The organism is Nocardiopsis sp. LDBS0036 (genome assembly GCF_041228755.1).
Lineage (GTDB): Bacteria > Actinomycetota > Actinomycetes > Streptosporangiales > Streptosporangiaceae > Nocardiopsis > Nocardiopsis dassonvillei.
Map to the genome: position 1 here is coordinate 972185 of NZ_CP141103.1, position 54804 is coordinate 1026988.

The 54804-nt window shown below is 73.7% G+C and carries 54 protein-coding genes and 1 pseudogene (1 of these 55 running past the window's edge); 30 read left to right on the plus strand and 25 right to left on the minus strand.

Annotation, left to right across the window (positions count from 1 at the left end; all coding sequences use genetic code 11):
• A protein-coding gene (locus tag UIS43_RS04005) for an acyltransferase family protein (RefSeq protein ID WP_013153101.1) crosses the window boundary here: on the plus strand, positions 1-1050 show its 3' portion. It extends 141 nt beyond the left edge of the window; 1050 of the gene's 1191 nt are visible here — the last part of the coding sequence; the start codon falls outside the window, past its left edge; it ends in the stop codon at positions 1048-1050.
• Positions 1051-1147: 97 nt separating this feature from the next.
• Entirely contained in the window at positions 1148-1702 is a 555-nt protein-coding gene (locus UIS43_RS04010) for a sugar O-acetyltransferase (RefSeq protein WP_041552650.1), read from the plus strand.
• A 181-nt stretch (positions 1703-1883) separates the two neighbouring features.
• Here the strand turns inward: UIS43_RS04010 and UIS43_RS04015 are convergent, their stop codons facing one another.
• Positions 1884-3782 (minus strand): ABC transporter ATP-binding protein, encoded by a 1899-nt coding sequence (locus UIS43_RS04015; protein ID WP_013153103.1) that lies wholly within the window; start codon positions 3780-3782, stop codon positions 1884-1886.
• Between the two features lie 208 nt (positions 3783-3990).
• On the opposite strand from UIS43_RS04015, the gene UIS43_RS04020 reads away from it, so the two are divergent.
• Positions 3991-4935: a DUF3592 domain-containing protein gene (locus UIS43_RS04020; RefSeq protein ID WP_013153104.1), complete on the plus strand. Its 945-nt coding sequence runs from the start codon at positions 3991-3993 to the stop codon at positions 4933-4935.
• On the opposite strand, the gene UIS43_RS04025 is transcribed toward UIS43_RS04020, so the two are convergent.
• On the minus strand, positions 4932-5915 hold the full coding sequence (locus tag UIS43_RS04025) for a DMT family transporter (protein WP_370012510.1): 984 nt from the start codon (positions 5913-5915) through the stop codon (positions 4932-4934). The two genes, UIS43_RS04020 and UIS43_RS04025, sit on opposite strands and share 4 nt — an antisense overlap.
• Positions 5916-5983: 68 nt before the next feature.
• Here UIS43_RS04025 and UIS43_RS04030 point away from each other — a divergent pair, with 68 nt between their 5' ends.
• On the plus strand, positions 5984-6847 hold the full coding sequence (locus UIS43_RS04030) for a LysR family transcriptional regulator (RefSeq protein ID WP_041552654.1): 864 nt from the start codon (positions 5984-5986) through the stop codon (positions 6845-6847).
• 80 nt (positions 6848-6927) lie between these two features.
• On the opposite strand, the gene UIS43_RS04035 is transcribed toward UIS43_RS04030, so the two are convergent.
• Entirely contained in the window at positions 6928-7641 is a 714-nt protein-coding gene (locus tag UIS43_RS04035) for a sensor domain-containing protein (protein ID WP_370012512.1), read from the minus strand.
• Positions 7642-7750: 109 nt separating this feature from the next.
• Entirely contained in the window at positions 7751-8476 is a 726-nt protein-coding gene (locus UIS43_RS04040; protein WP_370012514.1) for a GAP family protein, read from the minus strand.
• A gap of 73 nt (positions 8477-8549) precedes the next feature.
• Between UIS43_RS04040 and UIS43_RS04045 the strand changes: the two genes are divergently transcribed.
• On the plus strand, positions 8550-9179 hold the full coding sequence (locus tag UIS43_RS04045) for a TetR/AcrR family transcriptional regulator (protein ID WP_019607259.1): 630 nt from the start codon (positions 8550-8552) through the stop codon (positions 9177-9179).
• 115 nt (positions 9180-9294) lie between these two features.
• Here UIS43_RS04045 and UIS43_RS04050 read toward each other — a convergent pair whose 3' ends face one another.
• Positions 9295-9792 carry a pyridoxamine 5'-phosphate oxidase family protein gene (locus UIS43_RS04050; protein WP_370012515.1) on the minus strand — a complete coding sequence of 166 codons (498 nt, stop codon included), beginning with the start codon at positions 9790-9792 and terminating at the stop codon, positions 9295-9297.
• Between the two features lie 172 nt (positions 9793-9964).
• Positions 9965-11197, minus strand: a complete 1233-nt coding sequence (locus UIS43_RS04055; protein ID WP_370012516.1) for an RNA-guided endonuclease InsQ/TnpB family protein — start codon at positions 11195-11197, stop codon at positions 9965-9967.
• Positions 11198-11316: 119 nt separating this feature from the next.
• Between UIS43_RS04055 and UIS43_RS04060 the strand changes: the two genes are divergently transcribed.
• A complete protein-coding gene (locus UIS43_RS04060; RefSeq protein ID WP_370013225.1) occupies positions 11317-14112 on the plus strand; it encodes a LuxR C-terminal-related transcriptional regulator in 2796 nt (931 codons plus the stop codon).
• 48 nt (positions 14113-14160) lie between these two features.
• Here the strand turns inward: UIS43_RS04060 and UIS43_RS04065 are convergent, their stop codons facing one another.
• Positions 14161-14613, minus strand: coding sequence for an iron chaperone (locus UIS43_RS04065; protein WP_071622091.1), 453 nt, complete (start codon positions 14611-14613; stop codon positions 14161-14163).
• Positions 14614-14913: 300 nt separating this feature from the next.
• Between UIS43_RS04065 and UIS43_RS04070 the strand changes: the two genes are divergently transcribed.
• Positions 14914-15486, plus strand: coding sequence for a GNAT family N-acetyltransferase (locus tag UIS43_RS04070; RefSeq protein WP_041552659.1), 573 nt, complete (start codon positions 14914-14916; stop codon positions 15484-15486).
• Between the two features lie 31 nt (positions 15487-15517).
• Here the strand turns inward: UIS43_RS04070 and UIS43_RS04075 are convergent, their stop codons facing one another.
• Positions 15518-15925 (minus strand): MarR family winged helix-turn-helix transcriptional regulator, encoded by a 408-nt coding sequence (locus UIS43_RS04075; protein WP_013153114.1) that lies wholly within the window; start codon positions 15923-15925, stop codon positions 15518-15520.
• A 160-nt stretch (positions 15926-16085) separates the two neighbouring features.
• Positions 16086-16883, minus strand: a complete 798-nt coding sequence (locus UIS43_RS04080; protein WP_013153115.1) for a methyltransferase domain-containing protein — start codon at positions 16881-16883, stop codon at positions 16086-16088.
• Between the two features lie 285 nt (positions 16884-17168).
• On the opposite strand from UIS43_RS04080, the gene UIS43_RS04085 reads away from it, so the two are divergent.
• Positions 17169-17651 carry a VOC family protein gene (locus UIS43_RS04085; RefSeq protein WP_013153116.1) on the plus strand — a complete coding sequence of 161 codons (483 nt, stop codon included), beginning with the start codon at positions 17169-17171 and terminating at the stop codon, positions 17649-17651.
• A 54-nt stretch (positions 17652-17705) separates the two neighbouring features.
• Here the strand turns inward: UIS43_RS04085 and UIS43_RS04090 are convergent, their stop codons facing one another.
• Positions 17706-18461, minus strand: a complete 756-nt coding sequence (locus UIS43_RS04090) for a cyclopropane-fatty-acyl-phospholipid synthase family protein (protein ID WP_370012517.1) — start codon at positions 18459-18461, stop codon at positions 17706-17708.
• Between the two features lie 168 nt (positions 18462-18629).
• On the opposite strand from UIS43_RS04090, the gene UIS43_RS04095 reads away from it, so the two are divergent.
• The 4 genes from UIS43_RS04095 (at position 18630) to UIS43_RS04110 (ending at position 23048) form a co-directional block, all read left to right on the plus strand.
• Positions 18630-19409 (plus strand): hypothetical protein, encoded by a 780-nt coding sequence (locus UIS43_RS04095; RefSeq protein ID WP_013153118.1) that lies wholly within the window; start codon positions 18630-18632, stop codon positions 19407-19409.
• Positions 19410-19435: 26 nt separating this feature from the next.
• Entirely contained in the window at positions 19436-20584 is a 1149-nt protein-coding gene (locus UIS43_RS04100; protein ID WP_041552662.1) for a sensor histidine kinase, read from the plus strand.
• On the plus strand, positions 20581-21324 hold the full coding sequence (locus UIS43_RS04105) for a response regulator transcription factor (RefSeq protein ID WP_013153120.1): 744 nt from the start codon (positions 20581-20583) through the stop codon (positions 21322-21324). Before UIS43_RS04100 ends, UIS43_RS04105 begins: the two co-directional genes overlap by 4 nt.
• Before the next feature lie 245 nt (positions 21325-21569).
• Positions 21570-23048 (plus strand): MFS transporter, encoded by a 1479-nt coding sequence (locus UIS43_RS04110; RefSeq protein WP_013153121.1) that lies wholly within the window; start codon positions 21570-21572, stop codon positions 23046-23048.
• Positions 23049-23113: 65 nt separating this feature from the next.
• Here UIS43_RS04110 and UIS43_RS04115 read toward each other — a convergent pair whose 3' ends face one another.
• Both UIS43_RS04115 and UIS43_RS04120 read right to left on the minus strand, forming a co-directional pair.
• On the minus strand, positions 23114-24343 hold the full coding sequence (locus UIS43_RS04115) for an aromatic acid exporter family protein (RefSeq protein WP_370012518.1): 1230 nt from the start codon (positions 24341-24343) through the stop codon (positions 23114-23116).
• 100 nt (positions 24344-24443) lie between these two features.
• Positions 24444-25187, minus strand: a complete 744-nt coding sequence (locus UIS43_RS04120; protein ID WP_126624982.1) for a (2Fe-2S)-binding protein — start codon at positions 25185-25187, stop codon at positions 24444-24446.
• Positions 25188-25379: 192 nt separating this feature from the next.
• Between UIS43_RS04120 and UIS43_RS04125 the strand changes: the two genes are divergently transcribed.
• From UIS43_RS04125 to UIS43_RS04135, 3 genes are read left to right on the plus strand one after another with little or no spacing between them, the layout of a single operon-like run.
• Entirely contained in the window at positions 25380-26699 is a 1320-nt protein-coding gene (locus UIS43_RS04125; RefSeq protein ID WP_071622094.1) for a histidine kinase, read from the plus strand.
• Positions 26696-27400 (plus strand): response regulator transcription factor, encoded by a 705-nt coding sequence (locus tag UIS43_RS04130; protein ID WP_019607246.1) that lies wholly within the window; start codon positions 26696-26698, stop codon positions 27398-27400. The genes UIS43_RS04125 and UIS43_RS04130 overlap by 4 nt, the downstream gene beginning before the upstream one ends.
• A 46-nt stretch (positions 27401-27446) precedes the next feature.
• Entirely contained in the window at positions 27447-28418 is a 972-nt protein-coding gene (locus UIS43_RS04135; RefSeq protein ID WP_370012520.1) for a DUF4097 family beta strand repeat-containing protein, read from the plus strand.
• On the opposite strand, the gene UIS43_RS04140 is transcribed toward UIS43_RS04135, so the two are convergent.
• On the minus strand, positions 28405-28821 hold the full coding sequence (locus tag UIS43_RS04140) for a hypothetical protein (protein WP_041552668.1): 417 nt from the start codon (positions 28819-28821) through the stop codon (positions 28405-28407). The genes UIS43_RS04135 and UIS43_RS04140 overlap by 14 nt on opposite strands.
• Before the next feature lie 127 nt (positions 28822-28948).
• On the opposite strand from UIS43_RS04140, the gene UIS43_RS04145 reads away from it, so the two are divergent.
• On the plus strand, positions 28949-29965 hold the full coding sequence (locus UIS43_RS04145) for a Gfo/Idh/MocA family protein (RefSeq protein ID WP_013153127.1): 1017 nt from the start codon (positions 28949-28951) through the stop codon (positions 29963-29965).
• On the opposite strand, the gene UIS43_RS04150 is transcribed toward UIS43_RS04145, so the two are convergent.
• Positions 29943-30860, minus strand: coding sequence for a GNAT family N-acetyltransferase (locus UIS43_RS04150; RefSeq protein ID WP_083555266.1), 918 nt, complete (start codon positions 30858-30860; stop codon positions 29943-29945). The genes UIS43_RS04145 and UIS43_RS04150 overlap by 23 nt on opposite strands.
• A gap of 136 nt (positions 30861-30996) precedes the next feature.
• Between UIS43_RS04150 and UIS43_RS04155 the strand changes: the two genes are divergently transcribed.
• The gene (locus tag UIS43_RS04155; RefSeq protein ID WP_013153129.1) at positions 30997-31572 is read left to right on the plus strand and encodes a Uma2 family endonuclease; all 576 of its coding nucleotides are present in this window, start codon (positions 30997-30999) and stop codon (positions 31570-31572) included.
• Between the two features lie 10 nt (positions 31573-31582).
• Here the strand turns inward: UIS43_RS04155 and UIS43_RS04160 are convergent, their stop codons facing one another.
• The 3 genes from UIS43_RS04160 to ddaH form a co-directional block, all read right to left on the minus strand.
• Positions 31583-32539 (minus strand): YafY family protein, encoded by a 957-nt coding sequence (locus UIS43_RS04160; protein ID WP_013153130.1) that lies wholly within the window; start codon positions 32537-32539, stop codon positions 31583-31585.
• Between the two features lie 93 nt (positions 32540-32632).
• Positions 32633-33034 (minus strand): RidA family protein, encoded by a 402-nt coding sequence (locus tag UIS43_RS04165; RefSeq protein WP_370012521.1) that lies wholly within the window; start codon positions 33032-33034, stop codon positions 32633-32635.
• Positions 33035-33200: 166 nt separating this feature from the next.
• On the minus strand, positions 33201-33974 hold the full coding sequence (ddaH, locus tag UIS43_RS04170; protein ID WP_370013226.1) for a dimethylargininase: 774 nt from the start codon (positions 33972-33974) through the stop codon (positions 33201-33203).
• A gap of 135 nt (positions 33975-34109) precedes the next feature.
• Here ddaH and UIS43_RS04175 point away from each other — a divergent pair, with 135 nt between their 5' ends.
• Entirely contained in the window at positions 34110-35228 is a 1119-nt protein-coding gene (locus tag UIS43_RS04175) for an FAD-binding oxidoreductase (RefSeq protein ID WP_013153133.1), read from the plus strand.
• A gap of 109 nt (positions 35229-35337) precedes the next feature.
• Positions 35338-35625, plus strand: coding sequence for a YiaA/YiaB family inner membrane protein (locus tag UIS43_RS04180; protein ID WP_013153134.1), 288 nt, complete (start codon positions 35338-35340; stop codon positions 35623-35625).
• A 61-nt stretch (positions 35626-35686) separates the two neighbouring features.
• On the opposite strand, the gene bioB is transcribed toward UIS43_RS04180, so the two are convergent.
• The 3 genes and pseudogenes from bioB to UIS43_RS04195 all read right to left on the minus strand — a co-directional run bounded on the left by bioB (position 35687) and on the right by UIS43_RS04195 (position 38579).
• A complete protein-coding gene (gene bioB, locus UIS43_RS04185; protein ID WP_013153135.1) occupies positions 35687-36748 on the minus strand; it encodes a biotin synthase BioB in 1062 nt (353 codons plus the stop codon).
• 253 nt (positions 36749-37001) lie between these two features.
• A pseudogene (locus tag UIS43_RS04190) lies at positions 37002-37918 on the minus strand (phosphotransferase).
• A 43-nt stretch (positions 37919-37961) separates the two neighbouring features.
• Complete coding sequence (locus UIS43_RS04195) at positions 37962-38579, minus strand: TetR/AcrR family transcriptional regulator (protein ID WP_041552673.1); 618 nt, start codon at positions 38577-38579, stop codon at positions 37962-37964.
• 56 nt (positions 38580-38635) lie between these two features.
• On the opposite strand from UIS43_RS04195, the gene UIS43_RS04200 reads away from it, so the two are divergent.
• Positions 38636-39532 carry an oxidoreductase gene (locus tag UIS43_RS04200; protein WP_013153138.1) on the plus strand — a complete coding sequence of 299 codons (897 nt, stop codon included), beginning with the start codon at positions 38636-38638 and terminating at the stop codon, positions 39530-39532.
• 16 nt (positions 39533-39548) lie between these two features.
• Positions 39549-40022: a nuclear transport factor 2 family protein gene (locus UIS43_RS04205; RefSeq protein ID WP_013153139.1), complete on the plus strand. Its 474-nt coding sequence runs from the start codon at positions 39549-39551 to the stop codon at positions 40020-40022.
• Between the two features lie 144 nt (positions 40023-40166).
• On the opposite strand, the gene UIS43_RS04210 is transcribed toward UIS43_RS04205, so the two are convergent.
• Complete coding sequence (locus UIS43_RS04210; RefSeq protein WP_071622099.1) at positions 40167-40778, minus strand: HAD family phosphatase; 612 nt, start codon at positions 40776-40778, stop codon at positions 40167-40169.
• A 194-nt stretch (positions 40779-40972) separates the two neighbouring features.
• On the opposite strand from UIS43_RS04210, the gene UIS43_RS04215 reads away from it, so the two are divergent.
• Complete coding sequence (locus tag UIS43_RS04215; RefSeq protein WP_013153141.1) at positions 40973-42400, plus strand: sugar porter family MFS transporter; 1428 nt, start codon at positions 40973-40975, stop codon at positions 42398-42400.
• A gap of 4 nt (positions 42401-42404) precedes the next feature.
• On the opposite strand, the gene UIS43_RS04220 is transcribed toward UIS43_RS04215, so the two are convergent.
• Positions 42405-42653 (minus strand): SHOCT domain-containing protein, encoded by a 249-nt coding sequence (locus UIS43_RS04220; protein ID WP_013153142.1) that lies wholly within the window; start codon positions 42651-42653, stop codon positions 42405-42407.
• Between the two features lie 152 nt (positions 42654-42805).
• Here UIS43_RS04220 and pabB point away from each other — a divergent pair, with 152 nt between their 5' ends.
• The 3 genes from pabB (at position 42806) to UIS43_RS04235 (ending at position 46000) form a co-directional block, all read left to right on the plus strand.
• On the plus strand, positions 42806-44869 hold the full coding sequence (pabB, locus tag UIS43_RS04225) for an aminodeoxychorismate synthase component I (protein WP_370012522.1): 2064 nt from the start codon (positions 42806-42808) through the stop codon (positions 44867-44869).
• 64 nt (positions 44870-44933) lie between these two features.
• Complete coding sequence (locus UIS43_RS04230) at positions 44934-45551, plus strand: DUF4291 domain-containing protein (RefSeq protein WP_370012523.1); 618 nt, start codon at positions 44934-44936, stop codon at positions 45549-45551.
• Positions 45552-45607: 56 nt separating this feature from the next.
• A complete protein-coding gene (locus UIS43_RS04235) occupies positions 45608-46000 on the plus strand; it encodes a DUF4440 domain-containing protein (protein WP_117197835.1) in 393 nt (130 codons plus the stop codon).
• A 76-nt stretch (positions 46001-46076) separates the two neighbouring features.
• On the opposite strand, the gene UIS43_RS04240 is transcribed toward UIS43_RS04235, so the two are convergent.
• Entirely contained in the window at positions 46077-46658 is a 582-nt protein-coding gene (locus UIS43_RS04240) for a TetR/AcrR family transcriptional regulator (protein WP_013153146.1), read from the minus strand.
• A 94-nt stretch (positions 46659-46752) separates the two neighbouring features.
• Between UIS43_RS04240 and UIS43_RS04245 the strand changes: the two genes are divergently transcribed.
• From UIS43_RS04245 to UIS43_RS04260, 4 genes are all read left to right on the plus strand, one after another.
• Positions 46753-47616: an NAD(P)-dependent oxidoreductase gene (locus tag UIS43_RS04245; protein ID WP_013153147.1), complete on the plus strand. Its 864-nt coding sequence runs from the start codon at positions 46753-46755 to the stop codon at positions 47614-47616.
• A 212-nt stretch (positions 47617-47828) separates the two neighbouring features.
• A complete protein-coding gene (locus tag UIS43_RS04250) occupies positions 47829-48668 on the plus strand; it encodes a bifunctional 2-polyprenyl-6-hydroxyphenol methylase/3-demethylubiquinol 3-O-methyltransferase UbiG (RefSeq protein ID WP_013153148.1) in 840 nt (279 codons plus the stop codon).
• Between the two features lie 250 nt (positions 48669-48918).
• Positions 48919-49620 carry a metal-dependent transcriptional regulator gene (locus UIS43_RS04255; protein WP_013153149.1) on the plus strand — a complete coding sequence of 234 codons (702 nt, stop codon included), beginning with the start codon at positions 48919-48921 and terminating at the stop codon, positions 49618-49620.
• Between the two features lie 83 nt (positions 49621-49703).
• A complete protein-coding gene (locus UIS43_RS04260) occupies positions 49704-50309 on the plus strand; it encodes a Uma2 family endonuclease (RefSeq protein WP_013153150.1) in 606 nt (201 codons plus the stop codon).
• A 67-nt stretch (positions 50310-50376) separates the two neighbouring features.
• Here the strand turns inward: UIS43_RS04260 and UIS43_RS04265 are convergent, their stop codons facing one another.
• Entirely contained in the window at positions 50377-51993 is a 1617-nt protein-coding gene (locus UIS43_RS04265) for an alkaline phosphatase (protein WP_013153151.1), read from the minus strand.
• 321 nt (positions 51994-52314) lie between these two features.
• Here UIS43_RS04265 and UIS43_RS04270 point away from each other — a divergent pair, with 321 nt between their 5' ends.
• Complete coding sequence (locus tag UIS43_RS04270; protein ID WP_071622104.1) at positions 52315-52944, plus strand: NAD(P)-dependent oxidoreductase; 630 nt, start codon at positions 52315-52317, stop codon at positions 52942-52944.
• 57 nt (positions 52945-53001) lie between these two features.
• Here the strand turns inward: UIS43_RS04270 and UIS43_RS04275 are convergent, their stop codons facing one another.
• Complete coding sequence (locus UIS43_RS04275) at positions 53002-54612, minus strand: IS200/IS605 family accessory protein TnpB-related protein (RefSeq protein WP_370012526.1); 1611 nt, start codon at positions 54610-54612, stop codon at positions 53002-53004.
• Positions 54613-54804 lie beyond the last annotated feature (192 nt).

Sequence of the window (54804 nt, forward strand, 5' to 3'; positions counted from 1 at the left end):
CCGGTGTGGTTCTACCTCGAACCGGCCCAGGACCCCTCCGGCGGCCTTCTGGACCTGTTCGTCTTCCTCAACCAGACCTACTTCATGGGACTGTTCTTCCTGCTCGCGGGCTACTTCGTGCCCGGAGCGGCCGACCGCCGGGGCGGGCGCGGGCTGGTCCGCGAGCGCCTGGTGCGCCTGGGGGCGCCCTTCCTGCTGTTCGTGCTGCTGGTCCGCCCGTTCCTGATGATCCCCAACTACGGGCCCGCCGTCGAGATGTTCGCGGCCGAGGGCGGCGAGCTGCCGTTCTGGCTGTTCCTGATCGTGACCTACGACCCCGGGCCCATGTGGTTCGTGGAGGTCCTGCTGGTCATGACCCTGGCCTACGTGGCCGTGCGGAGCCTGCGCGAGCGCCGCGCCCGGCAGACGGGCGCGGCGGTCGAGCCCCCCGCGCGGCCCGCCGACACCGCTCCGCTGCGCTGGGCCGTGCCCGTCGCGGCCCTCACCCTGGGCCTGGCACTGGTCACCTTCGCCTGGCGCTACCTGGCCCCGGCCCCGTACTGGCCGATCGTGGGGCTGCCCAGCCCCGGCTTCCTGCCCCAGTACGTCACCCTGTTCGTCCTGGGCGTGCTGGCCTACCGGGGCAACTGGCTGGTCCGGCTGCCCGGCGCCGCCGGGTGGTGGGGCGCGGCCCTGGCCCTGACGGGTCTGGCGGCGGGAGCGGCGGTCACGGTCCTGCTGGGCGAGATCACGCCCGCGTCGGGCACCTGGCAGGCGCTGGCGCAGATCACCTCCGAGTCCGTCCTGGCCACGGGCGCGATGCTCATGCTGCTGGTGGGCTTCCGGCGCTTCGCCAGCGGGAGCAACCGCCTCACGCGCTGGCTGTCCGACAACGCCTTCGCCGTGTACGTCCTGCACCCGCTGGTGCTGGTAGGGCTGGGTGTGGCCCTGAGCGGTTGGGAGGCCAGCGCGCTCGTGAAGTTCCTCGGCATGGGAGCGCTCGCGGTCCCGGCCTGCTGGGCGCTGGCCACCGCCGTGCGGTCGGTTCCCGGAGCGCGTCGGATCCTGTGAGGGACCGGTCGGGGCCCGTCTCCGGATTTCGCGGAGACGGGCCCCGACCCGCGTGTGCGCCGGGCTAGGGTCGGAACGCGACCGACACGAAGGGACCGTGGTGACCAGCCAGAAGGAACGCATGCTCGCCGGTGAGCTCTACCAGGCGGACGACCCCGAACTCCAGGCCGACCTCGTCCGGGCGGAGAGGCGCGCGGAGGCGTTCAACAACGCCTCCGTGGACGACCCGGACCGCCGGAAACTCCTGGCCGACCTCGTGGGCGGGCTGGGCGAGGACGCCTGGGTCCGGCCCCCGCTGCGGGTGGACTACGGCTCCATGATCACCATCGGCGCGCGCACGTTCGTCAACTGCGGCGCGGTGATGCTGGACGTGGCCCCGATCAGTATCGGCGCGGACGTGCAGATCGGCCCCAACGTCCAGCTGCTCACCCCCACCCACCCGGTGGACCCCGACCAGCGGCGCGACAAGTGGGAGGCGGCCGAGCCGATCACCATCGGCGACAACGTGTGGCTGGGCGGCGGGGTCATCGTCTGCCCGGGTGTGACGATCGGGGAGAACACCGTGGTGGGCGCCGGGGCGGTGGTCGTGCGCGACCTGCCCGCCAACGTGGTGGCCGTCGGCAACCCGGCCCGCGTGGTGCGCCACATCTGACCCGTTTCCGGCCTCGGGGAGGGTTCCGGCACGTCCCCGCGTGCTGACCGGTCACGGAGAACCGTCCCCCGGTGTGGCGCCACCGGGGGACGGGGTCTGCGGCGGCGGAAGCCGGCCCCTTTTCGGGGCGCCCGCCCGAAGGAGGGGGAAGGCTCCGTCCGGGCCTTCCCCCGCAACTCCTCTAGGACACCGCCTGTCCGGCGGAGACCCCCGCGGGGTCGTCGGCGGCGAACTGGGTCCGGTACAGCTCGGCGTAGCGGCCACCCCGTGCCAGCAGTTCGGTGTGGGTGCCGCGCTCCACGATCCGTCCGGCCTCCACGACCAGGATGGCGTCGGCGGCGCGGACGGTGGAGAGCCGGTGGGCGATGACCAGCGCGGTCCGCCCCTCCAGCGCCTCGGCCAGGGCGGCCTGCACCGCGGCCTCGGAGGTGGAGTCCAGGGCCGAGGTGGCCTCGTCGAGGATGACCACCTCGGGTCCGGCCACCAGCAGGCGGGCGATGGTGAGGCGCTGGCGCTCACCGCCGGAGAAGCGGTACCCGCGCTCGCCGACCACCGTGTCCAGACCGTCGGGCAGGGCGGCGACGAGCTGGTCCAGGCGGGCGCGGCGCAGCGCGTCCCACAGTTCCTCCTCCGTGGCCCCGGGCCGGGCCAGCGACAGGTTGGCGCGCACGGTCTCGTGGAACAGGTGCCCGTCCTGGGTGACCATGCCCAGGGTGGCGCGCACGGAGGCGAAGGACAGGTCGCGCACGTCCACCCCCGCCAGGCGCACGGCGCCCGAGTCCACGTCGTACAGGCGCGGGGCCAGCTGGGCGATGGTGGACTTGCCCGCGCCGGAGGAGCCCACCAGGGCGACCGTCTGCCCGGGTTCGATCCGGAAGGACACCCCGTGCAGGACCTCGCGCTGCTCGGCGGTGTCCAGGACGGCGACCTCCTCCAGGGAGGCCAGCGACACCCTGTCCGCGGAGGGGTAGGCGAAGGAGACGTCGTCGAACTCCACCGACACGGGCCCGGCGGGGACCTCGCGGGCCTCCTCCCTCTCCTCCACCAGGGGCCGCAGGTCCAGGACCTCGAAGACCCGGCTGAAGCTGACCAGCGCGCTCATCACCTCCACCCGGGCGCTGGCCAGGGAGGTGAGCGGGGCGTACAGGCGGGTGAGGAGCATGCCCATGGACACCACCGTGCCCGCGTCCAGGCGGCCGGTCAGGGCGTAGAAGCCGCCCAGGCCGTAGACCAGGGCCAGGGCGAGCGCGGAGACCAGGGTCAGGGCGGTGAAGAAGACCTCCTGGACCATCGCGGTGCGCACGCCGATGTCGCGGACCCGTCCGGCGCGGCGGGCGAACTCGGCCGACTCCTCCTCGGGGCGGCCGAAGAGTTTGACCAGGGTGGCGCCGGGAGCCGAGAAGCGTTCGGTCATCTGGGTGCCCATGGCCGCGTTGTGGACGGTGCGCTCGCGCTCGATCCTGGCCAGGCGCGCGCCCATGCGGCGGGCGGGCACCACGAACAGCGGCAGCAGCACGAGCGCGAGCAGGGTGATCTGCCAGGACAGGGCGAGCATGACGGCCAGGGCCAGGACCAGGGTGACCAGGTTGCTGAGCACCCCGGAGAGCACGTCGCTGAAGGCGCGCTGGGCGCCGATGACGTCGTTGTTGAGGCGGCTGACCAGGGCGCCGGTGCGGGTGCGGGTGAAGAAGGCGACCGGCATGCGCTGGACGTGGTCGTAGACGGTGGTGCGCAGGTCCAGGATGAGCCCCTCGCCGACCCGGGAGGAGAGCCAGCGCACCACCAGCCCCAGGGCGGCTTCGAGGACCGCGACGGCGGCGATGAGCCCGGCCAGGAACAGCACGGGTTCCAGCGGGCCGCCCTCGGTGATGGCGGTGACGACCCGTCCGGCCAGGAGCGGGGAGGCCACGGTCAGGGCGGCGGTGACCACGCTCAGGGCCGTGAACCAGGCCAGCTGGCGCGCGTGGGGACGCGCGAAGGAGGCGATCCGGCGCAGGACGGGCAGGGAGAAGGGTCGCTGGTCCTCGCGGGCGTGCATGGCGTGGTACATGGAGGTCCACGCGGCCATTTCCATACTCATGGTCGTCCACCGGATCTGTCGGAGTTGGTGACTTGAACCGTAGAACCTCAACAAATGTTGAGGTCAAACTCCCGCCCACCACCGCCCGGAGACCGCTGCGCGGGGGAACGGGACACCCGCGGCCGACACCCGTGCACCGGCTGCGGTGGCCGGATCCGGTCCCCGTACACCTCTTCTCCGGCCGCCGGCGCTCTGGTAGAACGGCCCGGTGGACCCCCAAGGACTCCTCGCGCTCCTCATCCTGGCCCTCTTCTCCGTGTACTCGGTCCACTCCGGCTCCAAGGACCTGTCGGCGGCCCTGAGGGTCCGGCGCGACGCCCGACTCCTGGACCGGACCGGCGTGCGCGTGCGGGGAGTCGTCACATCGGTGCACCCCCTTACCCGGAGTCCCCACGGCCACACCGTCACCGTGGCCTTCCGCGACGCCGACGGCCGGGAGCGGGAGGCGGTCGACACTTCGGGACTGGGCGGATACCTCGTCCGCGAGGGCACCCCGGTCGAACTCCTGCACTCGGCCGACGACCCGCGGCTCGTCCGGGTGGAGAGCGCCGCCCTGCCCGGCTCGGCGTCCGAGCACTACCCGGTCCGCCTCGGGCACCGCCCCGGCGGCGCGAAGGCGATCGCCGCCGCGCTCCTGACGATGCTCGCCGTGCCCGTCTTCACCGCGGTCGTCGTCACGCTGTCCCTGGCCGGCGGGAACGGCGGTGGTCTCCTGCGCTACCTGCCGTTCCTGTTCACCGTCGTCGGCCTCGGCATGCTCCTCTCCGCGACCGTGTCCGCGGTGCGCGACCGCGCGGGCGGCCGGGGCTACACCGGGGAGGCCGACGGGACCGTCACCGACTCCTGGCGGGAGGCCAGCAACGCCACGGTGAACCGCCGCCGCGTGTACACCCACCCGTTCACCGTGCACTTCTCGGCCGGTGACGGACGCGAGGTGCACCGCCGTTACCGCCGCTCCAGCACCTCCTACCGCCCCGTCGCGGGGCAGAGCGCGCGGGTCAGGTACGACCCCGGGGCCCCGGCGCGATTCTCCGTGCCCGAAGCCCACCGCTGGGGGTGCGGACCCGGCGCGGTCATGGTCGTCGTCGGCCTGGGCTTCGTCCTCATCGGAACGTTCGTCGGCCTCATGCTCCTGCTGTCGGGTTCCCTCTAGCCAGGCGAGTGGTTCCGTGAGCCGTCCCGTCCCGAGCGGCGCGGCCGCCCGGCCCCCGCCGGACGGCCGCGCCGGGGGAGGGGCCTCCTGGCGCGCCCCGCGGTCAGGGCGCTGACGGCGTTGGCGGCCACCACCGCCCCGATCGCCGCCCAGTCCGGACCGTCCAGCTCCTGGCCCAGCACCACCAGCCCCGCCAGGGCGGCCATCACCGGGTGCACGCTCATGAACAGGCCGAAGAAGCGGGCCGGGACACGGCGCAGGGCGAACAGGTCCCCCAGGAACGGGACTGTCGAGGACAGCACCCCCGCCGCCGCGGCACAGGCCAGGGCCGCGGGCGTGGGCGGGTGGTGCGCCAGCACCCACGCCCCGACCGGCACGAACAGCAGCGCGGAGACCCCGGCGGCCGCGGCCGAGCCCTCGATGCCCGCCACCCTCCGCCCCACCGTGCGGTTGAGCAGGATGTAACCGGCCCAGCAGGCGGCGGCCACCAGGGCCAGCGCCATGCCCAGGTGGTCGCTGCTGGGCTGCGGGCGCATCAGCACCGCCACCGCGCCCCCGGCCGCCAGGGCGCACCCCAGGTCCACCCACCGGCGCGAGGCGGCCAGCGCCACGGCCAGGGGGCCGAGGAACTCCAGGGTCACGGCCAGGCCCAGACCGATCCGGTCGACGGCGAGGTACAGGGTCAGGTTCATGGTCGCGAAGACCACGGCCATGGACAGCACCGGCCACCACTGCGGCCAGGTCAGGGAGCGCAGCCGGGGGCGCCCCAGCGACATCAGCACCAGTCCCGCGACCCACTGGCGCACGGCCACCACACCGGCCGGGCCGATCACCGGAAAGGCCAGCGCGGCCGTGGAGGCGCCCAGCTGGTTGGACATCCCGCCGCACAGCATCACCAGCGCCCCGGCCAGACGCCCGCGGGCGCCCGGGTCCGCTCCGGACGCGGCCGTCAGCCGTGCCGTTCCCGCCGAGGTCTCCATGGGACGAGGATGCGACCCGGCGGCGCATACGCAAAATGCATGTGGAAGGCCGTCTATACGCTGTGCGTATGGATATGGAGCTGCGTCACCTGCGCTGCCTGGTCGCCATCGTCGACACCGGGAGCTTCACCGACGCCGCCCTCGAACTGGGCACCTCCCAGGCGGCCGTCTCGCGCAACCTCGCCGCCCTGGAACGCTTCCTGGGCGTGCGACTGCTGCACCGCACCAGCCGCGACGTGGCCCCCACCACGGCGGGCGTGCAGGTCCTGGCCCGGGCACGGGCGGTGCTGGCCGAGGCCGACAACCTGGTGCGCGAGGCCAGCACCGGGCACAGCCGCCTGCGCCTGGGGCACGCGTGGTCGGCCGTGGGCCGCCACACCGCCGAGTTCCAGCGGCTCTGGGCAGCCCGCCACCCCGACGTGGACCTGCACCTGGTGCGGACCAACTCGCCCACCGGAGGGCTGGCGGAGGGACTGTGCGACCTGGCCGTGGTCCGCGCCGCCTTCGACGAACGCCGCTTCGACAGCGCTCTGGTCGGCTGGGAGCGCCGTTACTGCGCGATGGCCTCCGACGACCCCTGGGCCCGACGCCGCTCCATCCGCCTGGCCGAGATCGCCGAACGCCACGTGCTCACCGACCGCCGCACGGGCACCACCACCGCCGAGCTGTGGCCCGAGCGGGCGCGCCCGGCCCTGGAGCACGTCAACGACATCGACGACTGGCTGGCCGGGATCGCGACCGGGCGCAGCGTCGGGATCACCGCGGAGAGCACCGTGACCCAGTACCGACGCGACGGCATCGCCTTCCGCCTGGTGGGCGACGCCCCGCGCGTCCCGGTCCGGGTGCTCTGGCGGCGCCACGACCCGCACCCGGCCACCTTCGCGGCCGTGGCACTGCTCTCGGAGCTGTACGGGGAGCGGAGGCGGTCCTGAACGGCACGGTCACGCGGCACCGTCCGGCGCCGCCGCCCGACCCACGGGGCGGGCGGCGGGGGTGCGCCGGGCGGCGGGCCTCACACGCCCGTGACCACGGGCTCGGTGTTCCGACCGTGCGGCCGCGCGGTCTCCTCCTGGCGCGGCGCCGCGGTGTACACGCCCACGCAGGGGTCCTCGGGGGCCAGCAGCAGGGCCCGGCCGAGCGTGGCCCGGGTGTGGGCACAGGCGCGCGCCACCAGGGGCAGGGTGAGGGCGAACAGCACCCCGGCGAGCATGTGCGCCGCCGTGGTCGCCAGCACCGGGTACGCGGGCAGCAGGTAGGTGCCCACGTCGGTGTAGCCGGGGATGGTGTACAGCGACCAGCCCCACAGCGGTTGGAGCAGCCCGGCCAGGGCGCCCGCCCACCAGGTGGCGGTGAGGCAGAAGCCGACCGCGGCCACGGGCGGGAGCACCAGCGCGTGCAGGGCGTCCAGCCAGCTCTGCGGGCAGGTCAGCGGGGTCAGGGCCCGGCGCAGGGGACCGGACCCGGGGGCGGGGGAGCGGTAGGGGCGGCGCGCCACCGGTCGGCGGCCCAGGTCGGCCAGGCGGACGCGTTCGACGTGGGCGAACCCGCGTGCGGCGTACAGGGTGCCCGTCATCAGGAACAGGCCCGCCATGACGACGGCGGTGCCCGCCCCGGCGGCCAGGCCCGTCAGGACGACCACGAAGGCGATGAGGGCCAACGGCAGGCCCAGGAGGATGTGGCGGGTGTCGGTCAGGAGCCGGGCGACGGCGTTGCGGGTCGTGTCCATGGCCCCGAAGTTACGCCCGGCCGGGCCCGGAGTCAGGGCGGTACGGGTGCGGACCGGGGGTGGTGCTGGCTCCACCCCTCGTCGGCGCCGCCGCGTTCGGGCCCTTCGGTCACAGGCCGCCCAGCAGGGCGGCGGCCTCCAAGGTGACGGGTCCGAGGCTGATGGCCCCGTCGAAGACCCCCGCGAGCCACAGCCCGTGCCGCAGGACCAGGAAGCCGACGATGCCGATGATCCAGCCCAGGGCCTCCCGGGAGCCGGACTCGACCTTGGTGCGCCAGCGCTCCATCCGGGGCCGCAGCCGCTCGCCGAAGGCACGGTAGGCCAGGTAGAGCAGGATCGGCGGGAGCACCATGACGACGTTGTAGGCCGCCAGCAGCGGCACCCAGGCCGCGGCGGAGAGCCCGGCGGTGGTCATGATGCCGATGGCGCCGAAGTAGGGCAGCGCGGTGCCGCCCTCCAGCAGGCCGGTGGCCAGGCCCAGTGCGACCATCGCGCCGGTGCGCAGCGAGGCGGGCCTGCGCTGTCGGCGAGGTCCGCTCGGCATGAACAGCGCGTAGGCGAGCATGCCCCCGCCCAGCACCACCATCACCCAGCCCAGGACGGGGCTGTCGGCGATGTCGTCCAGGGCCTCGAACGCGAAGCCGAGGCCGAGCATGAGCGCGCAGCCCAGGGCGAAGTAGAAGGCGGCCACGGTGGCCAGGTAGACGAACAGGGGGCGGGCCACTGACCGCGCCCCGCTGAGTAACACGTACAGCGAGACCCCGATGGTGGCGGGGCTCAGGGTGTCCAGCAGCGCCAGTCCGGCGACCGGCAACAGCACTTCCAGTGACGGCATGGTGGTCTCCTCCCGCTCGCGTTTTCACACGGCTGTGCCAAATAAAATAACACACATGTGCTAGAAAGGGGAGGTGCCCAAGATCGTCGACCACGAACAGCGCCGCCGGGAGCTGGCCGAGGCCCTGTGGCGGGTCATCGCCGAGTCCGGCCCGGCCGCCGTGTCCATCCGCTCCGTCGCCGCCGAGGCGGGCTGGTCCCCCGGAGCCCTGCGCCACTACTTCCAGACGCGCGAGGACCTGCTCGTCTTCGCCATGAACCTGTCCGAGGAACGCGTCACCGCGCGCGTGACGGCCCTGAACGGCACCCAGGACCCGAACGCCCCGCTCCTGGACCGCATGGCCGAGTACGCCGAACAGCTCCTGCCCCTGGACGCGACCCGCCGCGCGGAGTACCGCGCCTGGGAGGCCGCCGGGCTGCTGGGGGAGTACGACCGCGACCGGGAACAGCGCTGGAACAGCCAGCGCAGGCTCTACCGGCTCCTGATCGCCGCCCTCACCGGGCAGCCGGTGGAGGATCCCTTCCAGCCCCACCCCGACCCGTGGGTCGAGGAGTGGTCCGGGTACCTGCACACCCAGGTGGACGGGCTCGCCCTCCAGCTGATGGTCACCCCGGGCATGAAGGGCCCCGAGGGGGCGCGGCGGGAGCTGCGCGCCTTCCTGGCCCGCACCGAGGAGGCCTGGCTGCACCGCCAGGCCTCCTGAGCGGCCGGCGTGCGGGGGACACGAAGCGGCCCACCGCGCCCCGGTCAGCCGCACCCCGGGCTCCGGGGACCTCACACCGCCCGGCCCGGGCCGGGCGGTGCGTCCGGCCTCGGCGTCAGACCAGCCAGCGGCCGTCGCGCATCAGCTCCCGTCCGGACATCTCGTTCACCTCGCGCCAGGCCTGGACGCGGAGCGGCGTGACGCGGAACCAGAGGTAGGGGGCGGCCAGCGCGCGCGGGTCGAAGCCCGTCCTCCCGGCGAACCGGTCGCCCCGCTCCCGCGTCAGCGCGTCCATCCCGAGGACCTCGACCCGGCCCTCGATCATGGTCACGTCGCGGGTGCCGCCCAGCCCCAGCCGGACGGTCCGGGTGGCGGCCAGGTTCCTGCCGGTGGGGCTGCCCGCCGCGGTGGCCACCAACAGCGACTCGCCGTCCCAGTCGAAGGACAGCGGCACCAGGTGGGGCACGCCGTCCTCCGAGGCACTGGCCACCCAGACGTCGACGTCGCGGGCGAGCCGCTCCTCGGTGTCGCGGCGGCGCCGGGCACCGGAGCGGGGCTCGGCGCCCGCCGGACCCGGTGCCGTCGTGGTCTCCTGCGCGTGAGAGCTGGTCACGGTCACTCCCCGTGGTCGTGGTTCGCGGTCGGCCCGGCGGGTTCGGCCGGGTGCGATCGCCGTGGTCCCAGCCTCCCCCGGCCGGGGCGCGGACCGCCTCCGTACCGGCCACGGAAACCACCACCCATATTGACTCCCTCTCCTGCCTGAAGGCAGGAGAATCCGGAACCACCTACCGGTGGTTCGAGGCCAACGCCTCGTCACGGGTCGCCCCGCGGCCTTCCTGTTTCATTGCCGGTCGCCCCGTCCGGGAGGACTCCCGTTGAGGTCTCACACCAGCTCCACAGGCAGATGCCGCCAGCCCGGCGGCCCTGAGGTTGTGCGCCGCGTTCACATCACGGTCGTGGACCACCCCGCACCGGGGGCACGTCCACGTCCGTACGTTCAGCGGCAACGACGCGCGCACATAAGCGCACCCGAGAGTCGAGCACAACCGGGAGGAGGGGAAGAACCGGTCCACCACGACCAGCTCCCGCTCATACCAGGCGCACTTGTACGCCAACATGGTGCGCAGCTCACGCCAGGCCGCATCCGAGACCGCCCGGGACAGCCTCCTGTTCTTGACCATGTTGCGCACCGTCAAATCCTCGATCACGACCACTTGGTTCTCGCGGACGAGTCGAGTGGAGAGCTGGTGCAGGAAGTCGCGCCTGCGGTCGGTGATGCGGGCGTGCACCCGCGCCACCTTGCGGCGGGCCCGCTCCCGGTTCGCGCTGCCCTTGGCCTTACGGGCCAGCGCCCGCTGCGCCTTGGCCAGCTTGGCGCGATCGCGTTGTTCGTGGCGGGGGTTGTCCACCTTCTCCCCCGTGGACAACACCACCAGCGACGTCACACCCATGTCCACACCCACCGCGTCGTTGGCGGCCGGAGCCGACTCGACGGTGTCCTCGCACAGCAGGGACACGAACCAGCGCCCGGCCGCATCCCGGGACACCGTCACCGTGGACGGCCTTGCTCCTTCAGGCAGGGGGCGCGACCACACGATGTCCAGCGGTTCGGCCATCTTGGCCAGGGTCAGGTGACCGTCGCGGTAGCCAAAGGCGGACCGGGTGTACTCCGCCGAGGCGCGGGACTTCTTCTTGGACTTGAACCGCGGATACTTCGCGCGCCGGTCGAAGAAGTTGCGAAAGGCGGTGTGCAGGTGGCGCAGCGTCTGCTGGAGCGGGACGCAGGAGACCTCGGTGAGGAAGGACAGCTCCTCCGTCTTCTTCCAGGCGGTGAGCATCGCCGAGGTCTGGGAGTAGCCCATCCGCTCCTGACGCTGCTGCCACGCTGCGCTGCGTTCGGCCAAGGCGCGGTTGTAGACCAGGCGCACGCACCCGAACGTGCGCGACAGCTCAGCCGCCTGCGCATCGGTCGGGTAGAAACGGTACTTGAACGCCCGCTTCACGCTCTTCCTGATCATGGCACACACCGTAGCGACCGCTCCGCGACCGCATGAGCCAAATCCAACAGAAAGCCACAGAAGGGAGAGGGCGTTTCCTCCCCGCCCTGAAGGACGGGGTGTCCACGCCCAACCAACAGATGAGTTCGGTGTCCAGTCCAGTGGTCTCGGCTCGGGAAGTCGAAGTACTCGCCCTCCTCGGGGAGCACCTCAGCAACGCGGAGATCGCCGCGCGCCTGGTCCTGTCGGTGCGCACCGTCGAGTCGCACGTCTCCTCGCTCCTGCGCAAACTGGCGCTGCCGGACCGGCGGGCGCTCGCCCGGCACGCGACCGCCTCCGCACGCGCCGAGCGCGAGCGGTCGGCGCCCGCCCTGCCCGCGCCGTTGACGTCGTTCGTCGGCCGGGTCCGCGAGCGCCGGGAACTGGCCGGGGCTGTGACGTCGCACCGGCTGGTGACCGTGGTCGGGCCGGGCGGGGTGGGCAAGACGCGCCTGTCCCTGGCCGTGGCGGCGGACGTGGCCGACGACTTCGCCGACGGGGTGTGGTTCGTCGACCTGGTCCCGGTCACCGAACCGGGCCGCGTGGGGGCCGCGGTCGCGGCGGCCGTGGGTGTGGGCGAGCAGCCCGGAAGCGGCGTCGACGACACGGTCCTTGCCGCGCTGGCGGACCGCCGGGCCCTGCTGGTCCTGGACAACTGCGAACACGTGCGCGACGGGGTGACGCCGTTCCTGGAGCGACTGCTGGCGGCCTGCCCGCGGCTGCGGGTGCTCGTGACGAGCCGGGCCCGGCTGATGGTGCCGTTCGAGCGTGTCCTCCCGGTCCCGCCGCTGTCGCGGGACGGCGGCGAGGAGTCGGACGCGGTGGCCCTGTTCATGGACCGGGCGGCCGTGGGCGGCTGGCCGCAGGGGCCCGCCGCGAGCGAGGAGGTCGTGGCCGTCTGCGAACGGCTCGGCGGCATGGCGCTGGCCATCGAACTGGCGGCGGCGCGGTGCTCGACGCTGGGGCTGGACGGACTCGCCGCCGGGCTCTCCGACCAGCTGCGGGTCCTCACCGGCGGTTCCCGGGCCGACGACAGGCACCGGTCGGTGCGGGCGGTGCTGGACTGGAGCCACGATCTGCTGGAGCCGCGGGACCGGGCCCTGCTGCGCCGGGTGTCGGTGTTCGTCGCGCCGTTCACCCCCGAGGCCGCCGCCGGGGTCGCCGGGTTCGCCCCGCTGGACCCGGCCTCGGTCGTCGACGGGCTCGGCAGACTCGCCGAGCACAGCCTGCTCTCCGTGACACCGTCCGCGACCGGCACCCGCTACCACGCGCTGGAGACCATCCGCCAGTACGGGGCGGAGCGGCTCGCCGACACCGGCGAGCTGACGCGCGTCCGCTCCCGGCACCTGGACTGGTGCCTGGCCGGTGCGGCCGCCCTCACCGCGACCGCGGGCGCGGACTGGCGCGCCCGCTTCGACGCCGTGGCGGAGGACATGCGGGCCGCCCTCACCTGGGCCTGCGACCAGCCCGAACAGCGCGCGGACGCCCATCGGCTCGCCCGCGCCGTGGCCGAGCTGTCCTTCACCCGCACCCTGCTCGGCGAGGCCCAGCAGCGGTTCGAGCAGGCGGCGCGGCTCGCCGACACCGGCGCCGTCGCCGACGCGCTGCGCCAGGCCGCCGCGGTGGCCGGATGCCGCGACCTCGACGACGACATGTACCGCCTGCACCGTGCCGCCGCGCACGCCGCCCTCCGGGCCGGGGACACCGCGGGCGCGGGCCGCGACCTGGCGGCCGCCGCCACCGTCGCGTACCGGTTCTCCAGCTCGTTCACGCGGCTTCCCGCCGTGGAGGAGGTGAGGGACACGCTCGCGCGGGCGCGGGAGCTGTCCGGCGACGCCCCGGCCGCCCGGGCCGCCGTCGCGCTGGCCGAGGCGGCGGTGGTCGCGGACGCGTTCGGCGCGGTCCAGGGGGATCCGGACAACACCGCCGGGGAGACGGTCGAGAGCGCCGAACGGGCGGTCGCGCTCGCCCGTGGCGCGGGCGACCCGGTGGCCGAGTCCGCCGCCCTGGACGCGCTCTCGGGCGCCCAGAGCTGGGCCGGGAACGCCTTCGCCGGTGCGGCCGCCTCCCGGCGCAGGGTCGACATCCTGGCCCCGCGACCGCCGACCCCCGCCAGCACGCACGAGCTGATGGACGCCCTGGCCATGGCCGCCGGAACCTCCCTCGGCGTGGGGCGGCTGCCGGAGGCCCGCCGGTGGGGCAGGCAGCTCGCCGACCACCCGCTGCTGGCCGAGGCGGGCCACAGCGCCACGTCCTGGCTCCTGGTCGCGGACGCGTTCAGCGGCGACGTCGACGGGGTGCTCACCGGCAGCACGAGGTTCCTCGACGCGTGGGAGCAGAACGGCCGACCGCGGACGCGCTCCCTGGGGCCCGCCGCCGCGTCGGTCGCGATGGTCCACGGCCTGCGCGGCGACCACGACGCACGGGCGGACTGGCTCGCGATCGTCGACCGGGCCGGGTCCGAGGCCGACCACCGCCTGGGCTACGGCGCGGTCTTCGACACCATGGTCCTGCTCCACCACGGGGACGCGGAGTCCGCCCTGGAACGCGTCGAACCGGAGCCGGACCGGGTGTGGAAGTGGGTGTGCTGGGTCTGGCTCCACTGGTACGTGGCGCTCAGGGCGGAGGCGGCGGTGCTCGCCGGGCACCCCAAGGCCCGGGAGCGGATCGCCTCCGCCAGGGCCGTGGTCACCGGCAACCCGGTCGCCGGTGCCCAGGTGGACCGCGCGGAGGCGCTGCTCGACGGCGACCCGGCGGGGCAGCTCGCCGCCGCCGCGGCGTTCGACGCGGCCGGTTGCCGCTACCAGGCGGCGCGCACGCTGGTGCTCGCCGGGGGTGAGCACGCCGCCGCCGGCGGGGCCGCGCTCACCGGCCTCGGCCTCGCGCCCGGCCGGTGAGCGCGCGGGGGCCGGGGCCGGTGACCGCGTGAACCCGGTGACCGCGCCTCAGCTCACCGCACGCCTCACCAGTTCGGCGATGCGCGCCTCCGTCTCGTCCGTCACCTCGGTCAGGGCGAAACCGGTCGCCCACATCGTGCCCTCGTCCAGCTGGGCCAGGTCGCTGAACCCGAGCGTCGCGTAGCGCGTCCCGAACTTGGCCGCGCCCTGGAAGTGGCAGACGACCTTGCCGTCCAGCGCGTAGGCGGGCATCCCGTACCAGAGCTTCGGCGCGAGGGCCGGGGCGTTGGCCGTGACGACGGCGTGGACGCGCTCGGCCATGACCCGGTCCGAGTCCCGCATCCCGGCGATCTTGGCGAGCACGTCGCGCTCCGCCTCCGCCGCCTTCTCCGCGCGCGAGGCGCGGCGCGCCGCCTTCTTCTGCTCCCGGGCGTGGTCCTTCATCGCGGCCCGTTCCTCGGCCGAGAACCCCTCGTACGTGCCGTTGGCGGTGCTGGTCATGGTCACTCCCTCGGTTGCGGGCCGCGGTCGGCCCGGTGTGTGCGGCCGTGCCGGCCTCCGTGTCCACAGCCTCTCCCGGCGGGGGTGCGCGGCGCCTCCGTGCTGACCACGGAAACCACCACGGACCACGGGGTCGGTGGCGGCCCCGCGCTCACACGGCGCCGGGATCCCCTTGCACGGTGTTCCTCCGCCGCCGTGATCCGGATGCCCCTTGCGCCCCTCTTGTCCCAGGGGTCTGTGTTCTTCGCTATGTCCGGTGGCCGATACTGGGGGTGCCAGCGGCCGGAACCAACAGGGGAGATGCGTGTGACCACCAGCAGTGAGACGGCTTCGGGGCCCTGGACCGACCTGGTCTACAGGACCGCCGTCACCGATGACGTCCCCGAGCTCGTCGAGCTGGTCAACTCCTGCTACCGCGGCGACTCATCCAAGCAGGGCTGGACCACCGAGGCCGACCTGCTCGACGGCCAGCGCGTGGACGCCGGGGGCATGGCCGAGCTGCTGGCGCGCACCAACACGATCGTGCTGGTCGCCGAGGCCGAGGGTCGGATCGTGGCCTGCTGCGAGCTCCAGCGCGGCGTCAACGGCGCCTACTTCGGTATGTTCTCGGTGCGGCCCGGCATCCAGGGCGGGGGCCTGGGCAAGCGGGTCCTGGCCGAGGCCGAGGACACGGCGGTGCGCGAGTGGGGCTGCCGCCTGATGCGGATGAAGGTGCTCAAGCAGCGCCCGGAGCTGATCGCCTGGTACGAGCGCCGCGGCTACACCAACACCGGCAAGACCGAACCCTTCCCCTACGGTGACGCGACTTTCGGTCTGCCCAAGCGCGCGGATCTGGCCTTCGTCGAGCTCACTCGGGAACTGCCCGCCCCCTGACCGGGACGCGGCCGGGCGGGGTCCGGCCGCGTCAACCCTGTTCGAGGTTGGCCGACATCCGCTCCAGCACGTCGACCGCGGTCCGGTACTCCTCGTCGCTGATCCCCCGCGAGATACGGCGGCGGGCCTCGTCGACCCTGGCGAAGAGGGTCTCGTGCGCGGCCTCTCCCGCCGTGCTGAGGTTCAGGGAGACCAGGCCCTCCACCCAACCGCGCCGACGCAGCTCCTCCACCACCGGGGTGACGCTGTACTCGTCCTCGTCCAGGAACGCGGCGAGCCTGCGGTCCAGGTCGGCGATCGTGCCGGGGTCGGTGTGCAGGGAGTGGAGCACCTGCCAGTGGCGGCGCCCCAGCGACTCCGCGGCCAGGGTCCGGTCCAGGTCGTTCTCGATGAGCCGGTCCAGGTGCTTGAGCCAGTAGCCGATCGGCAGGTCGGACATGGTGCTCCCTCCAGCGGGGACTGCGCGGGCGTCCACTCTTCGAGACACGTCGAAGATAGATCGCCGCACGGCGCACCGCCAACGACCGGCGGCGGTGTCGGCGCGCGGGGGCCCGGGGGCGGCGGGAGGCGCGCCCGGGCCGCGGACCCCTCGTGGCGGGTCAGGCCCGGCACAGGATCGCGCCGCGCGGGACCACGAACACCCCGTCGGGGTCCTGGCTCCAGGTCGTCCAGCCCGCCGAGATGCGCTCCAGCTCCTCCCGGGTGGCGTGGCCCTCCGCGACCGCCTGGCGGCCCATGTCCGACTCCAGGATGCGCCGGGACCACATGCCGCCCCACCAGGCGCGGCGCTCGGGGGAGGAGTGGTTCCACACCTCGGCCACGTAGGTGACGTCCTCGAACCCGGCCTCGCGGGCCCAGGAGGCCATGCGCCGCCCCGCGTCGGGCTCGCCGCCGTTGGCGCGCGCGACGCGCTGGTACAGGTCCATCCACGCGTCCAGTTCGGGCAGGCGCGGGTACCAGTACATGCCGGAGTAGTCGCTGTCGCAGGCGGCCACGACCCCGCCCGGCCTGGCCACGCGGCGCATCTCGGCCAGGGCCCGGACCGGGTCGGCCACGTGCTGGAGGACCTGGTGGGCGTGGACGACGTCGAAGGCGTCGTCGGGCAGGTCCAGGTCGTGGACGTCGCCGACCCGGAACTCGATGTTGTCCGCTCCGGCCTCCCGCGCGCTGGCGCGGGCCAGTTCGACGGCCTCGGCCGAGGCGTCCACGGCGGTGACCCGCCCGGGGGCGACCCTGCGGGCGAGGTCGGCGGTGATGCTGCCCGGGCCGCAGCCCACGTCCAGCAGCGAGCGGCCGGGGACCATCCGGTCCAGGGCGTAGGCGGCGGAGTTCTCCGCGTTGCGCCAGCGGTAGGAGTCGGTGACCGTGGGGTGCTGGCCGTGGGTGTAGCGCGTCATCGGAACGCCCTCTCATGGGTCGCAGGCGGGAGCGAACACCTGGGACCCTACACCGATATCTCTTTGAATGAGATTTCATTCTCGCCATATGAGACAAGGGGTGGGGTGCCCTGTTCGGAGGGGTGCCTCCCGGGGCCGCGGAGGCGACCGGCCACGGAACGGGCGAGAGGGGCGAAACTCCTGGGAAAAACCCCGCCCGGGCCGATGAGTTCCGCCGCCCGGACGCGTCATCACGGATAGGGCGGACGCGCGCAGGGCCGCGCCGCACACCGAGAGGACCAGACCATGACACGGCTCAACAAGATCACCCCCTGCCTGTGGTTCGACACCCGCGCCGAGGAGGCGGCCCGCTTCTACGTGGGCCTGTTCGACAACTCGCGCATCCTGCGGGTCCGGCACTTCGGCCCCGACGGGCCCCGGCCCGCCGACATGGTGCTGACCGTGGACTTCGAGATCGACGGCCAGCAGATCACCGCGCTCAACGGGGGCCCGGAGTTCACCTTCTCGGAGGCGGTCTCCCTCCAGGTGATCTGCGACAGCCAGGAGGAGTCCGACCACTACTGGGCGAAGCTCGGCGAGGGCGGCGAGGAGGGCCAGTGCGGCTGGCTCAAGGACCGCTTCGGCTTCTCCTGGCAGGTCTTCCCGGCCGAGCTGGACGACCTGCTGGCCGACCCCGATCCCGGCCGGGCCGGACGCGCCATGCAGGCCATGCTCAAGATGGGCCGGATCGACCTGCCCGAGATCCGGAGGGCCGCGGACGCGGCCTGACCCGCGGCGGCCGTCCGCGCCGGGAGACGGCGGCGCGGACGGCCGCGTCCGGTCTCAGACCCGGGCGAGGGACAGGTAGGCGAAGCCGAGCGTCTCCCGGGTGCCGCGCAGCCAGAAGTGCCGGTGCCGGTCGGCCCTGGCCCGGACCTCGTCGGCACCGGGGGAGCCGGGGTTGCGCTCCAGCCACTCCTCCCAACCCCGGGCGTGCCGGGACTCGAAGTCGTCCCACTCCTCCAGGGTGGCCTGCGACAGCGCCCGCAGCCGGAAGCCGTGGGAGAGGGCGAGGTCCACCAGGTCGGGCAGCGACCGGTACTGGGCGCGGGGGATGTCGGTCATGGCCTCCAGCTCCCCGGGCGTCGGATCGTGCAGCCAGAAGCACTCACCGAACAGGAACCGGCCGCCGGGCCGGAGCAGACCGGCGACCGCCTCCAGGGCGTTGACGGTGTGCGTCACAGGGTCGCCGCCCCACACGTGGCTGGCGCCGTTGTTGACCACCACGTCCGCGTGCGTGCCGGACCAGGCGCCCGCGTCCCCGACCGCGAGTTCGACGCGGTCGGCCAGGCCCCGGGCCACGGCGTTGGCGCGCCCGTGCTCCACGGCCTGCTCGTCGAGGTCGATGCCGAACCCGGTGGCGGTCGGCTCGCTCTCCAGGGCGCGCAGCAGCAGTTCGGCCCAGCCGCAGCCGATGTCCACGATCCGTCTGCCCTCCAGGCGGCCCAGGTCGCGGATGAGTCCGGCGGCTCGGGCGTCGGAGAGCGGGCCGTTGAAGTCGACGTCGCGGTACAGGGGAGGCACGGGCGGTGTGGTCATCCGAACACCCTGGCGGGGGAGCCGCGGCCCGTCCATCGGTTTCCGGGGCCGCGCGCCCCGCGAGGACCCTGTCGGCGCGCCGGGCCCGCCGGTCATACCCGGGTCTGACGCCTGGATCCAGCCCCCGGTCCGACGCCGAGGACAGGCCCGGCGGGGCATCGTCGGGGCATGACTCCTCCACCACGCACCACCCACGGCACCCCGCACGCCGCGAGCGGCCCGGGCCGCGTACTCCCCGTGGAACGCGCGGACGCCTTCCCCGGCCGCTGGGTGGGCGGCGTCGCCATGGTTCTGGGGCCCCTGCTGATGCTGGCCGGGGCCCTGCTGCGCGTCCGCTTCGACTTCTTCTTCCCCGGGCAGCTCGCCGCGTACGAGCGGCACTCCGGCCTGACGGCCACCGCGTACGCCCTCTTCGCGGTCGGCAACCTGCTGCTGTGGCCCGCCGTGGCCGTGCTCGCCGCCCGTGTCGGCGCACGCGGTCCGGGATGGGGACTGTGGGGCGGGCTGCTGGCGATGTCCGGCCTGTTCGCCCGTACCTTCCACGCCGGAGCGGACCACATGGCCTTCCGGCTGGTCGTCGCCGAGGGCGCCGCGACCGCCACGCGGATCGTCTCCGACACCTACGGGGCCTTCCAGATCCTCTCCGTCCTGAACCTCGCCGTCCTGTCCGGCTGGGTCGTGCTCGCGCTCGGCGCCTGGCGCACACGGGTGCTGGGCCCGGTCCGCGCGTTCGCCCTCGCGCTGACGGCGGCCCTGCCGCTGGGCGTACTGAAGGGAACCACACCGTGGTCGCTGGTGGCCCTGGCCGGTCTGGCCGTCGCCCTGCTGCCGCTGGGGCTGGCTCTGCTGCGCGAGGGACCGCGGCCCCGCCGCTCAGCGGTGGTGCTCTGGGGCCTGGTCGCGCTGGGCACCCTGGGACTGATGTTCGCGTTCGGGCAGGCGGGTTGAGGGGAGTGGGCCGGTACTGTCGGGCGATGCACCGCATCACCGGCCGCCACGCGTACGCCGCCGACCTGGCGGCGGCCCTCGTCCTGACCGCGGTCTACGCCGGATTCGCGCACCTGTCCCCGGTCGACGGGCAACCCGCCTACGACGGCCCGGTCTGGCTCCCCTGGGCCGTCGCCGCGGCCGTGGGCCTGCCCGTCGCGGTCCGCCGCCGCTGGCCGCTGCCCGTGCTGGGCACGGTAATGGCCGCCCTCACCGCCGCCACCCTCCTGGACCTGACCCGGGAGCCCTACACCGCGGCGGGTCTGGCCGCCTACCTGGTGGGGTTGGCCGAGCCGGCCCGCCGTGCGGTCCCGGCCCTGGTCGCCGCGCTGGCGACGGCCGCCGCCGGAGTGTACGTCGGGGAGGCGGTCGTCACCCCGGCGGGGGACCGGCAGGACGCGGTCGGCCTGGCCTCCCTGGTGGTGCTGGTGGTCGGCGGCGCCTGGGCGGCGGGCTTCGCCGTGCGCTCCCACCGGGCCCGGGGGCGGCGGCGGGCCGAGCGGGCGCTGACCGAGGAACGGCTGCGCATCGCCCGCGACCTGCACGACGTCGTCTCGCACAACCTCGGCCTGATCGCCGTCAGAGCGGGTGTGGCCGCACACGTGGCGGAGGCTGACCCGCGCGAGGCCCGGGTCGCGCTCAGGGACATCGAGGAGGCCAGCAGGTCCGCTCTGACGGAGATGCGCCGCGCCCTGGGGGTGCTGCGCACCGAACAGGCCCCGCTGGCCCCGGCGCCGGGCCTGGACGGTCTCGACGGACTCGCGCGGGACGCCCGCAGGGCCGGGGTCGACGTGCGCCTGACGGTCCGCGGCATGCGGGGTGTTCCGGAGGGCACCCGCCTCATGGCGTACCGGATCGTGCAGGAGGCCCTGACCAACGCGGTCCGGCACGCGGCTCCGACCCGGTGCGAGGTGACCGTCGCCTCGGACGGCGCGGCGGTCGACATCGAGGTGGTCGACGAGGGGCCCGCGGAGGGCTCCCGTCGCCCGCCCGGGGGTCCCACGGGCGGACACGGCCTCCTGGGCATGCGGGAACGGGCGATGATGTGCGGGGGCGCTTTCACCGCGGGACCCCGTCCGCAGGGCGGTTTCGCGGTGGCCGTACGACTGCCGACCGGACAGGAGAGCACGCCGTGACCCGACCGACGCGGGCGACGGGGGCCGGAGAGGGCACCGGGGTCACGCGCGTCCTCGTCGCCGACGACCAGGCGATGGTCCGCGGCAGTTTCCGCGTCCTGGTCGACCACACCCCCGGGCTGAGCGCCGTCGGCGAGGCCGCCGACGGAGCCGAGGCCGTGGAACTCGCCCGCCGCGAACGGCCCGACGTCGTCCTCATGGACATCCGCATGCCCGGGCTGGACGGCATCGGGGCCACCCGGCGTATCTGCGCCGATCCCGCGACGGCGGGCGTCCGCGTCCTCATCCTCACCACCTTCGACCTGGACGAGTACGTCTACGCCGCCCTCCGCGCGGGCGCGGCGGGCTTCCTGCTGAAGGACACGCCGCCGTCGCGGGTCCTGGACGCCATCACCGTCGTCGCCGCGGGGGACGCCCTGCTGGCCCCCTCGGTCACCCGGAGGCTCATCTCCGAGTTCGCCCGCCTCCCCGAGCCGGGACGCCCTCCGGCCCGCGCCCTCGACGGCGTCACGGACCGCGAGGTGGAGGTCCTCGGGCTGATCGCCCGCGGCCTGTCCAACACCGAACTGGCCGAGCACCTGCACCTGAGCCTGGCCACGGTCAAGACGCACATCGGGCGGCTGCGGGCCAAACTCGGGGCGCGCGACCGCGCGCAGCTGGTGATCACCGCCTACGAGACGGGCCTGGTGGGCGACCGGCGTCCCGGGGCCGGGGGACCCCGTGACGGGGAGCCGTGTTGAGCGCTCCGGCCCGGGCGGCACACGGAGCGGCCGGGTATTTCCGGTGCGCCGACCCGGCGGCAGGGTCTAGACTGCCGCGCATGATGGCAGTCGCAGTCACGGAGTAGGCGGGCGTCCGCGCCCGCCGCGCGCCGCGCCCGGTCCTGGGAGGACGGGCGGGGCCCGCTTGGCGTACCGCGCGGGCGGAACGGCTTCCCTTCCGTTTCCCGGCCCGCCTCGACGCGGGTCCGACCCGATCGGCCATCATGAACTCCTTCCGAACTCCCGACGCGCGCTCAGGCCGCCGGGAGCGCCCCGCCGCTGCCCGCCGCTGGTGGGCGCTCGCCGCGGTGTCGATGCTCCAGTTCCTCATCGCCGTGGACGTCACGGTCGTCAACATCGCCCTGCCCTCCATCGGCGCCGACCTGGGCGCCGGACCGCAGGGCCTGACCTGGGTCGTCGCCGGTTACACGCTGGTCGGCGGCGGCCTGCTGCTGCTCGGCGGGCGCGTCTGCGACCTGCTGGGGCGGCGGCGCATGCTGCTCCTGGGCGCCGCCCTGTTCGGCGCCGCCTCGCTCGTCGCGGGCGCCGCGCCGGACCTGCCCTGGCTCCTGGCCGCCCGCTTCGGGCAGGGGGCCGGTGAGGCGCTCGCCTCCCCGGCGGCGATGTCGCTGATCGCCGTGCTCTTCCCCGACCCCCAGGAACGCGCCAGGGCCCTCGGCGTCTGGGGCGCCATCTCCAGCTCCGGCCTGGTGGGCGGGGTGCTGCTGTCCGGCGTGATCACCGAGCTGCTGCACTGGCGGTGGATCTTCCTCGTCAACCTCCCCGTCGTCGCCGTGGTCCTGGTCGCGGTCCCGCTGCTGGTCGCGCCCGACCGCGTCCGCGGCGCGGTGCCGGGTGCCCAGGCCCCGGTCGCTCCGGCCGCCGAGACCGGCGCCGCACGGCGCCGCCCCGACGTCCTGGGCGGACTGCTGCTGACGGCCGGTCCCCTGGCCCTGGTGCACGGGGTGCTCCAGGCGGCGGAACACTCCTGGACGGAGCCGCGTGTGTACGTCCCCGTGCTCGCGGGTGCCGCGGCGATGGGGCTGTTCGTCCTGGTCGAGGCCAGGTCGCGCAACCCGCTGGTACCGCTGTCCTTCTTCGCCGACCGCACCAGGCTGGTCGCCAACGGGGCGACGGTGCTGCTCAGCGCGGCGCTGTCGACCTCCTTCCTGCTGGTGACGCTCTACCTCCAGCACGTGCTGGGGATGAGCCCCATGCAGGCGGGGCTGGCGTACGTGCCGTTCTGCGCGGCGATCCTGGTCTCGGCGACCGTGGTCGGCCGGATCATCGGAGCCCTGGGCCTGTCCGGGGCGGCGATCGCGGGCCTGCTCTCGGCCGCGGCCGGGACCGCCTGGTTGTCGCGGCTGCCGGTGGACGGCGGTCTGTGGGCCGACGCCATGCCCGGCATGCTCCTGGTCGGCGTCGGCATGGGCGTCGGCCTGATCGCCCTGCAGAACGCCGCCCTGCACGGGGTGACCGAGGCCGACGCGGGGGTCGCCTCCGGCGTCCAGCGCTCGGTCGACCAGCTCGGCGGGGCCACCGGCATGGCCGTCCTCGTCGGCGCGGCCGTCGCCGCGGGCGCCTCCGGTGACGTCGCCGCCTCCGTCGAGGGCTACCGCACCGCCTTCTCCTGGGCGACCGTCGGCGTCCTGCTCGCCGCCGCCGGTGTGGCCCTGTCCGCCTGGCGGTCCGGCCGCGCCTGAGCGGCACCACCGCCCTTCCGGGGCCGCCTGTCGCGCGGCGGCCCCGGAAGGGCGTACGGCCGCGGTCAGATGTGGCGGGCGCCGCCGGACCCGTCCGCGGGACCGGGGCGGTCCACGTAGTGCAGGATCACGTCACAGCTGTACTGGAACTCGTCCATGAGACGCTGCGCCTCGATCAGGAGCACGCCGTAGGGCAGCCGGAGGTCGTCGAAGGGCGGGGCGTCCTCGCCCTCCTTGGCCCGCACGAGGTCGTCGTAGCGCTCCCGGGCCTGCTCCGCGAGCCGGCACAGCCTCCTGGCCTGGGGGCCGAGCCGGTCCTGGTCCAACCCGCTGAGCTCGCGGGTGATCTCGGCGATCGAGACGAGGAAGTCCCCGTAGAGGCTCAGGAAGTCCTGGTGGACGGAGCGCTCCCCGTCACGGCTCCACAGGTGGATGCTGCGGGCCAGGGAGCCCAGCTGGTGGGTGGTGCGCTCCAGGGCGTCGACCAACTGCTGGTAGCCCTCGAAGGCGACGTGGTGGCGGTGTCTGCGCAGGAGCCTGGCCGGGTTGAGGTAGACGCTCTCCCAGGCGGTGTCCACCGCCGAACGGGTCTGCCGGACGGTCGACGCGAGCCGGTTGGCCCGCTGGCGCCAGTCCTCGGCCTCGTCCTCGGTCAGCTCCCCCCGTTCCATTCCGCGCCGGATGTCCCCGATCAGGTCGCACTCGGCGTGCGCGAGGGAGCGGATGGCGTACTCCGCGCTGCGAAAGCGCATGGGCGGCAGCACGAGGACGTTGACCGCGGTGCCGATGGCGCAGCCGATGAGCACCAGCAACAGGATCTGGGCCAGGTCCACCAGGCGCCCGGTGTAGCCCTGGGAGGACAGGAAGGTGGAGAAGGCGAAGAACGCGGCCGTGACCACCTGGGACCCCTGGCTGCCCAGGGGCCTCCACCGGCCGATGACCAGGGCGATGAGCGTGACCACGACGAAGGTCAGCATGTCCGGGCCCGCGGCGAAGCCCAGGACGGCCTGCACGGTGATCCCCAGCGCCACCGCGCCCACGTAGCGCAGCGACTGGACCACCGACTGGTAGACGGTGACCTGCATCATCAGGACCGCGGTGAAGGGCGCGAAGGCCGGTGAGGCGGCCTGGATCAGGTGCTGTGCGACGAACCACGCCAACGAGGCGGCCAGGGCGCTCTTGCCGATGGACAGCGCCGTGTGCCGTTCGTGCCCGTCCGAACCCACCGCACGGCTCACCCACGCGCGTGCGCGGGCCACGGCCCCGTCCGCGCCCGCCCTGTCCCGACCCGTCATGGGTTCCTCCCACCGGATTCCCTCGCCGACCGTCGTCCACGGCCGCAGCTACCCCGGACCGGGGACGGCGAAGCACGGGGAGGGGACGGGCGTGGGTCACTCAGCGGCGCAGGGCGCAGTCCCCGCAGTACCCCGCGCCCGGAACCCGGTAGTACAGGCAGCACGTGGTGCGCCGGAACACCCCCAGTCCCGAGGCGTCCACCCCCGTGTGGCCGCCGGTCCCGGCCAGGGAGGGGCGGCCCAGCAGGTCATCGGCCACCTCCCGGGCCCGCACGCGCACCGCGGGCCGGTCGGCGCCCAGGGCGCGTACGGCCCCGGCCAGGGCCGCGGCGGTATTGCCCCGCAGCAGCCCCGGCGCCACGCTGCCCGCCCCGGCCAGTCCCCGTGCCGCACGGGCCAGGACGCCGAGGACCACCGTGTGCTCGACCCAGTCGGCCAGTTCCGCCGTCCCCCCGGTCACCGCCGCGGCCCCCTCCTGCGCGGTGCGCAGCACCACCGGCCCCTCCCGGCGCGGGTCCCAGTGGAACCGCGCCGCGTCCACCAGCACCCCGTGGCACAGTCCGGCCGCCAGCACCGGCGACAGCAGCCGCGTCGCCAGCCCCTGCTGGAACACCGACGCCGCCACCCGCCACTCCACCACCGCGTCCGGCCGCGCCGCCAACCGCGCCAGGTGTCCGCGCACCCGCTCCACCTCGGCCGCCAGGGCACGGGGCTCCAGGGCCCCGCCGCCTCCCAGCGGCAGCCAACCCGGGCCGGGAGGGACCGTCTCCACGGCGAACAGCGTGTTGACCCGACCGACCTCCGCCAGGACCGGCCGCACCGCCGTCGTCCCCGCTCCGTCCACCCCGTACCCGCCCTTCCCTTCGCCCGGAGACGCCCGGGTGGTGCCAGCACCACCGGCACTCCACGTGCTGTTGGGTTCGTGCCCCCGGGCCGCCGAACCTAGATTGGTTGCGTGACCGGTCAGAACACGCGCACCAGAGCCAGGAACGGCGGGAGAGGAGGGTTCCTCACCGCCCTCTCCGCCCTGCCCCGCGTGGCCGAAGCCTACGGGGCCGGCTGGCGCGTGCGCGTGGTCGAGGTCCTGCACCTGATGACCTCGCTGGCCCTGGCCCTGTGCTACCTGGTGCCCGCGTTCATGCTGGTGGTCTCGGCCACCTGGGTCGGCTTCGCGGTCTCCGGCCCCTGGCTGCCCGAGGTGTCCCGGCTCGTCCCCGACCGGCTGCTCTCGGACTCGCTCGCCTTCCTGGTCGGCCTCCCGGCCCTGGCGACCCTGCTGGCCCGCCTGTCCTGCCGGGTCCAGCGCAACCGGCTGGACAACGTGTTCGGGATCGTGGAGACCAGCCCGCCCGACCCCCTGGCCCACGACAAGCCGCTCGTGCGCGCCTGGCGGTTCGTGTTCGGCCGCGACGCCTGGTCGGCGGTCGTCTACAGCACCGTCGCCGGGATCCACGGCCTGCTGGCCGGGGGCGTGGTGGTGGCGCTGGTGGTGTGCGGCGGGGCGTCGGTCGCGGGCGCCCTGATGGGGATCGTGTTCGTGCTGGTGATGGGCTCTCCCGGCGACCTGGTCGGACCCCTGGTCCTGGTCGTGTTCGGGCCGCTGTGCGCCCTCGTCGGACTGCGCCTGGCCCCCTACATGGTCGCCACCGAGGTCCTGCTGCACCGCAGGCTGCTGTTCGAGGCGCCCGAGGTGCGCATCCGCCGCCGCCTGCTGCACGTCCAGGACAGCCGCCTGCGCATGGTCGACGCCGCCGAGGCCGAGCGCCGCCGCATCGAACGCGACCTGCACGACGGCGCCCAGCAGCGCCTGCTCGCCCTGACCATGACCCTGACCCGGGCGCGCTCGCGCGTGGCCACCGACCCCGACACGGCCCTGGAGCTGATCACCGAGGCCCAGCGCGAGTCCCGGGAGGTCATGGACGAGCTGCGCCAGGTGGCGCGCGGACTCCACCCCCGGGTCCTGACCGACCACGGACTGGGCGCGGCCCTGCCCGTGGCCGCCGGGCGCGCCCCGGTCCCCGTGCGGGTGGACGTCGAGTTGGAGGAGCGCCCCTCCCCGCGCGCCGAGGGGGTGGCCTACTACGTGGCCTGCGAGGCGCTGAACAACGTCGCCAAGCACTCCGGCGCCACCGGGGTCACCGTGGCCGCGGAGCGGGTGTCGCGCCCCGCCCGCGACGGCGGCGACCTGCTGCGGCTCACCGTCACCGACGACGGCTCCGGAGGGGCCGCTCCCCGGGCGGGCACGGGCCTGAACGGCCTGTGGGACCGCGTGGACGCGGTCGACGGCGTCCTGACCATCCACAGCCCGGCCGGTGAGGGCACCGTCCTGACCGCCGACATCCCTTGGGAGGCATGACCGTGTACACCGGTGCGAACCCCGTCCAGCCCGCGGAGAGAGGGCCCAGGGTGGTCATCGCCGAGGACTCGGTGCTGCTGCGCAGCGGGATGGCCCGCCTGCTGGAGGACGCGGGGGTGGAGATCGTCGCGCAGGTCGGCGACGCCGACGCGCTGATGCGGGCGGTGGAGGAGCACCCCGACGTGGACCTGTGCCTGGTCGACATCCGCATGCCGCCCACCTACTCCGAGGAGGGCATCCAGGCGGGTATCGCCATCCGCCAGAAGTACCCGGAGGTGGCGGTGCTGCTGCTGTCCCAGCACGTGGTCAGCCGCTACGCCGCCGACCTGCTCGGCAGCGGGGCCAGCAGGGTCGGCTACCTGCTCAAGGACCGGGTCGCCGACATCGACGAGTTCCTGTCGGTGCTGCGCCGCGTCGCCGGGGGCGGCGCCGCCATCGACCCGGAGGTGGTCTCGCAGCTGCTCAGCCGACGGCGCGACAACGCCCTGGCCCGGCTCACCCCGCGCGAGACCGAGGTGCTGGAGCTCATGGCGCAGGGGCTGAACAACGCGGGCGTGGCCTCGCGGCTGACCGTCACCGAACGCGCCGTGGAGAAGCACATCCGATCGATCTTCACCAAGCTGGACCTGGGCCACGACGACCACGACCACCGCAGGGTGCAGGCCGTGCTGCGCTACCTGCGCGGCGCGGACCGGGACTGACCGCGGACACCAGAGGGGGCGCGAGCCCAACGAGGAAGGAAGAACAGTGACATTCAAGGCACGGGGCCTGTACGCCTCTTCGAGCAAGGAGCCGCGCGGGTTCCGCGTGGGCCCGTGGCTGCTCCTGGGCGCGGTGCTGGTGCTGGGCGTGGTGGTGGCGACCGCCGTCTCCGTCCTGGGCAACGTGGGCGTGGACCGCGGCACACGCAGCGACGCCTACGGCGCGCCCCAGGCCGTGGAGATCGAGAACGGCACCGGCGGCGACGTCGTCCTCACCGGCGGCTCCGAGCGGGTGCAGGTGGACCGCACCCTGCGCGGAACCCCCCTCACCGAACCGGAGGAGGACATCGAGGAGGACGACGGCGCCCTCCAGGTGGAGGCCGCGTGCCTGGGCGTGCCGTTCTTCGACGGCTGCCGGATCGACTACGAGGTCGCGGTCCCGGTGGGGACCGCGGTGAGCGTGGAGACGGTCAACGGCCGGATCAGCGTGGAGAACGTCGACGGCGAGCTGGAGCTGGGCAGCATCAGCGGCGAGGTGCGGGTGGACGGCAACAGCGGCGACGTCACCGCCGAGTCCGTCAGCGGCACGATCGACGTGACCGGGGTGGAGGGTTCCGTGGTCGCGGAGACCACCAGCGGCCGGATCATCGCCGAGGGGGCGGGCGAACACCTCCAGGCCGCGAGCACCTCCGGTGACGTGGACGTGTCCGGGTTCGGCGCGCGCACGATCGTGGCCGAGTCCACCAGCGGCGACGTCCGGGTGGGCGGGGGCTTCACCGAGGCCCAGGTCTCCACGGTCTCGGGGGGCATCGGGGTCGCCACCGACGACGCCTTCGACCTGATGAGCCTGGAGAGCATCAGCGGCGGGATCGACGTGCGGGTGCCCGAGGGCGCCTACGAGGTCACCGGGGAGTCCGCGTCCGGGGAACGCCGCGTGGACGTGGACACCTCCCCGGAGGCGGAGGCCCGCATCCAGGCCGACACCGTCAGCGGCGCGCTCAGCGTCACGTCGGGTTAGACCGGCCCGCTCCGGCGCGTTCGAAGCGCAGTGCCGCCCAGTCCGAGTCGATCGGCACCTGGGCGGTACCGCGCCACCCCGAGTCCAGGAGCGGATCCCAGCCCCGGTCCGCGGCCAGGTCGGTGATGATGGTGCCGCCGCGCCGGGGATAGCACACCCACAGGCGGGTGCCCGGCCCCACCACCTCCAGGACGCGGGGCGCCTCACGGCCCACGGTGCCCCGGTCCAGGGCGAACAGGTGCACGTCGTCGTAGTCGGCGCCCTCGATGGGGCCCAGGTCGATGTGGATGTCGGGGGGCGGTTCCAGCAGCCGCAGGTAGCGCTCGGGGGCGTTGAGGACGAGCAGCCGGTCGCCGGGGCGCACCCCGAGCCTCTGGGCGAGAGTGCCTGGGTTGTCCGACATATCCCCCTCCGTTCGTGGCCTGCGGGCGCCTCGCCCGTCTCCTGGCCACCGTACGGGCCGCGGCCGCGGAAACCGAGCACCTTCCCCGCCCGCACCCCGGCGAGGCCCTGTTTTTTAGGATGCTCCCATGACAGATGAAAACGGCGTACTGCGCTGGGGCGTGCTCGGGACCGGCGGTATCGCCCACTCCTTCGCCGAGGCGCTCGGGTCCACCCCCACGGCCCGGCTCACCGCGGTCGGCTCGCGCACCCCCGAGCGCGCCGAGGAGTTCGGCCGGGCCTGGGACGTCCCCGAACGCCACGGCAGCTACGAGGCCCTGGCCCAGAGCCCGAACGTGGACGCCGTGTACGTGGCCACCCCCCACCCCTGGCACCACCCCAACACCCTGACCTGCCTCAGGGCGGGCAAACACGTCCTGGTCGAGAAGCCCATGGCGATGAACGCCCTCCAGGTCTCGCAGATGGCCGAGGCGGCCCGCGAGGGCGGCCTCTTCCTGATGGAGGCGATGTGGACGCGCTACCTGCCCGCCTCCCGCCTGGTCCGCGACCTGGTGGAGGACGGCGCGATCGGCGAGGTGCGCTGGCTCTCGGCCGAGTTCGGCTTCAACGCCCCCTACGACCCCGACCACCGCCTCTTCAACGCCGACCTGGGCGGCGGCGCCCTGCTCGACCTGGGCGTGTACCCGCTGGCCTTCGCCTCCCAGCACCTGGGCGAGCTGACCGTGGTGGGCGCCACCCGCCACCTGTCGCCCGACCGGATGGTGGACACCGCCACCACCGTGCTCGTGCGCGGTGAGAACGGGGGCACCGGCTCGCTGTCGTGCGCCTCGCGGACCACGCTGCCCAACCGGGGGGTGCTGGCCGGGACGAAGGGCAGGCTGGAGATCCCGAACTTCTGGATGGCCACCGACGTGGTGCTGCACCGCGACGGCCACGAGCCGGAGGCCTTCTCCCGGCCCTTCCGCGCCAACGGCTACGAGTACGAGGCCGAGGAGGTCGCGCGGTGCGTGGCCGCCGGTGAGCTGGAGAGCCCCGACATGCCCTGGGCCGAGAGCCTGCGCCTGGCCCGGATCATGGACCAGATCCGTGACGTGGGCGGCCTGGTCTACAGCCCGGCCACGGTCAAGGCCGTGCCCCTGGCATGATCCCGGCCGCTCCCTCCCTCTCCTTCTTGGGAGCGGTCCCACGCCCTGGTTCCCCGGCGCCCGCGGGAAGGTCCCCGGCCTCCCGCGGGCGCCGACGCGCGTGCAGCAGGCGTGCGGCGGTGGCCCGTGCCAGGGCGGGCACGCTCATGCGTACCACCATCAGCACGGCGTCGCGGGGGCCGACCTCGTGGGCGAAGTAGTCGTCGAGAGCGAGGTGGCCGCTGCGGGGCCGGGTGCCGTAGATCCGGCCGTCGAACACGCGGTAGGCGTCGTGGATCAGCAGCGTGTCGGGGTCCAGGTTGGGCCCGTCGCCCAGCCACTCGGCGGCCTCGCCCGCGACGCGCCGGACCCGAGCGGGGAGGGGCCGGAGTTCGTTGGGGAAGACGCGCGCGTCGCCCAGGCTCTGGCGCCACGCGGCGTAGACGGCCGGGTGGCGGGTGCGCAGGACGACGTAGGTGGTCCGCAGCGGGTGGGCGAGGACCTCTCGGGTCAGGAAGTGGATCATCAGGGCGGCGGACAGGCCCGAGCGGCGGTGGGCGGGGACCACGCCCGCCGCGTCCAGGTACACGGCGCGCCGGGAGGCGAAGCGGCGGCGGTGGTAGCCGCCCCAGCCGACGGGGGAGCCGTCGGGGCCCAGGATCAGCGCCAGGGAGGCGACCTGGTCGAAGAACCCGGCGTCGATCCGGGCGCGCCAGTAGGACGAGTGGTCGGCGCCGAAGGCCCGCGCGGCCAGGTCGCGCAGGACGCGGTGCAGGCGTTCCCGGCAGGGCGGGGCCAGGGTCGCGGGGGAGTCCCAGCGGGCGAGGCGGTAGCCGGGGCACAGGTCCCGGACGGTGGGCGGCGCGCTCAGGTCGCGCAGTTCGGGTCCGTGGTCGTGGATGGTCACCTGCACCACTACTTTCACTACTCTCCGGAAAGAAACGACTCCCTAAAGTAGTGGTTTTGGCGTGCGTTCGGGCGAACTCCGCCCTGTCAGAGGCGGGGCGGGCTACGATTACCGCACAGGGAACTCCCACGACGGGTAGGCGGGTATGTGCGCACAGCCGGTACCGGACTGGCTCATCCCCCCGAGCAGGGGATTCAGAGCCGAGGACCTGGACACTCTGCCCGACCTCCCTCCCCACACAGAACTGATCGACGGGAGTCTCGTCCTCGTGAGTCCCCAGATGGGCTTCCACAGCGTTGTGATGGACCTGCTCACCATCGGTCTACGCCACACGGTTCCAGCTCACTACCGTGTGCGCCGTGAGATGACCGTGACGCTCGGACCGCGCCAGCGCCCCGAGCCGGACATCATGGTTGTGGCCACCGAGGCGGTGGACAACCGGCAGAGCACCTTCCTCCCGGATGCGGTGGCGCTTGCGGTCGAGGTGGTGTCGCAGGAGTCCATGGAGCGGGATCGGCACCGTAAGCCCCAGCTCTATGCCCAGGCGGGCATCCCCCACTTCTGGCGGGTGGAGAACAACGACAGCTCGCCCGTGGTGTACGTGTACGAGCTGGACCCGGCCAAGGCCTGTTATGTGCCCACCGGTATCCACCACGACCGGCTCAAGGTCGAGTTCCCCTACCCCGTGGACATCGACCTGACCGAGGTCCACCGACTCTGAACGCGCGGGCTCAGCCCGAGGCCGCCGCGCGGCCGAACCTCTCCGACAGGCGCGACATGTGCCCGCGCAGTTCGGCGGGCTCCTCCACCTCCATCTCCACGTCGAGCATGCCCAGGTAGCAGGCCATGTGGAGCAGCGAGTCCCCGGAGCACACCAGAACGCACGAGCGCTCGTCCACCGGCTCGATCCGCCCGAAGCCCGCCGCCGTGCGCTCGGCCTCCTCCGCCGGGACGAACAGCCTGATCCGCGCCTGCACGGGCCACATGTGCACGTCGATGCGTTCCCGCAGGTAGGCGGCGACCCCCTGCTCGGGCGGGTCGCGCGGGGGCACCCGCGGTCCGGTCGGCGTGAGCGGGCGCATCCGGTCCACCCGGAAGGTGCGCCAGTCGTCGCGTTCGGTGTCCCAGGCCACCAGGTACCAGCGCCGCCCGCGCGAGACCAGCCGGTGGGGCTCCACCACCCGGCGCGAGGCGCTGCCGTCGTGGCGCTCGTAGTCGAAGCGCAGCCGTTCGCTGTCCCGGCAGGTGGCGGCCACCAACGCGAGCACGTCGGCGTCCACCGTGGGCCCGTCGGAGGGCATGGGGACGGTGAAGGCGCCCAGGGCGTCCACCCGGCGCCGCAGCCGCGAGGGCAGCACCTGCAAGAGCTTGGCCAGGGCGCGCACCGAGGTCTCCTCGATCCCCGACACCCCGCCCTGGGCGGCGGTGCGCAGCCCGACCGCGACCGCCACGGCCTCGTCGTCGTCCAGCAGCAGGGGCGGCAGGGCGGCGCCCGCGCCGAGCTGGTAGCCGCCCCCGGTACCCATGGTGGCCTGGATGGGGTAGCCCAGCTCGCGGAGGCGGTCCACGTCGCGGCGGACGGTGCGCGGACTCACCTGGAGGCGGTCGGCGAGTTCGCCGCCCGGCCAGTCCTTGCGGGTCTGGAGCAGGGACAGCAGGCGCAGCAGGCGCGCGGAGGTCGCTCTCATGTCGGCAGTGTGCCAGGAGCGGAGGACGCTTTCGGTCCTCCACTCCTGGCGCCGGCCGGTCGGGCGGGATACTCAGGGCGGGGGAGGGATGCCTCAGCCGGTCACGGCGACCGCCTCCACCTCGACCAGCTGGTCGTCGTAGCCGAGCACGGCCACCCCGAGCAGGGTGCTGGGCGCGTCGTGCCCGCCCATGTGCGCGCGCACCACCTCCCAGGCCGCCAACAGGTCCTCCTGACGGTCGGAGGCGACGTAGACCGTGGTCTTGACGACGTCGGCCAGGTCGGCTCCGGCGTCGTTCAGCGCGGTGCGCAGGTTGCGCATGACCTGCTCGGCCTGGCCCGCGTAGTCGCCGACCGCGACGGTGCGGCCGTCCCCGTCGAGCGGGCAGGCGCCCGCGGTCCACACCACGCGCGCGGGCGCCCGGACCGTGGCGGCGTAGGCGTAGTCCACGGCCTCGGTCAGGGTCTGGCTGCGGATCAGTCGGACGGCGCTCATCGTTCTCCCGGGGGTTTCTGTCGGTCTCCGGCACCCCCGTCAACGACCGCGCGGGGGCCGCGGGTTCCGGTTCTGCCCACGGCAGAGGGCCCGCCTCCCCCGCCCTGAGGGAGGGGGCCGGGACCGAACGGCGTGCCCTCCCGCGCCGATCCGCGCCGCCGACCTCTCAGGACCGGTTGGGGATCAGGACGCTCAGGCAGGTCACGCACGCCTCCAGCTTCTCGAACTCGGAGACGTCCACCGGCAGCACCCGCCACCGGTCGGCGCTCAGCTGGTGGATCGTCTCGTGCGCGGCGGCGCTGACCAGCACGTCGCGTCCGCCCAGGGGCAGCACGTGTGCGCCCCGCTCCTCGGCCGCACGGCGCACGGGAGGCAGCGCGCCGGCCTCCACCAGCTCGGGCAGGCCCACCAGCGTGCCGTCGGGCAGCGCGGTCACCGCCGACTTCAGGTGCGGTGCCGCGCCCATACCCACGCGCACGACCTCCCGGCCCAGCGGCTTGAGCAGCTGTTCGAGCTGGGCGGCGCCCTCGGCGTCGGTGCGCCCGCCCACCCCCACGTAGACGGTCGACCCCACCTGGAGCACGTCACCGCCGTCCAGGGTCCCGGGCGCCTCCACCCGCGCCACCCGCAGGCCGAGCCTGCGCACCGCCGCCTCGACCCCCTCCACCTCGCCGCGGCGCTCACGCGCGCCGGGGCGGGTCAGGACCGCCAGGTCCTCGCACACCACCACGGTGTCCTCCACGAACACCGCGTCGGGGTGCTCGGGCGCCGGTTCGACCTCGCACACCCGCCACCCGGCCGAGGCGACGGCCTCCTGGTAGATCGTGTACTGGCGCGCTGCCAGGACCGGGTCCACCTCCGTGCGGGGGGCGGCGCCCCGTGCCAGGTCGGGGCCGGGGCGGCGCATCAGGGCGACCCCGTAGTAGGTGTATCCGTCCACGTACACGTCCTCCAGGGGTGCGGCGCCGGGATCTGGGAAGAGCACAACCTATCGCGCACCCGTACCCTTTTTCCGGACGCGGCACGCGGGTCGTTCGGCTTGTTCGCCGGTGCGGGCGGGGGCAGGGTGGTGGCCATGGACGTGATCATTGTCGGCGGCGGGATCGTGGGGACGAGCGCGGCGTTCCACCTGGCCAGGAAGGGCGTGTCCACCGCGCTGGTGGACGCCTCGCACCCCGGGCAGGCCACGGCCGCCGGGTTGGGGGTGGTCTTCCCCTGGCCGCTGCCGTGGGACGAGCCGCCGGTGTGGGACTTCAAGGCCCGCGCGGCCGAGCACTACCCGCGGCTGATGGCCGAGCTGGCCGAGGACGGCCAGGCCACCGGTTACGAGGTGGTCGGGGGCCTGTCCGTGGACCGGGAGGGCGACGACGCCGGGTTCGACCTGCTGCGCAACCTGTCCGAGCGCCCGGAGTTCGCGACGATGGGCGCGGTGGAGCGCCTGGCCCCGGGCGGGCCGCGCGAGCGGTTCCCGCTCCTGCCCGAAGCCTACGGCGGGGTGTTCGTGGAGGGCATGGCCCGGCTGAACGGGGCGGCGGCGCGGGTCGCCCTGTTCAACGCCGCCGAGGAGCGGGGACTGCGCTACTTCAAGGGGGAGTGCCGCCTGCTGTGGGACGGCCGCCGGGTGGGCGGTGTGCGGGTGGGGAGCGAGGCCCTGGAGGCGCCCGTGGTCGTGGTGGCCGCGGGCGCGTGGTCGGCCGGACTGCTGGCGACCGCCGGTGTGGACCTGCCCGTGCACCCGGTGCGCGGGCAGGTGACGCACTTCGCGCTGCCGGGGCGCGACACCCGCGCCTGGCCGGTGGTGCGGTTCGGCGAGCGCGGGTACTTCGTGTCGGCCTTCGGCCCCGACCGGGTGGTCACCGGCGGCACGTGGGAACCGGAGGCCGGGTTCGACCGGCGGGTGACGGCGTCGGGCCTGCTGCACAACCTCTCCACCGCGGTCGAGGTGCTGCCCGAACTGGCGGACGCCACGGTGGTGGAGACGCGGGTGGGGCTGCGGCCGTGCACGCACGACGGACGGCAGCTGCTGGGGACCGTGGAACGGCTGCCCGGTGTGGTGGTGGCGACCGGGCTGGGCGGCGAGGGGCTGACCTTCGGGCCCTTCCAGGGGCTGGTCGCCGCCCGGCTGGCCATGGGGGAGGACCCCGGCGTGGACCTGTCCCCCTTCCGGCCCGACCGGCCCATGGCCCCCGCCTGACCCCGTCCGCGGCGGGAGCGGCCCGGACCGTCCGGGGCCGGCGGGGCCAGGCGTGGAGTTGAGTAGCGGTACTCAGGCGCGCGGTCGGGGGAGCCGTCAGCATGGACGCATGAACCCCTACACCCCCCAGCCCCGGTCCACCCCGCAGTTCTTCCTCCAGTCCGTCCTGTCCTTCGGCGCGGCGTCGGTCGGAGTGGGCGCGGGGATCGTCTACCTCCCCGTCGACCTGTGGATCCGGGCCTTCCTCGGCCTGGGCCTGCTCTACGTGGTCACGTCCACGTTCACCCTGGCCAAGTGCGTGCGCGACCGGCAGGAGGACGCGCTGGCCGCCGAGGCCGCCCAGAACTACCAGCAGATCCCCGTCTGGAACGCGGAGCAGCCCGTCCCGCGCTCCTGAGCGGGACGGGTCGGCGCGGCGCGCGGGGACGGAGCGCGCCGCGCCCCGGGCCGCGCCGGTGTCAGGCGTTGGGCGGAAGAGCGGTTCCGGCGCCCCTCCGGCGCGGCCTGAGCAGGTCGTGGCGCTCCCTGGGCAGGGTGGGCTCGCCCGCGCCCTGCACGGTGAAACCGGCGTCCTCGATCATCTCCAGGTCGGCCCGGCCCGCCTGTCCCTCGCTGGTGAGGTAGTCGCCCAGGAACACCGAGTTGGCGATGTGCAGCGCCAGCGGCTGGAGGGAGCGCAGGTGGATCTCGCGGCCGCCCGCCAGGCGCACCTCCACGTCGGGGAAGACGAACCGGGCGGCGGCCAGGACGCGCAGGCACCGCTGCGGGGTCAGCTCCCAGGTGCCCTCCAGCGGGGTGCCCTCGAAGGGCATGAGGAAGTTGACCGGCACCGAGTCCGGTTCCAGTTCGCGCAGCGCGAACAGGGCGTCGACCAGGTCGTCGTCGCTCTCCCGCATCCCGGCGATCAGCCCGGAGCAGGGGGACAGGCCCGCTTGCTTCGCCCGGGTCACGGTGTCCACCCGGTCGGCGAACGCGTGGGTGGTGCAGATGTCGGCGTAGCGCTCCTCCGAGGTGTTGAGGTTGTGGTTGTAGGCGTCGGCCCCGGCCCGGCGCAGCCGGTCGGCCTGGCCCTCGGAGAGCAGACCCAGGCAGGCGCACACCTCCACGCCGGGGTGCTCGCTCTTGATGCCCTCGATGGCGGGGGCCAGCCGTTCCACGTCGCGGTCGGTGGGGCCGCGCCCGCTGGCCACCAGGCAGACCCGGGTGGCGCCCGCCCTCACCCCGTGGGAGGCGGCCTCGCGGGTCTGGTCGGGCCTGAGCCAGGTGTACCTGACGATTCCGGCGTCGGAGCCCAGGCGCTGGGAGCAGTAGGAGCAGTCCTCCGGGCACAGTCCGCTCTTGACGTTCACGAGGTAGTTGAGCTTGACGCGGCGCTCGAAGTAACGCCGTCGGACGCGGAAGGCCGCGGCGACCAGGTCCATCAGGTCGTCGTCGGAGCTGCTCAGAACTCCGAGGAGTTCGGCGCGGGTGGGCGTCTCGCGGCGAAGGGCCTTCTCGGCCAGGGGAAGGAATGTGGTCACGGGGACGATCCTGGGGCTCCGGACGCGGACGGCGCAGTCGCCTAACCAGCCAAAAACGCGGCGGAAGTCTTGTGCGGGGCGGCTGTTTGCCCCGTCCCTCCTCCCGCCGGGGGCTCCGCAGGGGGCTCCGGGCCGCCCGGTGGCCGCTGGCGCCGGTCTTCGTCGCCTGGGGCCGCCGGGCGCGGGCCGGGGCGGCGGGAACCGCTGAGGGCGTGAGGCTCTGGTCAGCGGCTTCCGCCGGGACACCCCCCGGTCACCGCTGGAGCGACGCGGTGAGGCGCCGCAACGAGGCGTGGGCGGGCGGTCCCCAGGTGGCCTTGCCGCCGGGGCGGCCGTGGACCCCGGCGTCCCCGATGTGGATACCGCTGAGGGCGCGCAGCACCGCCCAGCCGCGGGCGCGGCGCAGGGTCGCGGCGTCCGGGCCCGGCCGGTAGGCGGCGTGGAAGAGGTCGGCGGCGCCGTCCGGCAGCAGGATCCACGCGGCGGCGAGGTCGCAGGCGGGTCACCGGCGAAGAGGTCGCCGAAGTCGATCACGCCCGAGAGGTCGCCGCCCGTGGTCAGGACGTTGGCAGGGTGCAGGTCGCCGTGGAGCCACACCCGCGGGCCCGCCCACTCGGGCGCGGCGACGGCGTCCTCCCAGACCGCGCGGACGGCGTCCGGGTCGCGGACCAGACCCCGTTCGACGGCCGCGGCGAGTCCTCGGGTGAAGTCCTCGGCGGTCTCGGCCAGCGGGTTCCCCCGGTCCCGGCCCGTCGGCGCGTCGTCCGGGGCGGGGTGGTGCAGGGCCGTCAGGAAGGCGGCCAGGGTGGCGGCGGCCTCCTCGGCGCGCGTCGCGGGGGCGCGGTCGGCGGGTTCGCCGGGCACCCAGGTGGTGACGAGCCAGGGCCGCGGGAACCGTGCGGAGGGCTCGGTGAGGCGCTGCGGGACGGGGACCGGCAGGGGAAGGAGCGGGGCGAGGGCGGGCAGCCAGGTGTGTTCCTTGCGCAGCAGCGCGTCCGCGGACCGCGTCGCCCAGGGCAGCCGGACGGCGAGGTCGTCGCCGAGCCGCCACACCTGGTTGTCCCAGCCGCGCGCTCCGAGTCTGAGGGGCAGGTCCGCCAGGTCGGGGTGCCGCTCGCGCAGCAGGTCCCGGACCAGGTCCTCGGTGATGTCCGTTCCGTGGGTTGTCATCAACGGCAACGATAGAGGGGCGGTGGGTTCGGCCGGTGGACGGTTACCGGCCGTGGGGGCGGGCGCCCCGCAGGAACTGCTCGACCGCGGTCTCGACCAGCCCGTCGAGCCTGTCCGCGTCGATCATGCCGCCGTTGACCATCGTCGCGATGCCCTGCACGGTCGCGTACAGGATGATCCCGATGCGCTCGGGGTCGCCGTGTTCGAGCGCGCCGCGCTCCTGGCCCTCCTCGATCAGCTCGCTGACCTGCCCGAAGGCGGCCTCGGCCGCCTCGACGAGCCGTGTGGCTCCCGGCCGGTGTTTGCCGGAGTTCATCAGTTCGAGCAGCGCGGCGTTCTCGGTGGCGAAACGGGCGAAGGCCAGCACGGCCCCGTGCACCCGTACGTCGAACGCGTCCCCGGCCTCCGCCAGCGCGGTGCGCAGCGCCTCGCCCAACCGGACGAACCCCGCCTCGGCCAGGGCGTCGAGGAGCGCCTGCCGGTCGGCGAAGTGCCTCCGCGGCGCGGCGTGGCTCACGCCGACCTCCCTGGCCAGGTCCCGCAGGGAGAGCTGGTCCGCTCCGTGCTCGCGCAGCTGGCGCGCGGCGGCGTCGAGGATCGCGCTGCGGAGGTTGCCGTGGTGGTAGGGGCGCTGCCCGGCGGGTGGGGTCACGTCCGCCATCCTAACACGCGATGTTTGCATTGACATCATTGTTTGCACTGACTACATTCGGGGCCATGCCACCGTTGTCCGTCGAAGACGTCCCTTCCATGACCGGCCGCACCGCCGTCGTCACCGGCGCGAACAGCGGGATCGGACGCGTCACCGCCCGCGTCCTCGCCGAACGCGGCGCCCGGGTCCTGCTCGCCGTCCGCGACCTCGACAGGGGCCGCGCCGCCGCCGCGACGATGGCCGGTGACGTCGAGGTCCGCGAACTCGACCTCGCCGACCTGTCCTCGATACGGGCGTTCGCGCGGCGGCTCACCGAGCCCGTCGACCTGCTCGTCAACAACGCCGGCCTGTCGCTCCCGCCGTTGTCCCGCACCGCCGACGGTTTCGAGTCGCAGTTCGGGACCAACCACCTCGGCCACTTCGCGCTCACGAACCTGCTGCTGCCGCGGATCCGGGGAAGGGTCGTCACGGTGGCCTCGCTCGCGCACCTGATCGGCTCGATCGACTTCGCCGACCTCAACTGGGAGCGCAAGCCCTACCGGGCCTATCCCGCCTACGGCCAGTCCAAACTCGCCAACCTCCTGTTCGCCTCGGAACTCCAGCGGCGCCTCGCCGAGGCCGGTTCCCCGGTGACATCGACGGCCGCCCACCCCGGAATCTCCGCCACGAACCTGATGAGGACCGAGGGGCGCGGCCTGTGGCTGCGGGCGAGCCAGGCACTGATCGGTCTGGTCACGCAGAGCGCGGAACAGGGCGCCCTGCCCACGCTCTACGCCGCCACGGCGGACGTCCCCGGCGACAGCTACGCCGGTCCCCGCCGCATGATGGGGCTCCGGGGCGCACCGAAGCTGGTCCCACGCGCGGCGAAGGCGCGCGACGTCGACGCCGCGCGCCGACTGTGGCGGGCCTCCGAGGAACTCACCGGAGTGGCCTTTCCGCTGAGGACACCTCACACCGCCTGACATCCCCAGCGGCGCCATGAACCCGACCGTTCACCGACTCCGCCGCCGTCGACACCGGCGCGCCCCAGGAAAGGAACGTCCCCTGACGCGGACACACCACACACGGCCCCACGACGCCGAACTCAGGCGTCTGCTGGACCGGGCCGAGATCAGCGAGGTCCAGACCCGCTACGCCACCGGAACCGACTCCCGTGACTGGGAGCTGTTCCGCTCCTGCTTCACGGACGAGGTCGAGGTCGACTTCGGCGAGGGCTTCGGCCCGCCGGCCGTACGCCTCACCGCCGACGCGTGGGTCGCGGGTACCGCGCCGCGGACGGAGTCCTTCCAGGCCGCGCAGCACATGCGCACGAACCACGTGGTCACCTTCGACGGGGACGACCACGCCACGTGTATGGCCCACGTGCGGGCGAGCCACCACCTGCCCAACAGCCTGGGCGACAGCGACCGGGCGGGAGAGGATGTCAAACGAACCGGTTCGCCCGCACCCTGAACGGCTGGCGCGTCGCCGGCGTGAAGCTGACGCCCCTGTGGATGACCGGGAACTTCGGCGTCTTCCAGTCCGCCCTCGCCGCAGAGGACGCCGCCTGAGACGGCGGTACCCGAGCCGAGCCCCGGACCGCGCGGCGGACGGGGCTCAGCCCGCCGGAGCGGACTCCCAGCGCGCGAGGCCCTCGCGGAACCCGTCGGCGGCGGTGAACACGTGGCCGCCCATGCCCAGCGCCTCGGCGGCCCGGACGTTCTCCTCGCGGTCGTCGACGAAGAGGATGCGCCCCGGCTCCACGCCCAGGGCCTCCTGGCACCACCGGTAGGCGCCCGGTTCGGGCTTGGCTCGGCGGATACGGCAGGAGAAGGCGCGCACGTGGAAGCGGTCGAGCCAGGGGTGGTGCGCCTCGTAGTGGGCGGCCAACTCCTCGGGGATGTTGGACAGCAGCCCGATCCGCCGGCCGGAGGCCGCGAGCTCCCCGACCAGGGCGACCATGGTCTCGTCCACGGCGCTCCAGCTGGCGACGTCGGCCTCGACGAGCGCGGCGATGCGCTCCCCGTCGAAGCGCGTGCCCAGGTCCTCGCCCACGCCGCGCCAGTACTCGGCGGCGCTCACGTCCGCGCGGTCGTAGGGCTGGCGCCGCGCCCAGTACGCCTCCCAGAAGGCCGGGGCTGGTGCGCCCGCGATCCGGACCAACCGGTCCCTGCCCTCCTCGGACTGGTGGCGGGCAAGGACGCCGAACAGGTCGAAGAGCACGGTCAACAGGACACACCTTCCTCACGGCACCGTCGGGAACCCGTCCAGATCGTACGCGGTCGGGCACCGCGTGACCGATACACGTCGCGGGCCAAACGATGGACATCTTTTGGCCCGTGGGCGTTTTGTCCGTGACCCTCGGCTTCCCGACGTGTCCACTCTGGGGACGAGCACTGTGCGACGTGGAAGGGACACCAGACGTGAGCGGAGCCAGACAGGCCGGGGACGAGTCGGTTCCGGCGGGGGAGGGCAACATCGTCCACGTGACGATGATCGCCGCGGCCGCGGCGATGGGCGGTTTCCTGTTCGGCTACGACAGCGCGGTCATCAACGGAGCGGTACCCGCCATCCAGGAGTACTTCGGAGTGGGCCCCGCCACGCTGGGCTTCACGGTCGCCGCCGCGCTCCTGGGCTGCGTGGTGGGCGCCGCGGTCGCGGGGGCCCTGGCCGACCGCCTCGGCCGCATCCGCACCATGCAGATCGCCGGTGTGCTGTTCGCGATCAGCGCCGTCGGCTCGGCGCTGCCGTTCAACGTGTGGGACCTGACCGCCTGGCGGATCCTGGGCGGTGTCGCCATCGGCCTGGCCTCGGTGATCGCCCCGACCTACATCGCAGAGGTGTCGCCCGCGGCCTACCGCGGCCGCCTGGCGTCGTTGCAGCAGCTGGCCATCGTGCTGGGCATCGCCGCCTCGCAGCTGGTCAACTACGGCATCGCCCAGATGGCCGACGGCACCGCGAGCGGCATGCTGGGGCCGATCCAGGCCTGGCAGTGGATGCTGGGCGTCGAGGTCCTGCCCGCCCTGGTCTACCTGGGGCTGAGCGTGCTCATCCCCGAATCTCCCCGCTACCTGGTGCGCGTGGGGCAGACCGAACGCGCCCGCCGCATCCTGGCCGACGTCGAGGGCGGCGGAGCCGAGCGGGTGGACAAGCGCATCGGGGAGATCCGCGAGGCGCTGGGCTCGGAGGTCCGGCCCAGGCTGAGCGACCTGACCGGCCGCTACGGTCTGCTGCCCATCGTGTGGATCGGCATGGCCGTCTCGGCGTTCCAACAGCTGGTCGGGATCAACGTCATCTTCTACTACTCCAGTTCGCTGTGGCAGTCCGTGGGGGTGGAGGAGTCGGCCTCGCTGCTGCTGAGCCTGTTCACCTCCATCGTGAACATCGTGGGTACGTTCGTGGCGATCCTGCTGGTGGACCGGGTCGGCCGCAAGCCGCTGCTGCTGGTGGGCTCGGCCGGGATGACGGTGGCGCTGGCGCTGGCCGCCTACGCCTTCAACCACGCGGTGGTGCGGGGCGAGGAGGTGACGCTGTCGTTCGGCTGGGGCGCGGTGGCGCTGACCGCGGCCAGCCTGTTCGTGCTCTTCTTCGCGCTGTCGTGGGGCGTGGTCGTGTGGGTGCTGCTGGGGGAGATGTTCCCGCTGCGCATCCGTGCCGCGGCGATGGGCGTGGCCACCGCGACCCAGTGGCTCACCAACTGGCTCATCACCGTGAGCTTCCCGAGCCTGCGCGACTGGAGCCTGAGCGGCACGTACCTGATGTACGCGTTCTTCGCGCTGGTGTCGTTCTTCTTCGTGCTGAGGTTCGTGAAGGAGACCCGCGGCAAGACCCTGGAGGAGATGCGGGGCTGAGGGTTCAGCGCTCCAGGTCGATCTTGCGCTGGAGGAACTCCTCCCGGTCGATCTGGCCGCGCGCGTATCTGAGCCGCAGCTCCTCCTCCGCCGCGTCCACGGCCTGCGGCGCGGGCGCGGCGGGGGTCCGGCGACGCCCCGGCCGGGCCAGGTCGGCACGGGCCGCGCCCGCCACGGACGCCACCGTGACGACGAAGAAGACGCCCAGCGCCACCATGATCATCATGACGACCGCGGCCATGACGTAGGTCATCGTCTGCTCCCCACTCCTGGAAGAAACGCTCCTCTCCTTCCTGTGTACCCCTGACCGGGGTTCTTCTCCAGGGGTCCTTCGCGCCTGTGGACAACCGCCCCGTCCGGATCGCCGTAACCTGGATTGTCGGGATACGGACGAAAAGGGTGGTTATGCGCGTCCTCCTCGTGGACAACCACGACTCCTACACCTACAACCTCTTCCAGCTCCTGGCGCGCGTCCTCGGCCGGACCCCGGCGGTGCTCACCCACGACGACCCCCGCTGGGACCGGCTCGACCCGGCGGACCTGGACGCCGTGGTCGTCTCACCGGGCCCGGGCCGCCCCCAGAACCCCCGCGACCTGGGCCGCGTCCCCGAACTCCTGGCCCGCACCCGGCTGCCCGTCCTGGGGGTGTGCCTGGGCCACCAGGCCATCGCCCACCTGGCCGGGGCGGACGTGGTCTCGGCCCCCCAGCCCCGCCACGGCCACCTGTCCCGGATCCGGCACACCGGCGCGGGCCTGTTCGCGGGCCTGCCCCAGGGCCTCACCGCCGTCCGCTACCACTCCCTGGCCGTTCCCGAGCCCCTGCCCGAGACGCTGACGGCCACCGCATGGGCCGAGGACGGCGTGGTCATGGGCCTGGAGCACCGCACGCTGCCCCGCTGGGGCGTGCAGTTCCACCCCGAGTCGGTGGCCAGCGAGCACGGCGCGGAGCTGGTCGCGAACTTCCTGGACCTGGCCCGCCCGCACACCGCCCTGGCGGCCGCGCCCCCGGGCCCGCCCCCGGAACGGGACGCGGCCGCCCGGGGCGGGAAGGCCCCGACGGCGGTGCCCGGAGAGCGCCCCGACGCCCCCGCGGCCGCGGGGGCTCCGACCGTCCGCATGCGCGAACTCCCCATGGCCGTGGACACCGAGGCCGCCTTCGCCCGCCTGTACGGCGACGCCGAGTACGCGTTCTGGCTGGACAGCTCCCGTCCGGAGGGCCCCGCGCGCTTCTCCTTCCTCGGCGCCGCCACCGGCGAGGTGCTCACCTACCGCGTCGGCGGCCCCGTCACCGTGCGCGCCGCGGACGGCACCGAGCACCGCGAGCCCGGCAGCGTCTTCGACGCCCTCGACCGCCGCCTCCCCCCGCCCTCTCCCTCCGGCCTGCCCTTCGACTTCACAGGAGGGTACGTCGGCTACCTCGGCTACGAGCTCAAGGCCGACTGCGGCGGCGACAGCGCCCACACCTCGTCCGAACCCGACGCGGTGTGGCTGCGCTGCGACCGGTTCGTGGCCGTCGACCACCACCGCGACCGCACCTACGCGGTGTGCGCCGACGACCTCCCCGGCGGCGACGCCTGGCTCGACGCGACCCTGACCGCCCTCACCGACCTGCCGCCGCTGTCGGCACCCGTCCCCGCCGCCCCGTCCGCCGACCTGGCCCGCCTGCTGGAGCGCCCGCGCGAGGACTACGTGGCCGACGTCAAGGAGTGCCTGGCCGAGCTCACCGCCGGGGAGAGCTACGAGATCTGCCTGACCAACCGGGTCCGCCTGCCCCACGACGGGGGAGACCTGGACTCCTACCGCCGCCTGCGCGCGGCCAGCCCCGCGCCCTACGCCGCCCTGCTGCGGCTGGGGCCCACGAGCGTGCTCAGCGCCTCGCCCGAGCGCTTCCTGCGCGTGGACGGCGACCGCGCGGCCGAGAGCCGCCCCATCAAGGGCACCGCGCCGCGCCACGCCGACCCGGCCACCGACGCGCGCGCGGCCCGGGAGCTGCGCACCGGCGCCAAGACCCGCGCCGAGAACCTCATGATCGTCGACCTGCTCCGCAACGACCTGGGGCGGGTGTGCGAGGTCGGCAGCGTCGAGGTGCCCGCGTTCATGTACACCGAGTCCTACGCCACCGTGCACCAGCTGGTCTCCACCGTGCGGGGCGTGCTGCGCCCGCGGGTGTCGGCCGTGGAGGCGGTCCGCGCCTGCTTCCCCGGCGGGTCGATGACGGGCGCGCCCAAGGAGCGCACCATGCGCATCCTCGACCGCCTGGAGACCTCCGCGCGCGGGGTCTACTCCGGCGCGCTGGGCTACGTGTCCTCCTCCGGCGCGGCCGACCTCAGCGTCGTCATCCGCACCGCCGTGCTCAGCGGCGGCGAGCTGACCATCGGCGCGGGCGGAGCGGTCGTGCTGGACTCCGATCCCGAGGAGGAGTACGAGGAGATGCTGCTCAAGGCCGACGTGCCCGCCCGCGCCCGCTGACCGGTCCCCGGCGTGGGCGGAAAACCGCTTGCCTCGCCCGGTTCCCGGACACCACGCTGGGCCCATGGACGTCCCCAGGCACCAGATCCGCGCGCTCCACACCGACAGCACGGTCACCGTCTACCAGGCCTACGCCCCCTCGCTCGGGCTGGCCGCCGCGCGCGAGGGACGCTTCCCCTCCGCCTGGAAGCGCGACCGCATGACCTGGATCAAGCCTTCGTTCCTGTGGATGATGTACAGGTGCGGATGGGGGCTGAAGAGGGACCAGGAGACCGTGCTGGCGGTGGAGATCACCCGAGCGGGCTTCGCGTGGGCGCTGCGCAACGCGTGCCTGTCGCACCACGCGCCCGCCGTCCACCCCGACCGGGAGACCTGGCGCGCGCGGCTGCGCGAGGCGCCGGCCCGTGTGCAGTGGGACCCCGAGCGCGACCTGTACCTGACCCCGCTGGAACACCGCTCCCTGCAACTGGGGCTGGCGGGCGAGGCCGCGCGGCGCTACGCGGACGAGTGGATCGTCTCGATCACCGACGTCACCCCGCTCGCGCACCGGGTGCACACCCTGGTCCAGGAGGGGGACACCGCCGCGGCGGCCCGGCTGCTGCCCGCCGAGCGCCCCTACCCTGTCGCGCAGGGGGAGCTGGACCACCTGCGCCCCGCCCGTGAACACGACGCCGCGGTGTGACCGCGCACCGCCCGGTCGGTGTCGCCGTGGTCGGACAGCTCGGACGGGGGTCGGTTGTGTACGGAGCCGCAGACGGGGCGGGCGAGGCGGTCCAGCGGGTGATCGAGGGGGAGCTGCGGCTGCTGGAACCCCACGTGCGCGCCTCGCGCAGGCTCGCCGGGGAGCTGCTGGACCCCGAGTTCACCGAGGTGGGCAGATCGGGCAGGCGCTGGGACCGGGAGACGATGCTGGCCGAGCTCCCCTCCATGGACGGCCCGGACACGACGGGGCCGCAACGGCGCCGGGTGCGGGTCGGCGACATGGTGGGGCGGCTGCTCGCCCCGGACCTGGTGCACCTGACCTACGCCACCGAGGCCGACGGGGCGCGGGCCCTGCGCAGCTCCCTGTGGCGCCGCAACGCGGACGGCGCGTGGCGGCTGTACTACCACCAGGGCACGCCCGCGCCCTGAAACGCCGAGCCCGCACCGCCATGCGCGCGGCGCGGGACACGCGCCCGGCCGCGTCGGCGGTCGGGGACCGCCGCCCTCAGCGGTAGGAGTCGACCAGCCGGGCCAGGTGCCTTCCGGCGATCTCCAGCGGCGCCTCGCTCCGGGAGACCTGCGCGGACATCTCGGCCCCCTCCAGGGCGGCGACCACCGTGTGCGCGAGCTCGTGGGCGTCCTCCTCCCCGAACCCGGAGCGCAGCAGCTTGTCGCGGACCAGGCCGCGCCAGTTCTCGAAGGCCCGCGCGGCGGCCTCCTGGATGTCGGGGTCGAGTCCGGCGCTCTCCAGGGCCACGGTGGTGATGGGGCAGCCGTCGAGCCAGCCGGAGGCGCGCAGCCCCGCGGCCAGGTCCCGGGTGCAGGCGACGATCGCCTCGGCCGGGTCGTCCACGCGCGCGAACACCTCGCGCAGGGCCAGGGCGAACTCCTCGTCCCCGTGGCGGACGGCCTCGACCGCCAGCTCCCGCTTGCCCCCGGGGAAGAAGTGGTAGACCGAGCCCAAAGTCGCCTCGGCCTCACGGGAGATCTCCTTGAGTCCGGTGGCTCCGTAGCCCTGCCTCTGCATCAGGCGGGAGGTCGCCCGGACGATCCGCTCCCTCGTACCGATCTCGTGCTGGGTCCTCATGCGCCCAGCCTAGTGAATAGAACGTCCGTTCTAGGACTGTGCTACTGTCCCCAAGACTGAGTAGAACGTTCGTTTTAGAAATGTGGAGGGCATGATGAGCACCGGATCGGTGACCGTGATCGGCCTGGGCCCCATGGGCCGGGCCATGGCCGACGCCTACCTGGACAGCGGCTACGCGGTGACGGTGTGGAACCGCACCGCCCACCGGGCCGACCCGCTGGTGGCCAGGGGCGCCGTGCGGGCGGAGAGCGCGGAGGCGGCGCTGAGGGCGAACCGGCTCGTGGTGCTGAGCCTGACCGACTACGCAGCGATGTACGACGTCCTCGGCACCGCCGACCCGTCGGCGCTGGCCGGGCGCACCCTGGTCAACCTCAGCTCCGACACCCCCGACCGCGTCCGCGAGGCGGCGCGCTGGACCGCCGGGCGCGGAGCCGTACAGGTCACCGGCGGGGTCCAGGTCCCGCCGCCCGCCATCGGCGGCACGGACGCCATGACCTACTACAGCGGCCCGAAGGAGGCCGTCGAGACCCACCGGTCCGCCCTGGAGGTGCTGACGGGCATCGAGTACCTGGGGGATGACCCCGGTCTGGCCGCGCTGTTCTACCAACTGGGCATGGACATGTTCTGGACGGGCCTGGTCGGTTACGTGCACGCCCAGGCCACGGCCTCGGCCAACGGCGTCTCGGCGCGGGAGTTCCTTCCCATCGCCCTGAAGACCATGGACTTCCGGTACTTCCTGGAGTTCTACGCGCCGCGCGTCGACGCGGGCGAGCACGGGGGCGACGTGGACCGCCTGACCATGGCCGCGGCCAGCATGGAGCACGTGCTGCACACGGTGGAGGCCTCCGGCGTGGACGGCTCCCTGCCCGCCGCCGTGTTGGACGTGATGCGCAGAGGGGTCGCGGCCGGGCGCGGCGGGGACAGCCTGACGAGCCTGACCGAGGTGCTGAGGGGCTGACACCCCGGGCCCGGAGCGCGCCTCCCGGAGGCGATCGGCTCCGGGTCGGCGGGCGCCCGGAAAATCCCGGCGGGGCGGGCGCGCCGAGCTGTACCATCGGGCGGCGCGTCCGACGGCCGGGGGACCCCGTCCCCCGGCGGGCAGGACACCGGTGCGGGCGGGCGCCGCCCGTGCGCACCACTTCCCGAGTACACGGAGCGAGGCGGCCAGACGTGAGCGAGCACGACAGGGCGATCGCCCAGAACCGCGCGAACTGGGACCAGCGCGCCGACGTCCACGCCCGGTCCGCGATGTACGACGTCGACGGGCTGATCGCGGACCCCTCCCGCCCCTCCCCGGTCGTGCGCAACGACCTCGCGGTACTCGCGCCCCACCTGGAGGGCGGCACGGTGGCGGGGAGGTCGCTGCTGCACCTGCAGTGCCACATCGGCACCGACACCGTCTGCTGGGCCCGCTTGGGCGCCGTGGACGTCCACGGCCTGGACCTGTCGCCGAACTCGCTGGCCCACGCCCGGCGCATCGCCGACGCCGTCGGCGCCGACGTCACCTGGGTCGAGGGCGACGCGCGCACCGCCTCCCGGGTCATCGACCGCACGTTCGAGGTGATCGTGACCAGCGCCGGGACGATCGTGTGGCTGCCCGAGCTGCGCTCGTGGGCCCGGTCGATCCACGACCTGCTGGAACCGGGCGGGGTGTTCGCGATCCGCGACGACCACCCGATCCTGGGCGCCATGGACTTCGAACCGTGGCAGGTGAGCGGCGACTACCTCAGCGGCGGGGGCGCCAACGTCTACGAGGACGCGGCCACCTACACCGACGGACCCACGGACTCCATCACGCAGACCGTCAACCACGAGTGGCGCCACGACCTGGCGGAGGTGACGGGCGCGCTGCTGGAGGCCGGGCTGGTCGTCGAGGCGCTCGGAGAGCACCCGTTCATGGACTGGCCCGCCTTCTCCGGCCTGGTGGAGTGCCCGCAGGGGTGGCGGCTGCCCGAGGGCGCCCCCAGGATCCCGCTGAACTTCTCGGTGGTCGCGCGCCGCCCTGGGTGACCCCCACGCGAGCCGCCCCGCCAACAGCAGGGACAGGGGAACGCGGCGACGGCGTGCGTACCACTCCCCGCTCCCGTCGAAGAGCACCGGCCGGAGCGGAGCCAGCACGCGACCCTCGGCGGCCGGGCGCCCCCGTCGGCGCGGCCGTCCCGCGCCGGCTCCGGACGCCCGGGAGTACCGCGCCTGAGGTTGTCCACAGGGCCGATGCGCACATGGTGGCCGGTGAGCCGTCCGCGATACGGTTGGGATCATGGACAACGCACCGACACGACCGTCCACGTCGGTTGAGGACTACGTGAAGGTCATCTACGACCTCCAGGAACGCGGCAACGGGCCGGTGACCATCTCCGGCATGGCCGAGCGCCTGTCGGTGTCCAACTCCTCGGTGTCGGGGATGCTGCGCAAACTCAGCGAACTGGGCCTGGTGGAGCACCGGCGCTACGGCGCGGTCAACCTCACCGAGCCGGGCACCAAGGCGGCCCTGTCGGTGCTGCGCCGCCACCGTCTGCTGGAGACCTACCTGGTCGCCGAGCTGGGCTACTCCTGGGACGAGGTGCACGACGAGGCCGAGATCCTCGAACACGTGGTCTCGGACAAGTTCGTCGACCGCATCGCCCACCACCTGGGCGACCCCGTGGTCGACCCGCACGGCGACCCCATCCCCACCCGCGACGGCCACATCGTCGAGCGCGAGAGCCTGCTGCTGTCGGAGGCGGAGAAGGGCGTCAGCGGCGTGATCGTGCGCGTCAACGACACCGATCCCGACCTGCTGCGCTACCTGGCCGACATCGAGATCGGCATCGGGATGCGGGTGGAGGTGGCCGAGCGCCGCCCCTACGCCGGGTCGATGCAGATCACCGTGGGCGCCGACGCGGGCGCTCCCCAGCGCTCCCAGGCCCTGGGTCTGGTGGCCGCCGAGGCACTGTGGATCAGCCCCGACGACCAGGGGTAGGACTTTCCCGGAAACGCCGTCGCTACCCGAAGGACGTGGCTACCGTGGGTGACGAGAACGATCCGACGACCGGAGGCAGCGACATGCCCGTTTCCCCTGTGGCCGAACGCCAGTCCTCCACCGGATCCCGGTACGAGCCGCTGACCCCGCCTCCGGAGGGATTCACCGCCGACGACCTGGACAGCATCCCGGATCTTCCGCCGCACACCGAACTCATCGACGGAAGCCTGGTACTGGTGACCCCTCAACGCAACTTCCACACGGTCGTGCTCTCGGTCCTGGACACTCGCCTGTTCGAGCAGGCCCCCGACCGCCTGCGCGTGCGCAGGGAGATGACCCTCAAACTCGGTCCGCGGCAAAGGCCCGAACCCGACCTCATCCTGGTACAGGCCCAGGCCACCGGGGGGACGGAACAGACCTGGTTCGCACCCGAGGCGGTGGAACTGGTGGTCGAGGTGGTCTCTCCCGAGTCGGAGCTGCGCGACCGTGAGCGCAAACCGCAGCTGTACGCCGAGGCCGGTATCCCCAACTTCTGGCTGATCGAGCAGGACCGGGGCGAAGCCGTGGTCTACGTGCACGAACTCGCGCCCACCGGCGGCTACACCAGGCCGACGGTCCACCGACAGCGCCTCAAGACTTCCCGGCCCTTCCCCGTCGACATCGACCTGACCGAGATCCAGCGCCGCTGAGCCGGTCCCCCCGTCCCTGGTCGGGCGGCGGGTGGCGCGCACCCGCCGCCCGGGCCCGTGTCAGGGTTCACCCCTCCATGCGCACGCCCGCCACGCCGTCCTCGATCACGAACCGCGCACGGTCGCGGATGGGCGAGCCCGGCTCGCTCACGTGGTCCACGACGCGGTAGTCGGCCGTCCACTCGGTGGGCGTGACGACGTTGCGCACGTAGCCCCGCTTGCGGTTGACGAACCTGATGTGCGGGTTCTCCCGCAGCTGAACCTCGTCGCCGGGGGCCTGTTCGGTGCCGTCGCCGCCGCTGGTGACGGACGTGCCCACCAGCTCGGTGGCCACCGTCGGCGACTCGGGGGCGTCGAAGTCGGCCTTGACGTCGCACACGTAGTTGGCGTGCACGTCCCCGGTGATCACCACCCCGTTGCGCGTGCGCGCCAGCTGGTCGCGGACCTCGTCGCGGTCCACGAGGTAGTTGTCCCAGGCGTCGTTGCTGAAGTCGGTCGCCCCGCCCTCGGCGAAGTCGCGCTGGGAGAAGAACACCTGCTGGGCGAGCACGTTCCAGCGGGCCCGCGACGAGGACAGCCCCTCCCGCAGCCACTGCTTCTGCCGGGCGCCGAGCAGGGTGCGCGAGGGGTCGCCGCGCTCGGCGTCGGACACCTGCGGGTCGCGGTACTGGCGGGTGTCGAGCAGGTGCATGTCCACCAGGTCGCCGAAGGCCAGTCTGCGGTAGAGCTGCATGTCGGGGCCGACCGGCGTCTGGGCGAAGCGCAGAGGCATGTGCTCGTGGTAGGCCTTCAGCGCCTGGGCGCGCCGGCGCAGGAACTCCTCGGGCGGGACGTCCTCGCCGTTGGAGCGGTCGTCGGCCCAGTTGTTCTCCAGCTCGTGGTCGTCGAAGACCACCGCCCACGGGAAGGCGGCGTGCGCGGCCTGGAGGTTGGCGTCGCTCTTGTACTGGGCGTGCCGCACGCGGTACTCGGCCAGGGTGCGGACCTCCCGGTCGGGGAGGTGGCCCCGGCCCAGGCTCCCCTGTCCGCCCGTCTCGTAGATGTAGTCGCCCAGGAACGCGACCAGGTCCAGGTCCTCCTCGGCCAGGTGCGCGTGGGCGTTGTAGTGCCCGGCGGTGTAGCTCTGGCAGCTGGCGAACGCGAAGGAGAACCGGTCCGTGCGGATCCCGGGGGGAGGGGCGGTCCTGGTACGGCCGACCTGGCTGATCTCGTTGCCCACGCGGAACCGGTAGAAGTACTCGGTGCCGGGCCGCAGCCCCTGCGCCTCCACGTGCACCGAGTGGGCGGCGTCGGGGCCCGTCTCCACGGTTCCGGAGGCGGAGAGCAGACCGAAGCCCTCCTCCCGTGAGACCTGCCACTCGACCTCCACCCGCCGGTCGGGCATGCCGCCCAGTCCGTCCTCGGCGAAGGGGTTGGGGGCCAGACGGGTCCAGAGCACGACGCTGCTGTGGAAGGGGTCGCCGGAGGCGACGCCCAGGGTGAAGGGCTCACCGATGCCGCCCGACCGGGCGGGGGCGTCGGCGCGGACGGAGGCGTCGGCCCGCACGCCGGGACTCCAGGAGGCGCCCAGCGCGACGGCGCCCAGGGTGGCCGCGCCGCCGACCAGGGCCTGGCGCCGTGTGGTGCTGCTGACGGTCGGGTCGGGGACGGGAAGGGGGGCGGGGGTGCGAGGGGTTCCCGGCATGGGCGGTCTCCTGATCGGGTCGCGGGGGAGCCCGACCCTCTGTCGGGCCGGGCGGGGGACCGTCGCTTCTATCCGGCCATGGCGAGCGGAACGTCCCAACCACCGGGTGGTGAACGTTGGACCCCTTAGCGTGACTAACAGGTGACAGCCTGTTGCGGCGCAGGTCAGGCCCGCAACACGCCGGAGGACCGGAAAACTCGTCGCGCCGCGCGCGGACGGCGGCCGTCCGCGCGCGGGAAGCCCACCCCGAATGGATACTTCGGGCACCCGAAATAAGATGGGTTCCAGAAGGCCCTCCCCGCCACCCCCCGAGGAGTCAGCATGCGCATCACCGTCCTGGGCGCCACCGGAGGCACCGGGCGCCACGTCGTGGACCAGGCCCTGAACGCGGGACACCGGGTCACGGCCCTGGTCCGCGATCCGGCGCGGCTGCCCGTCACCCACGAGCGCCTGGAGACGGTCCGGATGCCCGTCCCCGAACCCGACCGGCTGCGCTCCCTGCTCTCCGCGACGGACGCGGTGGTCTCGGCGCTGGCCGCGAGCGCCAAGGGCGGATTTCCCGCCACCACCTGGACCGGCGCGGTGCTGAGCGCGCTGGAGGACGACCGCGCCACACGTCTGGCCGTGGTCAGCGCCTCACCCGTCGGCCCGGAGGAGCCGGGCGGACCGCTGCCGCAGCGGCTGCTCATGCCGCTGATCGGCAGGCTCTTCCGCGACGCCTACCTCGACCTGGGGCGGATGGAGGCCGCCCTGGAGGCCAGCGGCGCCGCCTGGACCGTCGTACGCCCGCCCCAGCTGACCGACGCCCCGGCCACGGGGGAGTACCGCCTGGTCCTGGACCGCAACGTGCCCTCCGGCTACCGGATCTCGCGCGCGGACCTGGCGCACGCGCTGCTGCGGGTCCTGGACGACCCGGCCACCGTGCGCCGGGCCGTCGGCGTCGCCGACTGAGCCCCGAACGACCACGTCACACCGTTCCTGAACAGTGATCAGACGTGACCTCGGGGGTCACTTTGGCACCGCACCCATTCCGAACGGTTCTGGATGGGCTGGGTCACCGCGTTCCTGCCCCGTCCGGCCACGCGCATCGTGTGCACGCGCCGTGACGGGTGGGCGGTTTCCCTCACGCCTGTGACTGCCCGGTGCGGCCTGGGCGGTCCGATGCCCCACACCATCACCCTGGTGGTGTGGGGGCGGTGCCGTCCGTCGCCGGACCGGGTGGCCCTGGGCGCGCCGCCCGACCGCGATGCTGGCCGCATCGTGCCGGGAGACCTTCCTGCGTTTGGTGGTCAGGGGTCGCTGCCAGTGCTGGGCGCCCCACCTTGATGTATACGCGGGGTCCACGGCGATGACCGCCACCCCCAGGGTGTGGGCCATCGACACCAACCGGGACCGCAGCCGAGCCGTGGGAAAACCACTGACCAGCCGCCGGAACTTCTTACGCCGCCCGTGTTTCTCCCGGGACTTCTCGCGGGCGAAGTCCAGGTCCTCCACGGCGATGGCTCGCACACCGTGTGCGGTGGCCCAGCGCAGCAGCCGGGACAGGGCATAACGCACCTGCGCGTCCCGCTGGGAGGCGCTGCCGGACAACTCGAAGGCGAACCGTCGCGGGTTCCCGGTCGGGTTGCCGTGGGTGTCGATCTGCCAGGCGGCCAGGTGGTCGGCGTTGGCGTCCACCCCGACCACCCCGTGGGCCAGCGCCGCTTGCAGAGGCAGGGCAGGCACCGCTTGTGGGGTCCAGGACACGGTCACGTACCACCGGCCCCGCCCGGTGTCCAGGTGGAGGCGGTAGGCCACCGCCCCGTCGGCCTCGACCCGGTCGGCCCACTCGGCGCCCCGGTGGGCGAAGGCCACCCGGCCCGAGAGCACATACCGACCACGGGCAGCGTTGGCCAGGTGCGCCAACGGGGCGGGCAGCCGGATACTGACCTGCCCCTCGGGGGTGATGCGGATGGTTTCGTTGCCGTGGCGTTTGCCGGACTCACCATCAGCTTGGAGGAAGAAGCGTGCGGCCTCCCACCGGGCCCGCCATCCGGCCTCGGTCAGCTGCGCCCGCTCCAGGTGGTGGCGGCTGTGCAGCAACCGCTTGCCGCCGCGCACCACCCGTACACGGCCCTCCTCCCAGGCGGCCACCGCCGCCGCATGGCGATGTTCCAGGGTGGTCAGGCGTCGGGACTTGGCGTGCCACTCCTGACGCGAGGCGTACCCGCCCGGCGCGCCCCGGGTGCCCGGGGTTTTGAGGGGTTGGGACAACCGGTGGCGCAGGGTGTCGATCCCCGTTTGGAGGCGGTGCAGGTGGGCGAGTTGGCTGCGGCGGGTCAGCGCCCACTGCTCGTTCGAGGCCCTGGTCAGGGCTCCGGCCCACCGCGACGAGGACTCAGGGGTCAACTCCCGTTTGCGGGCCGCCCAGGCGTCCTTGTCGTGGTTGGTGCCATGCGCACACCGGGCGGCCAGGTCCGTGGAAGCCAAGGACCCCAGGTGCGCGCCCACCGCCCGCAGGACCGTCTCGTCCCGTGGGGTGAGGCCCTTGAGCCGGTCACGCACACTCACCCCGGTCGGTGCGGGGGCCAGGAACGGGTCAGCGATCGACCGCAACCGCCGCGCGCCAGTACCCGCCATCCCTTCCCACCTCCCGATCCTGCCGGTTTCGTCTCTGTGTTCGAGACGACCGTAGCCAGGACCGGGGGCGCTTGTCCGGAGAATCAACGAACTCCTCGGACAGACTTTCCTGGGCGGGCCGTCCACCGGGATGGGGACACACACCACACACCGCTTTTCGACAGCAGTAGGGGCTCACTCCTGTGCCCTTGT

Bases quoted from the DNA above. Each gene is read 5' to 3' on its own strand.
- UIS43_RS04110 (WP_013153121.1), top strand. From the start codon at position 21,570: ATGAACTCCTTCCGAACTCCCGACGCGCGCTCAGGCCGCCGGGAGCGC.
- UIS43_RS04275 (WP_370012526.1), bottom strand. From the start codon at position 54,612: ATGGCGGGTACTGGCGCGCGGCGGTTGCGGTCGATCGCTGACCCGTTC.
- UIS43_RS04055 (WP_370012516.1), bottom strand. From the start codon at position 11,197: ATGATCAGGAAGAGCGTGAAGCGGGCGTTCAAGTACCGTTTCTACCCG.
- UIS43_RS04160 (WP_013153130.1), bottom strand. From the start codon at position 32,539: ATGAGAGCGACCTCCGCGCGCCTGCTGCGCCTGCTGTCCCTGCTCCAG.
- UIS43_RS04200 (WP_013153138.1), top strand. From the start codon at position 38,636: ATGCCACCGTTGTCCGTCGAAGACGTCCCTTCCATGACCGGCCGCACC.
- UIS43_RS04040 (WP_370012514.1), bottom strand. From the start codon at position 8,476: ATGCCGTCACTGGAAGTGCTGTTGCCGGTCGCCGGACTGGCGCTGCTG.
- UIS43_RS04065 (WP_071622091.1), bottom strand. From the start codon at position 14,613: ATGACCAGCACCGCCAACGGCACGTACGAGGGGTTCTCGGCCGAGGAA.
- UIS43_RS04095 (WP_013153118.1), top strand. From the start codon at position 18,630: ATGACTCCTCCACCACGCACCACCCACGGCACCCCGCACGCCGCGAGC.
- UIS43_RS04090 (WP_370012517.1), bottom strand. From the start codon at position 18,461: ATGACCACACCGCCCGTGCCTCCCCTGTACCGCGACGTCGACTTCAAC.
- UIS43_RS04165 (WP_370012521.1), bottom strand. From the start codon at position 33,034: ATGAGCGCCGTCCGACTGATCCGCAGCCAGACCCTGACCGAGGCCGTG.
- UIS43_RS04240 (WP_013153146.1), bottom strand. From the start codon at position 46,658: ATGAGGACCCAGCACGAGATCGGTACGAGGGAGCGGATCGTCCGGGCG.
- UIS43_RS04115 (WP_370012518.1), bottom strand. From the start codon at position 24,343: ATGACGGGTCGGGACAGGGCGGGCGCGGACGGGGCCGTGGCCCGCGCA.
- UIS43_RS04245 (WP_013153147.1), top strand. From the start codon at position 46,753: ATGAGCACCGGATCGGTGACCGTGATCGGCCTGGGCCCCATGGGCCGG.
- UIS43_RS04075 (WP_013153114.1), bottom strand. From the start codon at position 15,925: ATGTCCGACCTGCCGATCGGCTACTGGCTCAAGCACCTGGACCGGCTC.
- UIS43_RS04230 (WP_370012523.1), top strand. From the start codon at position 44,934: ATGGACGTCCCCAGGCACCAGATCCGCGCGCTCCACACCGACAGCACG.
- UIS43_RS04180 (WP_013153134.1), top strand. From the start codon at position 35,338: ATGAACCCCTACACCCCCCAGCCCCGGTCCACCCCGCAGTTCTTCCTC.
- UIS43_RS04205 (WP_013153139.1), top strand. From the start codon at position 39,549: ATGAACCCGACCGTTCACCGACTCCGCCGCCGTCGACACCGGCGCGCC.
- UIS43_RS04145 (WP_013153127.1), top strand. From the start codon at position 28,949: ATGACAGATGAAAACGGCGTACTGCGCTGGGGCGTGCTCGGGACCGGC.
- UIS43_RS04070 (WP_041552659.1), top strand. From the start codon at position 14,914: ATGCGTGTGACCACCAGCAGTGAGACGGCTTCGGGGCCCTGGACCGAC.
- UIS43_RS04030 (WP_041552654.1), top strand. From the start codon at position 5,984: ATGGATATGGAGCTGCGTCACCTGCGCTGCCTGGTCGCCATCGTCGAC.
- UIS43_RS04270 (WP_071622104.1), top strand. From the start codon at position 52,315: ATGCGCATCACCGTCCTGGGCGCCACCGGAGGCACCGGGCGCCACGTC.
- UIS43_RS04035 (WP_370012512.1), bottom strand. From the start codon at position 7,641: ATGGACACGACCCGCAACGCCGTCGCCCGGCTCCTGACCGACACCCGC.
- UIS43_RS04175 (WP_013153133.1), top strand. From the start codon at position 34,110: ATGGACGTGATCATTGTCGGCGGCGGGATCGTGGGGACGAGCGCGGCG.
- UIS43_RS04080 (WP_013153115.1), bottom strand. From the start codon at position 16,883: ATGACGCGCTACACCCACGGCCAGCACCCCACGGTCACCGACTCCTAC.
- pabB (WP_370012522.1), top strand. From the start codon at position 42,806: ATGCGCGTCCTCCTCGTGGACAACCACGACTCCTACACCTACAACCTC.
- UIS43_RS04015 (WP_013153103.1), bottom strand. From the start codon at position 3,782: ATGAGTATGGAAATGGCCGCGTGGACCTCCATGTACCACGCCATGCAC.
- UIS43_RS04195 (WP_041552673.1), bottom strand. From the start codon at position 38,579: ATGGCGGACGTGACCCCACCCGCCGGGCAGCGCCCCTACCACCACGGC.
- UIS43_RS04085 (WP_013153116.1), top strand. From the start codon at position 17,169: ATGACACGGCTCAACAAGATCACCCCCTGCCTGTGGTTCGACACCCGC.
- UIS43_RS04140 (WP_041552668.1), bottom strand. From the start codon at position 28,821: ATGTCGGACAACCCAGGCACTCTCGCCCAGAGGCTCGGGGTGCGCCCC.
- UIS43_RS04060 (WP_370013225.1), top strand. From the start codon at position 11,317: ATGAGTTCGGTGTCCAGTCCAGTGGTCTCGGCTCGGGAAGTCGAAGTA.
- UIS43_RS04130 (WP_019607246.1), top strand. From the start codon at position 26,696: ATGACCGTGTACACCGGTGCGAACCCCGTCCAGCCCGCGGAGAGAGGG.
- UIS43_RS04155 (WP_013153129.1), top strand. From the start codon at position 30,997: ATGTGCGCACAGCCGGTACCGGACTGGCTCATCCCCCCGAGCAGGGGA.
- UIS43_RS04100 (WP_041552662.1), top strand. From the start codon at position 19,436: ATGCACCGCATCACCGGCCGCCACGCGTACGCCGCCGACCTGGCGGCG.
- UIS43_RS04025 (WP_370012510.1), bottom strand. From the start codon at position 5,915: ATGGAGACCTCGGCGGGAACGGCACGGCTGACGGCCGCGTCCGGAGCG.
- UIS43_RS04265 (WP_013153151.1), bottom strand. From the start codon at position 51,993: ATGCCGGGAACCCCTCGCACCCCCGCCCCCCTTCCCGTCCCCGACCCG.
- UIS43_RS04260 (WP_013153150.1), top strand. From the start codon at position 49,704: ATGCCCGTTTCCCCTGTGGCCGAACGCCAGTCCTCCACCGGATCCCGG.
- UIS43_RS04220 (WP_013153142.1), bottom strand. From the start codon at position 42,653: ATGACCTACGTCATGGCCGCGGTCGTCATGATGATCATGGTGGCGCTG.
- UIS43_RS04255 (WP_013153149.1), top strand. From the start codon at position 48,919: ATGGACAACGCACCGACACGACCGTCCACGTCGGTTGAGGACTACGTG.